Source organism: Aliivibrio fischeri (assembly GCA_038993745.2).
Lineage (GTDB): Bacteria > Pseudomonadota > Gammaproteobacteria > Enterobacterales > Vibrionaceae > Aliivibrio > Aliivibrio fischeri_B.
Map to the genome: position 1 here is coordinate 1,612,325 of CP160629.1, position 57,671 is coordinate 1,669,995.

The window sequence follows — 57,671 nt, forward strand, 5'->3', positions numbered from 1 at the left end:
TTCCTGTATTAACTCTTGACCGTGGTGCGAGCCGTGGTGAAGTAGTTAGTCACATTGCATCTGATAACGTTGCTGGTGGTGAGATGGCAGGTAAATTCATCATGGAAAAAGTAGGTGAAAAAGCACGCGTTATCCAACTTGAAGGCATCGCTGGTACCTCTGCTGCACGTGAACGTGGTAAAGGTTTCATGAAAACAGTGGATAATGGTGATCTGACTCTACTTGGTAGCCAACCTGCTGATTTTGACCGTACTAAAGGTCTTAACGTAATGGAAAACATGATTGCAGCAAACCCTGATGTTCAAGCGGTATTTGCTCAAAATGATGAAATGGCGTTAGGTGCTCTACGTGCAGTTCAAGCATCAGGTAAAGACGTATTAATCGTCGGTTTTGATGGCACAGAAGATGGTATTGCAGCGGTTAATCGTGGTCTACTTGGCGCAACTATCGCACAACAACCAGACCTAATTGGTGCACTTGGTGTAGAAACAGCGGCTAAAGTTCTTAAAGGTGAAAAGGTTGAGAAATTCATTCCTGTTGACCTAAAAGTTATTATAAAGTAATCAACTGATAAAGTAATAAAAGCGGAGCATTGATACGCTCACAACAACCAGTATCAGTGCTCCCTCTTTTCAAACATTAGAACCCTATAAAACCTATCGTTAAATGTACGAATTAATCACGCCCATTTACCCATAAGTTTTAAGACCACATTCCGGTCACAGATAAGAAACAAGGCACATTATGAATAAATTAGTTGTTTTAGGTAGCGTAAACGCAGACCACGTTCTTCAAGTTGCATCATTCCCTCGCCCAGGCGAGACGTTACACGGTCACAGCTATTCCGTTATTCCTGGTGGCAAAGGTGCTAACCAAGCGGTTGCGGCGGCACGTTTAGGTGCTGATATCGCATTTATCGCAAGCGTGGGTGATGACAGTTTTGGTCACCAGATGATTGAAGCTTTTCAGTTTGATGGCATTAATACCGAAGCGGTAATGATTGAAGAAAACACACCAACCGGCATTGCGATGATCCAAGTAGCTGCAACCGGCGAAAACAGCATCTGTATTTCAGCAGAAGCAAATGCGCGTTTAACGGCAGATCGTATTGCTCCTCATCACGGATTAATCGAAGCCGCTGATACCCTATTAATGCAACTTGAAACGCCTATTGAAACCATAGAAAAAGCAGCAAAAATAGCCAAAGCAGCAGGTACTAAGGTGGTATTAAACCCTGCCCCTGCACATCAATTAAGTGATGACTTATTACAACTTGTTGATATCATTACACCAAACGAAACAGAAGCCGAACTATTAACTGGCATTCAAGTCACGGATATGGCGAGCGCTCAACAGGCAGCTGATGCTCTTCATGCAAAAGGCATCGAAACCGTAATGATCACCCTTGGCAGCAAAGGAGTTTGGATAAGCCAAAATGGTTCAGGTCGCCAAGTGGAAGGTTTCAAAGTACAAGCGACAGATACAACAGGCGCAGGAGATACGTTCAACGGTGCATTCTTAACAGGATTACAATCCGGCCGTAAATTGGATGAAGCTATCAAGTTTGCCCACGCTGCTGCCGCAATATCTGTAACTCGAATGGGTGCTCAAACGTCAATACCTTCAATCACTGAAGTCGAGCGTTTTCTCTTAGAGCATTGATAATTAAATATCGTTGCCTGCATTTGTATTTAATGTAGGCAACGATATAAACAAGGATTGAATTTATGGCAACAATCAAAGATGTAGCCAAACATGCAAGTGTCTCAACCTCAACAGTGAGTCATGTTTTAAATAAAACTCGATTTGTTAGCGAAGACATTTCAGAACGTGTCATGGCCGCAGTAGCAGAACTAAACTATGCGCCTTCTGCCCTCGCCCGCAGCTTAAAAGTCAATCATACAAAAACCTTTGGCATGTTAGTGACAACCTCAACGAACCCATTTTTTGGTGAAGTGGTAAAAGGGGTAGAACGTCGCTGCTATGAAAAAGGCTATAACCTCATCTTATGTAATACCGAAGGTGACGCAGAGCGTGTTCATTCAAGCTTAGATACCTTGCTACAAAAGCGTGTCGATGGCTTGTTACTAATGTGTACCGAAATCGAAAATCAAGTGCTTGAGCTCTTTTCTCGTTATCAACCGGTTCCTACCGTTGTAATGGATTGGGGATTGATTGATTTTCCAAGCGACAAAATTCAAGACAACTCGCACCACGGTGGCTATCTAGCAACAAAACACCTTATTGAACAAGGTCACACTGAAATTGGTTGTTTAACAGGCCCTCTCAATAAGTTGCAAGCGCAACAGCGTTTAAGTGGTTTTGTGCAAGCAATGGAAGAATCCGGATTAGAAATCAATAAAGACTGGATTGCTTCAGGCAATTTTGAATGTGAAGGCGGTGAAGCGGCTTTCAACGAAATTCATGCTAAAGGCAAACTACCAACGGCATTATTTGTTTGTAATGACATGATGGCAATGGGAATGATCAATTGCGCAAGCAAAAAAGGCATTTCAGTTCCTAATGACATTTCAATTGTTGGTTACGATGACATTAAAATGGCTAAATACATCACGCCATCACTTACTACCATTCATCAACCAAAACACCGATTAGGTCAGCAAGCGGTCGATTCACTACTACAAAAAATAGCAACAAAATCAGAAACGAATCGAGTTTTTCAGCTAGAGCCTACACTCATGGTTCGAGACAGCGTAAAGACGTTATCAAATTGAACCACCACTAAATAAAAAATAAAGCAGAACAATAGAGCCTCTCATCATATTCCTTTCTAATAGAAGATAATAAGAGGCTCTTTCTATTCTAATAATTCTTTCTTACCGCAACGTATCGCGCAAACCTTGGGATTCCGTTATCCGTATAACCGTTATAGCGATAAGTCACCGTAGAACCCAATTTAGGTGGGTTTTCTCTTACTTCTACACTCAAACCACTGCCAACTTTAAATTCTATTCCATTTGGCATACGTAAAATCATTGCGCCCACCATACCTCGAAACTTACCTTTCCCATCGGTATAGCCGATCACAATGGCTTCATTGTCTTGGTGTTTTTTCACTTTAATTAAATCGTCACTGCGTCCGGGTCTATAAACTTCACTGACCTTTCTTAACATGACTCCCTCACCATTACGCGCAGAAATATCATCTAATGCTTCTAATAGAGAGTCTTCATTACTGATAGGATAATGTTCAACCAATTTTAAGTGCGGGTGATCGAGCTTTTTAACTATGGTTGATAGCTCATAATATCGTTTGGGAAACATACCGGCAGAGCTAGGTAGATCGAATGCCATGAAGCGAATTTTTTTCCATAATTCATCATCAGGTTGACTATCTAACACTGTTTTTGCTACTTGTTGAAATCCACCTCTTCCAGCCCATAACTCTCCATCAATCTTATGATCGGGTAATGGGTCAGTAAACCAACCTGGTGCATATATCGTGTGACCTGTTCGTGTTATTAACTTTTCTCCTGTCCATAATGCTCGAATACCATCTAACTTCTCACTTGCCCAATACCCTTCAATATCCATTCCTTTTTCATATTGAGTAGCAAGAACGACATCTATTGATGCAGTATTTGGTTCATCATGTGAATATGTGGGGAGTGGGGTCAACCCAAGCGCAACCAAAGCTGCAAGTAATTTTATTTTCATCATCCTGACCTATTATCATTATTCCTTTAATTCATGATTACATAAGCCCACAAACAACTAACGAAAAAATTAAACAAACATCACTCTATTTCGATCCATCTCCAGAAACAATGAAATGCGAGAACTATCACTTTCACTGTTTAAATATCCACTATTACCATAATTGTTATTTCATTGAGCTCTGCCAGATTTGTGACTTATCAAAAAGATCAATATCTCACTCTTAATGCAAAAGTAATGTTTGTGACACATCAATATGAGATGTTTATTTATAGATAATTCTAATATCTATAAATAATTCATATAACTCAACTATGGAAAGTAGTGAAATGAAAACAACACAAATAAAAAACTCTCTTGCTATGGCGATTGGCTTGGCGCTATCTGGCAACGCTTCTGCTGACATCATCATCTCTCAATACGTGGAAGGCGGAAGTTACAACAAATCATTGGAGATCAGTAACACCTCTGATAGCCCAGTTTCCCTTTCAGGTTATGTACTTAAATCTAAATATAACGGTCTCAATGACTGGAAAAACGATTTAGATTTATCGGCTATCACTCTTAATGCAAAAAGTGTTTATGTCATCTCTAATGGCCGTGCATCAGACCCAATCAAAGCCGTTACCGACAGCATTGAAAGCATTGTAAATCACAACGGTGATGAGACTTACATGCTATTTAAAGATGGTGTAGAGCATGATCGCATAGGCATTGATGGCGATGTTGATTGGGGTAAAGATAAGAGTTTTGTTCGTGCTGATTTAACCCCAAGCACAACGTTTGATGCCAACATGTGGATTGAAAAACCAAAAGACAACATTGACGGATTAGGGGCATATCAAGAAGGCGTCACACCACCTCCGGCATTTGCATGTCAAACAGAATCAGGCGCAACCCCCGTATTTACAGAAATAAACCAAATTCAAGGAACCGGAGACAAATCCCCTCTTATCTCTAGCGGCTTTATTTCAGATGATGAGTATTTTGTTCAAGGTGTTGTTACCGCTCGTGGCGAAAGCTTACTAAAAGGATTTTACTTACAGGGTCTCAACGATGATTTTGATCCTAACAGCTCGGAAGGCATATTTGTTAGCACAGGAAGTGCACCAGCGTTAGAGATTCAACCCGGCGCATTAGTATGTGTAAAAGCCAAAGTTCAAGAATATTACGGTCAAACGCAATTAAAACCTGATACCAATAACTTCTTAGTTCAAGGCCATCAAGCTCCTGTATCCGTTACCGAACTAACCATTAATGAAAACGAAACACTTGCGCAAGCCCTTGAGCGTCATGAAGGTATGCAAGTCAAACTCACTTCACATTCAGATTTGCGTATCACACGTAATTTCAGCTTTGACTACGCAAGTAAACGCAACAACATGGTACTTTCTCATGGTGAACCACTATTCAAACCTACACAGCTCTTTGCTGCTGAAAGCCCTGAAGCCATTCAACTTGCTGAAGAGAATGCCAAACGCCAAATCACTATAGAGTCTGATAATAAAGCACCTAATGGAGAAGTACCTTACTTCCCTGATTTTGCAACCGATTCCAATCAAGATGGCAGCGCTGATTCATACTTACGCCTTGGTGCTCGAATCGAAGGTTTAGAAGGTGTTATCGCCTACTCTTACGGTCAATATCGCCTTGTTACCACCAATACCATTTCACAAGAGAATATCATCACTCAAGCTTTCGATGAAGATGGTGAAACCCTATTCAATGTAGAGCGTACTGACGAACCAAGTATTGACGATGCTGATCTCACCATTACTAGTTTTAACGTATTAAACTACTTCACATCCGTTGCTGCTGGTGGCGATGCGAACCCAACAGGTCAAAACCGTGGTGCAACAAGTGCTGATGACTTTGCGATTCAACAAGCAAAAATCCTCTCGGCATTAGTGGCTATTGATGCTGACATTATTGGTTTAATGGAAGTTGAAAATAACGGCTTTGGCGAGAACAGTGCCATTAACGATCTAACCACGGCATTAAATGCTCAATTTGAAGACGAAGAAGATCACTACAAATACGTAGAGATCAAAAACAAAGACAAATACCAAGGAGAATACCTAGGCTCTGATGCCATTATGGTTGCCCTTCTTTACCGCCCTAGTGAAGTAAAACTAAAAGGTAAAGCTCGTGTTATCAAAACACCAGAGCAACACATTGCAGAAAATACCATTACTCGTGACAATAACGGGACCATTGAATTTAACCCAGCCTATGACAAATACCAACGTCATAGCCTAGTTCAAAAATTCATGGTTAAAGACGCTAAAGAACCATTAACCGTTGTTGTAAACCACCTAAAATCAAAAGGCTCTGAGTGTATTGAGCAATGGCAAAACTTTGAAGAAGACAAAGACCCATCAGATCTACAAGGTAACTGTAACCGCTTTAGAGTATCAGCAGCAAAAGCCATTGGTGATGAGCTAGAAAGCGTAAAAGGCGATGTGTTAATTCTTGGCGATATGAATGCTTATGGCATGGAAGATCCACTATTAACCCTTACGGATTACAGCCAAGAGAAATATAACCGTGACATCTTTACCGCTTCTTACACCACATTAGGCACAGATAAAGATGGTAAACCCCTGCCTTATGAAACAACAGGCAGCCAGATCACTCAAGGTTATGGTTACATTAACTTAAATACCTTACTGCATGGAACGGATACTTTCTCTTACACTTACTCAGGTGAATTAGGAAATCTTGACCACGCTTTAGCGAATAAGTCACTGGCAAAACGTGTTGCTGAAATTGAAGATTGGCACATTAACGCCACTGAAAGTAACTTATTTGAATACAGCCCGAAATACACGGGAGACATGGTGAAATACAATGACATGTATTCAGCATCTGATCATGACCCAATTGTGATCACACTTGATTATGAGAAAGGCGCATCCTTTAACTTCTTTGCATTAGCTTCTTTATTAGGTTTTGGTTTCTTACGCAGAAAACTACGTAAGTAATCGTTATAAAGAGCGTTAAATAAAAATGGCGGAGTACCTACACTCCGCCATTCTTTTATTTTGAAGCCACTGAAACGTCTAACTCTTCGTCGGTTTCTGCTCCACTTTGCATAATGACTGCATCGTTATTACAAAACGGCGTCATGGTGACACTAATGTCTGCTAATGCATCTTCTGTGCATACGGTTTCACAATGCTCTCTCACCATACTGATCACGTGCATTCTTAACACGATTAAGCTGATAATACCGAACACCACATTACCTACAGCTTGACCATATAATACACCCAAACCGCCATACCACTGCGCACCGAAGTACACAAAAGGCAAAGTACCAATGGTTGCTTTACTTAGGTTAAGTGCCGTTGAATATAAAGGTTTACCCAAATTATTAAATGACGTATTTGCCACAAACATTGCGCCATTAAAGATAAAGGTGATAGCCACAAAACTACAGAATGTCATCATAATCAGCGACGCATCACCAACTAAGTTAAAGGCTTTAACAATGTAATCTTGCAGTAAAAACAGGATCAATGACACCGCAATACAATAAATCGCAGTAAAGAACAGCGAATTACGCAACGTGTCTTTTACTCTATCAACGCGTTTTGCCCCAAAGTTCTGTCCAATGATTGGACCGACCGCTCCAGACAACGCAAAAATCACCGCAAACGTAACGGGAATTAATCGTCCAATTACCGCAAAACCTGCAACAAAATCTTCACCAAATGGTGCAAGGGTTGATGTCACAATCGCATTACCAATTGGTGTTGCCGTATTCGTAATAATAGCCGGAGCCGCAATCGTAATAATGGCAGGTGTATGATCTTTTATGATCGACCATTCAGGCCATTTCACTAAATTGTGCGTTTTCACTAATGGGTATAAAGAGAAAACCAATACGGTAATTCGAGAGATTACCGATGCAATCGCCGCCCCTTCAACATTAAGTCCAAAACCAAAAATGAAAATTGGATCTAAAATAGCATTCACAATACCACCGTATAATGTGGCTAACATTGAACGTTTAGCATCGCCTACAGCACGAAGACCTGCACCCGCAGCCATAGCAATGGCAATAATTGGGGTACTTGGTAATAAAATTGAAAGATACGCTTGAGCACGCTCAGCAACAAACCCTTTTGCTCCTATCATTGACAGCAATTCAGGAATAAAGCAGAACATGACAATCGTTACAACGGTATTCACAATAAAGGCGATCGCCAGTGTACTACTCGCTAATTGTTGTGCTTTTTCATTCTCTTTTGCCCCTAGCGCTTTAGATACCAAAGCCCCCATAGCAATAGAAGAACCGATAGAAACTGAGGTTGAAAAGAATATTATCGTTCCAGCAAAACCAATGGCAGCGGCTAACTCAACTTGTCCTAATAAACTGATAAAAAACATATCTAATAAGTCAACGACAAACAGTGCCATTAAACCAATAGAAGATGCTCCCGACATTACTAAAATATGTCTCATGGTCGAACCATGAACAAATTTAGCCGTTTGATTACTCACATATCTCTCCTACCATTATCTTTCTATTCATTTTAGATAAAAATAGCGTAATGGTGTTGAATACTAAAAATTAAATCGTTATTTCCTAAAAATAAAAAAAACCACAAACTAATTGTGGTTTTCTTCAAACAGTGGAAGTAATAACGATTACATACCTATGCTTTCACTAATGCTATCAATTTCTTTGATATCCATCTGTAGCAATTGTAATTCATCATTATATTGAGCGATGAGTTTTTTCGCTGCTTCTTGACGTTGGCAAACATCTGACTTCACATCCCAGCTTTTACCTTCAAGGTACACTTCACACTCTTTCGCTAAGCGTTTTTCATTTGATGTTGTTACTTCAAGTTTAACCTCAAGTGCACTTGCTTCTTCTTTCAACTGAAGTTGACGTTGGAATAACTGCTTTGCACGCGTCAGCATCGTCACTTGTAAATCAACTTGATTAGTTAATTTATCAATTTGCTTATTTTGCTCTTCAACTTGCATTTCTAGTGAGGCTTTTTGAGATTTCAATGCCCCCACTTCTTTTGTTAATGTCGCATGTTTTTTCGATTCTTCAACAATCGCTTGTGCTTTCTCTTCATCAAGCGTTTGCTTTTGAGCTTCTAATGCTTGCTGTTTTTCTTTTTCAACCAGCACATCAACCTCAGCACTCTTCTCTTTTGCTTGAGTTAACTGTGATTGATATTGCTTAGTTTGAGTTTCTAATTGAGTGTAGGCTTCTGTCCATTTATTTTCTGAAATACTAGAGCCAATTAAACCACCGGCAACCGCACCGATAATCAAGGTTACCCCTGCTACCCAATGGCTCGCTTTTGATTTCTCTTCAATAATAATGACATCTTCATCGTGCTCATCAGATGTTCTTGTTTGATTTTCTACACTCACGTGATAACCCCAAGCAAATAGATTTTATTGAGTATAGTGTTATTACCTATACTCTTTGTTAAAAATAAGACAACTTATCGAATTAGCTCTGAAATCATGACATATGCCACATAAATGACAAGTCCTGCGACAGAGGTATAAATAACCGATTTTTGAACCTTCTCATTTGATCTGAACTTGAACAGTACAGCAGCAAATACGAATAATAAAATGATGACCGCAATTCTTAGCATAGTACACCTCACTTTTCTTATACTTTAGCACATTTTTGCTTTCTAAATACTTGAGTTTTAGTCGTTATTTTGAACAAAGAAATCGGTTTCTTATAATATTTTTGAATTTTTGAAATAAAATGCATGACAACAAAATGTGACTTAGCTAACATAGCGTCTTGCTGTTATACAGTACACAATTTGTTGATCCGATGAAGACTGCAGGAGAGTGGCAAAAACCGTCAAGGTTACGCCCGCCGAAGAAGTAAATCTTTCAGGTGCCGAGTTCATTTTTTTAGTGAATAAGGTGAGGACTGTAGTTGGAGGAATCTCTGGAGAGAGCCGTTAAATCGGCCGCCGAAGGAGCAAGCCCTTATCTGAAAAATGATAACGGTGAAACTCTCAGGCAAAAGGACAGAGGAGAAAGTGATCCGATTAATCTCGGCTCTATACTATTTGTCGATCTTTTGACTTTGGTACACCACTCTCTCTTCTCCTTTCTATATGTTTTATTAAGGGGAAACCATGAACACTTTTCACAACACGCTTGTTACTATAGATAACTTCATTTGGGGTCCACCTCTTTTGATTTTATTGGTTGGTACGGGTATCTACTTTACGTTTCGTTTACGTATTTTCCAACTTCGCCACTTACCAACTGCGCTTAAAATGGTTTTTTCACGAGAAGAGAACCAAAGTACAGGTAAAGGTGATGTTTCAAGCTTTGCGGCGTTATGTACAGCCCTATCTGCAACCATTGGTACAGGTAACATCGTAGGTGTAGCAACTGCCATCAAACTGGGTGGTCCTGGTGCTCTTTTCTGGATGTGGCTTGCTGCTGTATTTGGAATGGCAACAAAATATGCCGAATGTTTACTTGCAGTTAAATACCGTAAAACAGACAGCAAAGGCGAAATGGTTGGCGGCCCAATGTACTACCTTGAATACGGCATGGGTAATAAATGGTTAGCAAAACTGTTTGCCCTATTCGCTTTAGGTGTTGCTTGCTTTGGTATTGGTACGTTCCCACAAATTAACGCTATTGTTGACTCAGCACAGTTAACAATGAATGCACCTGCATGGTTAACTGGCGGTATCCTTACGGTGCTTGTTGCAGTTGTAACACTTGGTGGGATTCAGTCTATCGCTAAAGTTGCTGAAAAAGTCGTACCAACAATGGCGGTAGTTTACGTTGTATCGTGTGCTTCTGTTTTAATTATGCAAGCCGAAGCTTTACCAGCTGCATTTCAATTAGTGATTACGTCTGCGTTTACTAGTACTGCTGCAACTGGTGGTTTTGTTGGTGCATCAATCATGCTAGCTATTCAATCAGGTGTGGCTCGTGGTGTATTCTCAAATGAATCAGGTCTTGGTAGCGCACCAATGGCAGCGGCAGCCGCTAAAACTGACTCTTGTGTAAAACAAGGCCTTGTATCGATGACAGGTACCTTCTTTGATACCGTGATCATTTGTACCATGACAGGATTAACTCTAGTGGTTACTGGTGTATGGCAAGGTGATGCGGCAGGCGCACTAATGACAACTCAAGCATTTGCTATTGGCCTAGGCTCTGAGCAAATTGGTCCATACCTTGTATCTATCGGTTTAATGTTCTTCGCTTTCACCACTATTTTAGGCTGGAACTATTACGGTGAACGTTGTGTTACTTACTTATTTGGTCGCAAAGGTGTTTTACCATACAAAATAATCTTTATTAGCCTAGTGGCATCTGGTGCTTACATGCATTTAGACACTATTTGGGTTATTGCTGATATTGTTAACGGTTTAATGGCTATTCCAAACCTAATTGGTCTAATCGCTCTTCGTCATATTATTATTGAAGAAACTCATCTGTTCTTCAGTAAACAGAAAGAGACTGAAAGCGAACAAGTTTTTAATAGAATATAGCGTTCCAATGAATTGTCTCTGTTAATTTTCAGAGACAATTTGAAACATTTATGTAAACCAAATCTCACAAATATATAATTTATTCTGCTATTATTACCTTATACATTAAGTGAGGTGATATATGGACATATTAACTCTTATATTTGGCTCAGTACTTTTAGTTTTAGTCATAGGCTTTTTTATTTCCTTTTGCAAAGGACTTATTAACGAATATAAAGAGCTACATAAATGATAGACCCAATTTAAAAGCAGCTTTCTCGGCTGCTTTTTCATTTTTGTGACTACCAGTTAAAAAGTTATCCTGCCACTCTTGATAAAATTTCACTACAATAGGCCTAGCTTAATTTACAGTTATCGAGGCTCTATGCGACATTTTATTTGGATCTTACTCTTCTTTAGTTCACTTTCCTTTGCTAGCGAAGCACAAGACTTAAGTCATTTAGAGAAAATTAATGCGGAAATTGCACGACTAAAAACAGAGTCAAACTCATTTAGCGGCAGTGAATTGGCTATTATTCGAGTTCAACAAGTCGAAAAAAATAATGAACTGCGATCTGTTTTATCAAAACTAATCCAAAATCACGATAAAACCACTTCTGCCCTTTTAATCTCAGAAGTTAATAATCAAATCGGTTATGCTGAGCGCTCTTTTGCTTATTTAGATAAAGAATTAAAACAAAACAAGCTCAACTTGATAAAGCTGATATTGAAAATAAGCTTGCGCTGCAAAATACATTAAAAGAAACCCGAGATTACTATTATCTATCCCTTAGCGACCAACTTGAAAACTACCAATGGTTAGCCGATCTTGGGGAGTCTAACGAAGCTCAGATTGCAGCGTTCAAATTACTCATTGATCAAAAAATCAAATTTCTTTCAGCATCATTAAGTTTTGATGCTAGCCGTGAACAACGTTTATCAGACCAACTTCAACACTCTTCTGAATCTGAAAAATCATCATTAACTCTAGATCACCTGTTCTTTGAGCGTAAAGTGTATAACTCTACATCAGGGTTAGAAAAACTGATCAGTATTGCCGATCAATTGGATATCAATACCACCGACTATAAGCGTCAGCTCTTCTCGACAACGGGTAACCTAACAGAAGATATTCTTAAGTTCCCTGTTATTGCCGCTATCTTAAGTAATTGGATATCTTCTGGCAGTAACTGGCTACTTAAACACGCACCTGATCAGCTATTAAAATTCCTAGTCTTCGTTCTGATCTTATTTGCGACCCGCTTAATTGCCCGTTTAACAAGCCGTGTGGTACTAAAAGCCGTTGTTCAGCCTCATTTACGCATGAGTAAATTGATGCAAGACTTCTTTGTATCCATGTCGAGCAAGCTCATTTACTTTATTGGTATCCTAATCGCCTTTTCAAAAATCGGATTGGATCTGGCACCAGTACTAACAGGTTTCGGTGTTGCCGGTATTATTATTGGTTTCGCACTACAAGATACCTTATCTAACTTCGCATCGGGCATGATGCTACTTATCTATCGTCCATTCGATGTCGGTGACTTAGTAGAAGCCGGTAGCGTATCAGGTAAAGTAAGTCACATGAGCCTAGTAAACACCACCATCAAAACCTTTGATAATCAAATCATTATTCTACCTAACAGTATGATTTGGGGAGATGTGATCAAAAACGTCACCCATGAAAGAGTACGACGTGTGGACATGGTATTTGGGATAGGATACGAAGACAGCATAGAGCACGCAGAAAAAATCTTAGCTGAAATTGTAGACGCACACCCTGCAGCACTGAAAAAACCAGAGCCAAACATCAGAGTCCACACATTAGGTGCTTCTTCTGTTGATTTTATTGTTCGCCCTTGGGTAAAAACCGATGACTATTGGGATGTGTATTGGGACATTACTCGTGAAGTAAAACTGCGTTTTGATAAGGAAGGCATTTCGATTCCATTCGCACAGCAAGATGTACACGTTCACTTTGCGAAGAAAGATAAAAAACCAAATAAAGGTAATCCCATCACTAAAAAGATTGGTGATGTCATTGACTCAGTAAGATCAAAAGACAGCTAAACAAAAAGTGCCATGCGTATTCAATAATAGGCATGGCACGCTTTCATTCATCTTTTATCTCAAGCTTGGCATTTTAAAAAATTATTTAGAAACAAGTAAGTTCACACCAAGCATCACAAGTACCGCTCCTGTCACCCTTTCAATTCTATTTTTAACCACAGAGCTAGACATCAACTGCTTGGCTTTTTCCACCAACAAAGCAACGCCACCCTGCCATATCATCGCAATAATAAAATGAATGCTCGCCATCAATAATGATTGAGCAAACGCGCTGTACTCAGGATTAATAAATTGCGGTAATAACGCCAAATAAAATACTGCGGTTTTTGGGTTCAAGATATTAGATAAAAACCCTTCTTTAAACGACACTTTTAATGACGGCGCTTCAAGGCTTTTATTGCTGCTCATGTCTATGGATTGTGAGTGACTAAAAGTACTTCTTATGGATTGCACACCAAGCCAGATAAGATAAATCGCACCAATGATTTTCACCACGGTAAACAACTCAGCCGAACTCACCAAAACCACAGACAAACCAACCGCCGACATGGTTGCATGGACAAACAGCCCACAACAGATACCAAGACTGCAAGTTATGCCATCTTTCCAACCACCACGTGTTGTATTACGAATAACTAGCGCCGTATCCAAACCAGGTGTCATTGTTAGCAGCAATATGGCAATAAAAAATGCCCAAAAATCCATTATCATAAAATATCCATTTTTAATTTAAGCGAGCCTTCAAATGTCGCTTCTTTCCATCAATATATTGAAGAACAAGCAGCAATACAATATTAACAATTAAGCATGGTTAATTTGGTAGCCCTCTGGCGCTTTGGAATTCGGATATAAGAGAATACATAATTAATTGAAGCGTAAAAAATAACAGTATATCCAAGCAGTTCTGAACCCTCTTCCACCATATTTTTCACGACTCTTAAATAACCATCACCCATCACTTGCTGCCACATATCTCCCATTCCAAACAAGCGTGAGAATACGAGCAAAATAGCTAATCCTAAACACAATACAGGAAAGTGAGATTGCTTCATCATCTTAGATAATCCCAATAACACATTATTACGATCCGTTAATGCGTAACCAATCGCAATCAGTGCAACAGTAATAGCAGGAACAGTCCAGAATCCATGATAAACAAGGTGATCAAAAAAAGCGTCAAACTCACGAATTAACATGCAAGAAAAGAAAGCCGCAATTAAAAAACTCGCACGACGATATGCCGCATTATCCCAACCGATATAAGCAAAAGATAAAACACTCGCAAGTAATAAAAGTTGCTCTACATACTCAGTTGCCGATTGTTCTGAGATAGTATTTTGTAACACTAATACATCATAGCGAATAACCAGAATAGGCAAGGAAACAAGCACAAGCAAAAAGAAAAAGTTTATAAATTTAAAGCTAATGAATTTTAATGAAGAAGACATTTAACACCACATATTATTTTAGTTACGAGCCCCTTCCGTGGTTCTTCTATTAACAAATTAATCAATTATTTCTGTTAATCAGCATACGGAAGCTAAAATAAGAGTGCAATTCAATTAAGCGCCAAAATAAGTAAAAGACTTTTACGAGATCTTACTGAATAAATTATCAACAAGTAAGAACCTCCACCAAAACACCTAGAGCTTTAACTCTATTCATTCTTACCCTTTTCATAGATTCATTATATTTATATAAAATAGGCCATATATAGATCTTTTTGACCTTAATCGGAAAGTTATTTGTGTGATATACGGTTAAAGTACACGCATTCATATCACGGGGTAAACAACAATGAATCATGTAAAATTTGAATATCAAATCATGGGGATTGGAAGGTGGATTTCGGCAACCGTCTCTTTGGATATTGCAACCAAATTAGCAGAAGAATATACATCTTACGGTTGGCCCGTAAAAATTAGCTAATACATTTTCTCATCCTTTTCGAATTAGCTTCTCTCTCATTTGGCCTCGAACTCTCGGGGTCATTTTTTGATATTTTAAAAACCACTTAATAACTCACTTCCCCATCTTAAGACAATCGCGATATCATAAGGCTTAATTAAAAAAACCTACAAGGAACTAGCCTCATGAGTCATTATCAGAAACTTGTTGCTCACAGTTTAAAAATATCTCGTTTTGAACACTTATCTGCAATTTGCGGTTGGGATCAAGCCGCTGTAATGCCATCAGGCGGTAACGACGCTCGTTCGGAAGCCATGGCCGAGCTTTCTGTACATCTTCATAAACTGGGTACAGAACCACAACTAGCTGAATGGTTTGATAAAGCAGAATCAGAATCTCTGTCTGATAACGAACGTGCAAGCCTACATGAAATGAAATCAAAATGGCAACAAACCACAGCCCTTCCTGAAACGCTAGTAGAAGCACAATCGTTAGCAGGCTCTAAATGTGAACACGCTTGGCGCTCACAGCGCAGTGAAAACGACTGGGAAGGTTTCAGTAAAAACTTTGCAGAAGTGGTTGCCCTATCTCAAGAAGAGGCACAAATCCGAGCGGAGATCACAGGTCTAACCCCTTATGATGCCATGCTTGATTTATATGAGCCGGGAACCACCACAGCAAAACTGGATGTGGTATTTAATGACGTTAAATCATGGTTACCAACGCTCATCCAAGACATACAAGAAAAACAAGCAACAGAGTCTATCTATTTGCCTCAAGGTCATTACCCAACCGAGCAACAACGCCAGTTAAGTTTGGACGTAATGAAGTTTTTAAACTTTGATTTTAACCATGGTCGTCTTGATGTCAGCATGCACCCTTTCTGTGGCGGCGTACCAACTGATGTTCGTATTACCACGCGTTACGATGAAAACGATTTTGTGCAATCTTTGATGGGAACCGTTCACGAGACAGGACACGCTCGTTACGAACAAGGTTTACCAAAAGAATTTGCTGGCCTTGCCGTTGGTGAAGCACGCTCAATGGGAATTCACGAATCTCAAAGCCTGTTTTTTGAAATGCAGTTAGGCCGCAGTGCTGAGTTTATTTCTCAACTATCACCATTAGTACAAAAGAACTTTGTGAATGCGGATCAAAAGATCTTTGAAACAGATAACCTGCAAAAAATCTACACGCGTGTAAAACCTGATTTTATCCGTGTCGATGCCGATGAAGCGACGTACCCTGCTCACGTTATTTTACGTTATGAAATCGAACGTGATTTAATGAATGGTAACATCAGCTACAAAGATATCCCTGAATTGTGGGATGCAAAAATGCAGCAATACCTAGGTTTAACCACCAAAGGCAATTACAAAAACGGTTGTATGCAAGACATTCACTGGACAGATGGCAGCTTTGGTTACTTCCCAAGCTACACATTAGGCGCAATGTACGCAGCTCAATTTATGGCAGCAATGAAACAAACCGTAGATGTAGAGAAAGCCACACTAAGCGGTGATTTAAACCCTATTTTCACTTGGTTATCAGATAATATCTGGAGCAAGGCATCACTATTCTCAACAGATGATTTAGTGAAGCAAGCAACGGGTGATGTGCTAAATGCAAGTTTCTTTAAAGCACACTTAGAGAAACGTTATCTTTAATAAATCGTAGTTAAAGAGCAGTACGGATAAACTAACCATACTGCTCTTTAAATTTAGCTCTTATATTATTTATTACTGTATTCTTTGCGGTAGTTCTGCCTTATACACCTAAACTTATTACACCATCAATAAAAATACAGCGATAAATTTCATTTATTAACTTAGTATTTTATTAAAAATAAACGCAACAACAGCCATAGTTGCAATACCAATATTAATCATTAAGGATTTCTTTTCATGCTTGATGATTAACTTTCGCTCTTCAGCCATTTCACTTCGAATATCAGTAGCGACTTTATTGATACGTTGATCGACTAGATCTAACAATCCTGCCAGTTTTTCTTCATCAAGGCCAAGATCAATACTCTTAGATGACTCCACCACTTCTTTTGCTGTTTTAGCTGACTCATCAAAACGCTCTAGTGCATTTTCAAACTGTTTTTCTATGTTTTCAATCATGTCATTACCTGTTCAGGCTGCTGAGAAAACCTAGCAACAAAGTTTGATAATTTATCTCCACGATAAGGATCATATTTCAATATTGATTCATAATCAGTTACGACAAATCGACCGACGGGATTCAATATGCTAATAGTGCCTCCTGCGACAACACCTAACACGGCACCTAGACCACCAGTACCAATCATAACGACAATACCTATTCCCGCTCCTAGACCAAGGGCATTATTACCTACATTTGCTTGTAGCTGTGTTGCATCAATCTTTCCTCGTTGGTATTGAAATAAATCCCAACCAGTTTCAATAACAAATACAGCAGCCATCCCAGCACCTTTACCAAGAGCTTTAGCTCCAACTGCACCCATCGCTTTTTGAGCTGCATATTTCTTTGCATAGGCCGTAACTAATGTAACTAGAGCAGCTCTAACCGCTGATTTAGTTGCCCCTAAGGCTGCTTGTGTCGCCACTCGCTTAGCTGCCACTTTCAATGGTACTTTTTCTTGATAACAACTAATGGCTTCAATAAAAGCAGAAACAACGCCACCAATTAAAGCGGCATTAATCGCAGCATTAACAACATTCTTACCAACATCTTTTAATTCATCATCAATCCGCTTCAAAATAATTGACTGAGCTTCATCAGAGAGCCCACTTGGTGAGCACTTTGCTATCTCTATTGTTTCTTCTACAGTGAAAGTTTCACCACTGATCCCATAAGCATTTAATGTATCAGTGTAGTTTTCTCTAAACGCTTCGACTTGTCTCTCTGACCATGAAGATTTATTACCCAATGCAGCAAGAATGTCCTTTTCACTATGGCTTCCAAGAAACCCTGTTCCTTGATACTTGCTAAGACTATTTATATTTTCTGCTGCATTGTTATTACACTTTGCTTGCCAATGATCGTCTTGTAGTGAAATAAACGCATTTTTATCTTCAAAATTATTCAATGAATCAAAGTAGGCCTTATCTTTCTCTGATAAAACAACAATATCAATAAGTTGGTGATTCTTTAAACCTAGGTCATCCGTGGTGTAAGCTCTAACATCAGAGCCCATTGAGCTCGCATTTTTATTAAAGAAGATTACGTTTAATCGTTCAAATATATCGCCTTTATATCTCTCAGCATCAACACCACCTTTAGCTCTATTTCCGCAGAGCTCACCTGCAATTTGTTTTCTTAATGTTTCTACAGACTCTTGATAGAACTTAATTTCCTCAACCGCTTTATCTGCGATTTTTTCTCCACTATCTACTCCTATAATTGCAGCAGCTACATCCACATAGCGTTTATTTGGGTTTTTACTACAATCTTGCCATGTCGACTCAACTTGATGCATTTGCTCTGTCGTAAATAAGTTTTTTTTACACGCTTCCTGCAATTTATTTCTGCGAACGAAAGTTGAATCCCATTCGTAAGCAATATGATTGAAATAAGGTAAGATTCTTTCAATCAAAAGATCTGTCTCTTCTACCTTAAGCTCTTGTTCTAAAATAGCATCAACGCCATATATATCTATATTTGAGTATTGATAAGATCTTTCAATAATTGGTACAACGTGACTTAGTAAAATATCTGCAGAGTCAAAGGTACTCGTGCCTAACGTTTTAATCCCTTTTAATATTTGTTCTCTTTTTTTTATCTGACTGTGCTTATTTAAATCGTTCAGGAACTCACTTATTGGTTCCTTATTCTTCCAACCAAGTTGAATTGCACTCTGAAAACGGATGCTTTGATATGATGCAAAGTTCCCTAATGTATTATCAAGCGTTGAATTACCATATAAACAAATTTCACTCGAAAAATGGGCTGCAAAAAATTTAAGACTCACTTTGCCTACAGGAATTTTCTTCATGTATGATGAATAAGAATTTTTATGCATTAAACAACTAAATATTACATTTAATTCAGCTTCAGTAAGCCCTAACAAAGCTTTCTTTAAAGTATAATCAACCGCTGGTAAGTCAATATTTAATACTTCTTGTAAGGATTTTATATTCTGAGAAATCTCTGTAATATTGTCATTACTTATCCCTTTTTCTCCATTTCTGATAAATATGCCGAAACTTCTCTATTCTCTGAAAATTGTTTTTTTAATATGGTTAATTCATTAAGATATGCCTTACCTTGTATAACATTCAAAATATCAACTTTTATCGCTAGTAACTCATCAATATCACTTACTTCTGATACTAATTTTCTTACATCTTTAGATATATCAGGGTTATTCGTTTGATAAGCTTTATTCAATAATTCTCTTCTAAGATTATTAAACTTCACTTTAAGGTTTAGATTTTTTTTTCTATCTTTAATGAAACGGTTGATATCATCATAAGCAAAATACAATTCCTGCTCAGTACTCACTTTTTCAAGACAGTTCCTTGCATAAGAAGAAATTTCAACACAATTATGAGCATAAGCATTTCGTAAAATAATTGTTTTATTTAAACCTGACATATCGTACTTCTTCACCTAAATTATTTAATCAGTTTAGTCGCCTCTTTATAACTCTACACCACCGTTTTAGCACTGTGGTTTACTAACAAGTGATAGTCACCTTGTTTTGTTATAGTTAACTCAGCTTCATACTTTCTTACCTCACACACCGTACACCATACCAAACCCACACAAACTATACAACACATCGTTCGTTAGCAGGGTAATCTGTAATACTTTTAAATAAATTTTGAAGCATTATTCAAGATAAAAGTTACTTTGAATAACCCCCTCCTATTCCATTTGAGAATAGAACGAATACCGAGCTTTCCTTTATAAAATAAAAAAATCGCCCGTAGAATATTTATTCTAATTCATCAAACTTAGAAGTGACCATCCATGAAATACATCTGTATGGCGTGTAATAAAGAATACGCACCGAAACCTGAACTCATTAAATGTGAATGTGGCTCTGCCCTATGGGTTAAACCTCAAACGTCATTTAGTAAAAAAGATCTCATAGAAAATGAATTCACACCTAGACGCTATTCTAGTGCTTTCCCAGTAAAAAAAGACGATATCAATATCACTTTCAATGAAGCCATCACACCTCTTTGCCAAGCTGAAATATCAGGAACTCCAATACTGGTTAAACTCGATTCGCTACAACCAACAGGCTCATTTAAAGATCGAGGAGCCTCTCTTGTAATCAACTACCTTAATAACCATGGAATAACGAGCATTGCAGAAGACTCAAGCGGTAATGGAGGAAGTGCTTATGCCGGTTATGCCGCTAAAGGAAACATGCAATGCAACATATTTGTGCCTGCTGGAACATCCAAAGGAAAGACAACACAAACCCGATTATATGGCGCTAACTGTATTGAAGTAAAAGGAACAAGAGAAGATGTTGCTCTAGCTGCAATAGAGAGCAGCGTCACTCATGGAAGTCATTATGTTGGGCATAACTGGCATCCCCTATTTATCGAAGGCGTCAAATCCATTGCTTATGAAATATGGGAACAATGTGGGTATAAAGCCCCTGATAATTTTGTTGTTCCCGCAGGGAATGGAAGTTTACTTGCCGGAGCATATATCGGTTTCTCTGAATTATTAAAAGGCGGAGAAATAAGCAAACTCCCTCGCCTTTTTGGTATTCAAAGTGAAAGCATTCAGCCGTTTGTTCAAACCTTTAACAACAAAGAAATCAACATTACTTCAGAAAATACCATTGCTGAGGGTATTAAGATTAAGCGTTCATCACGAATGAATGAGATCGTTCAATTTGTCAAAAAAACGAATGGGAATTTTATTAGTGTTAGTGAACAACAAATCCAATCAGCATTAAAAGAGATGGGAGCACAAGGATACTTTATCGAACCAACATCAGCGACTGCATTTGCAGGAATCGCTCAGCTTATAAAAACGCAAGAAATCAAACCAGACGAGCTTACCGTTGGTGTCGTAACCGGAAACGGACTCAAAGCAACAAACTCAATTGAACATTTAATCAATGATATGAGAGGTTAATAATGAAATATATTCAAACTAAAAATTCATTAAAAGCAGCAGGACATTACTCTCAAGCAATAGTACATAATGGGTTAATTTACGTATCAGGCCAATTACCAATTAACCCAAATACAGGAGAAAAAATAAACGGTGATATAAGCCAACAAACCCGCCGTGTATTAGATAATTTACATACCATTCTTGAAGAAGCAGGAAGCGATCTTCAACAAGTATTAAAACTGGTTATCTACATTTCAGACATTGATATGTGGGACACGGTTAATGATATTTGCAAAGAATACTTTATGGATCATAAACCGGTGCGAACCATAGTACCAACCAGAGAATTGCACTTTGGATTAAAGATTGAAGTCGATTGCATCGCTATATGTGAATAACGCCTCATAGCTTAATATTGATGTGTTCAGAAATTGCGGTAATGACTTTCTGAACTCGCTCTAATCGATAATTATTTTGTCTAGTGCATATATAGATGGGTCTAAAAAGCGGTTTGAGTTCGCTATATTGATATAAATATCGCTCTTCTATATTTAATGCTTTTATTACCGAAAAAGGAATCAGTGCCGGAGCAGTCCCTTGTAATGCTAAATGGGCTGCTGCGGTATATGAATCTAGCTCCATTATAGGGTTCACTTTTAAGACTTCTAAAATAACTGATTGATGAGTATTCGCACTGTTTGTCAGATCCGTTGTTATCAATTCATTAGGTAGCTTATCCAAATGTTTGTTACTAACAACATAAAATGGTTCATCGAAAAGATGGAAGCTTAATAATCCATGTCCAGATGGTAAATACCCAGCACAAAGGCCTAACGTCGCTTTTCCTGATTTTACGTTTTCGACAATTCGTGGCGTGTGATTCGTTGTGACGGTCAAATTTGGATCATCATGAAAACATGTTGATAGCGCTTGGCTGAAATACCCTGCCACAAGCGTTTCAGAGCAATCAATTCTAAGCAAAGAATCATTCGCTAAAGCTTGTTGTTCATATATGCGTCCACAAAGTTCGCTAAACGTTGGAGCGATATTGTCAATTAGCGATTTAGCATCAGCCGTGAGCGTGACGTAACGGCCATTAGGCTCTATTAATTTTTTCCCTAAGCGCTTTTCTAGTTTTGTAATACGCTTACTCACCGCAGATTGACTAAGGTACAGTACGCTGCCTGTACGACTCATTGTCTTCTCTTTACTTAAAACTAAAAGTGTTTCAATACCTTCAAGTAACATCGCATTATCTTATGAAAATTAGGAATAGTTAACTCAGTTTATCTATGTTTTATGATGCTTGCAAAAAAGTTGATGGGGAGTGATTTGTTTATCGAACATTCAACGAGATTTCTTTGGGAAGTTTAATAAACTCTTACGAGGAGAATTATCACATCGGTATATATGAACAGCTTTATCTATAAAGTTTTGAGTAATAATCTCTCCTACAAATCCTGCACACTTACCGCATGTAGGGCACTCCGCGTTTTTATAGTTCTCAAATTCAGGAGTAATAAAAAAACAATTTTGGCATCGAATCCCCTTGCCTTCATGATGATAAAAAACAAATTCATCAGCTTTAATCATCTCTGCAGCCCTTTGCTTCTGTTGCTCTTTTGTTATTTGATTCCTTCTGATAATTAAATCCACTCTATCTTGTTCACGTTTTCTCTCCTGCTCCTTCGATTCTTCATATGCTTGTTGTTTAATTTTCATTCGCAAGAAGTATTGTTTAAGAGAGTTATCCTTTAAGAAAAAAACATTTTTATCATTAATCCTACCTAGTAAATCACTCATCTCTAAAAACTCTAAGTATTTAATAATAGGAGAATATGGTGACTCTATTTTTTTATTTTCTTCCCAATCTAAATACCATGCTCCTTTCCAATTTTTGGTTGAGCCATTCTTAACGGCTTTTTCTTTTGCTTTATACTGGGCTATATTCAAACGTCGCATATTTGGATTTAATTGAGCATGCTTTTCAATAAATTTCTTTAATGTATTAGCATTAATTCCTTCATTTACATCAAATTGAAACAAGCGAGTAATTAAAAGAGCCTGCCAGTGCTCACAACAAGATTCAAATATCCAATCTCCTTTAACTGGAAATCCAATTAATTCTCGACATTCGCCCAAATTAACCCAATTTAAGAAATATGGTTTCAACTCTCGTTTTTGTAATTCATAAGCCTTAATCCAGCTAGCATTAACATTCGATAACCAATCTAGCTCCTCTTTTAACTCTTCTCTATAACGCAGTTTCGCTTTATCTCTGTTTTCCAGCCGTAATTCTTTTCGTTTAGTTTCAATCAATTTTTTGCGTTCATCAGCATCTAGCTGAGCTTTAATTAATTTATTTTTTTTAATTTGCTCTTCTTTCAGTTTATTTAATTCTGCGTTAACTTCATTCATTGCCCTAGGGTGATGAATCCACTTTACATTATTAGGATTGAAGACAGCTTTTTTAATCTCTTCATCAGAAAATAACTGTATATTGTTGTGTAAATCAGAAAGAATAATCTCTATTGCTGGTTTATCAGCAGCTTGTATAGCCTCAACTTTTTCTTCATCATTTTCATGAGTAACGGTTATTTCAATAAACAATTCTCTACTTTTCAATGTTGCAAAAGAGTCAATCCTATATCGTTGCCATACGTATTCATTTTGAACTAAATCTAAATTCACTTTTCTTGTTGGCTTAAATATTGTTTTTCCTTTTAACATAGAGTTATCTAAAAGAATTACCTCTGGAGTGAAAGAGAACTCTGGTAGAACAATATATTTTGTTGATTCAATAAGTTGTTGAGCATACCGATGAAGATAACTCATAACTTGATAGTCCGAACATTCTGTTCCTGAATGATGCGAAAAATGCGCACATTTATATTGTCCTTGATTTTTGGCAATCAGAGGGTGATGACAATTTGGGCAGACACAGCCACAATTTAAACCGTTAGGAACATCCTGAACGTGATAGATTTTATTATTTTTTAAACCAAACGGAACACGCATGACAACTACCTTTATATATTCTTACTCCAGTTATACTCTATTCATTACTTTCTTCTAAAAAGAAATAATTAAAATATGTCGCTACCATCGTATTTTTCACTTAATTTATTCAATAAATATATAAGCTTAAGCTGAATTCATTTTGTATTTGATTTTTGAGTATCATTTTATCCCCGACAAGGGATAAGACCTACTTTATCCCCGATCGGGGATATCGCATATATGATGGAGATATAGGGATTAACGCATCGAAAGGAAAGAAATACCCTATTGATAAAATATACACACGTCATTTTATTAATACGGCTAAAGCTGTTGGATTTGCAGTAACGATGATTTAGGACTTAATAACCAAAGAATATATAAAACAAATATGATTGTTCTACTGAGTAAGAACTTCTTTACAGCACATTTAGAAAAGCAATATTTTAGGCTGAAGCTAAAATTTATTTATAGCTTAGAATGATAAAAAAATGGATGTAGGTATTAGCTACATCCATTTTTCTAGTTAATATTCATGTTGACTTCTCGCGTCATAAATCCATGATTTGTTATAAGTTAACTGGAATATAAAAACTAATTGAATGTCCAGTATAATTGGAACAGAACACTTTTAAGCGCCCATTATTACAGATCAAGTAAAAAAATAAATTTGTGCTTTATACCCCATAACACTTCCTCCTCCACTTTGTCATACTCTTCCTCGAAACATAATTAACAAAAAGGAGTTTCAATATGTCAAATAAAAAAGCAGGTTTTCCAAGTAAAACAGGTAATCCATCAGGTAAAGGTCGCGATAACAACCCACCTAAAAAATAATACTCAACTAAACTACTGAATAGTGGGCTTCGGCCCACTTTGGAAAGAAACATGAAAAAATATAGCAGTTCCAAGGATATAAACACGTTAGTAAAAAAGCTATTAACACAAGGTTTCAATGTTCAACTAGGCAAGAAACATCATAAACTTGTAACACCGAGTGGAAGAAAACTAACTATACCTTGTAGCCCAAGTGATATTCGTGCATTCGACAACTTTCGCCATGATCTTAAACAGCTAGTAAAAGATCAGTTATAGTTACAATATTTAAATAAATATTTTTCTCGGCATTCTATCCAGTAAATTTTGTACCGTGCGATACATAAATCTATAATCTCTGAATCACAATCTTTCTGAAGGTTAGTCGAATATCTATCAATAGCTAAACAGATATACCCCCACTTAGTAAAGCAATCGGTCAATATAGAATCCCCCCCCCACAAGTTAACCATGAATTGACCCAATTTGTCATAACTAGGAAGATTTACTCCCTTCTTCCAGTCCTTTAATTGATTAAGCTTTTTTTCCTGAAGGGAGCTAGATGAAAATTTATCACCTTGTAATATAGGTATACTTCGAGCTAATTTATAATCTGTATACTCTCCTTCCTCAACGAAAGTTTTCAGGAATTCAAGAAAAGCGCTAAAGTAAGTATTTAATGAATCTTCTCTCCTATACAAAGTTATAATTGGAACCAAAACCCCAGCTTCAAGGATATCTGATCTTACTAATTTCAAATCTTCTATATCATCGAACAACACCATGAGCATATGCACTTCATAATGAGCAGCCAAGTTAAAATAAAAATCCAAATCCAAATTTATAACTGAAGCATATTGGTCAGATTCAATGGCAGCTTCCCCTTGCTCAACATATTGAACAAGTAGGTCTTTTAATACTCCAATATCCTTCCTTTCAAGGTACATACTGTGATCTAGATAATCATAGTACCTAAATGCAGCCTCAAGGGGGGTCATTCCATGATCTTTTAACTTTTTACATACTAAGAAAGCTTGCTCTGCCTGATTACACCTATTACCTAAAAAATCAATCACAAGCTGAAAATGTCCTACATCATTTTCATTCGCCATAACCAATCCTACTAGAGCAGCTCTCCATTCTATATACGTTTCATATATAGAAACTGGTCGTTGAGGGAGATCCTTTAATGAGCGAGTAAAAAAATCTTCCCGAAAAGAAGCAATAAAGTTGAAAAACTTGGTGGCAATAGATTTTCCTACACCAGAGCGTGATAAGTTATCTAAAGAACTATTAGAAATATTGGCTGATATACCTGAACATTTTTCCATCATTTTAATCATTTCACGAGGACTTTGTGGGCCACCGATAACAGATGCGAAATTCTGAATAAATGGTAGGAATGGCATTCTTTCCGTATGCCTTTTTACCTTGAACCTCCCATGCTCATCCAGAAAGTCTCTGACTTGAACATCTACATTGACAGCTTCATCATCCACTGCATTTATCTCCATAATTATTTATAAACTTCAACACAGATATTACTTATGTTTGAATATTGAATCTATGTCATCAACAACACTAATATACATTCCTCAAAGTTTTAGCGAATAAGGCCTATAACTCCTCAATATTCAATAGCAACAATTTCGCTCTCTCTAAAATAACTTGCTGCTGTTCTCCTGATTTTTTCTTCCAATTTGCATAGACCATTCTGGTGCGAGGATTGTTATTAAACGCATCAATATGTCTATGCATAAAGTGCCAATACAGTGCATTTAGTGGGCATGCCTTTGGTTCAATTATTTGCTTCACGTTATAGTGACAATCAGAGCAATAATCACTCATTTTATTCACGTAGTTACCACTGGCAGCGTAAGCCTTAGAGGCAACAATGCCACCATCTGCAAACTGGCTCATGCCACGAGTGTTTGGCATTTCAACCCACTCAATTGCGTCGATATAAATCCCTAAATACCACTCATCTACTTCGTCAGGTTTAATACCTGTTAATAGACAAAAGTTACCCGTGATCATCAAACGTTGAATATGGTGTGCGTAGGCGAAATCAAGAGACTGTTGTATCGCATGATGCATACAATTCATTTTTGTGTTCCCTGTCCAAAACCAACTTGGTAATGATAATGACGCTTCAAGTTTATTTAGGTTTTGATAATCAGGCATATTGCGCCAGTAGATCCCACGAACAAACTCTCTCCACCCTAAAATTTGACGAACAAAACCTTCTATCTGAGCAATATCTATGGCATCTGGACGTTGATTAAATTCCGTAATAGCAGCATCAATCACTTGCATAGGACTGAGTATTTTTGCATTAAGAGCAAAGGATAAACGGCTATGAAACAAGCTCCATTGTTTCTGCGTGAGCATATCATCAAGTTTACATGTCATAGCATCTTGAAACTTCCCAAACAACGGTAAGCAATAGCGACAGAAAAACACTAATAACTCATTCGCTTGCTGCCGATTTACTGGCCACAATAGTTGATTATTCGCTTGTCCAATCATCGTCACATTATGACGTTCCAGGCGCTTAAGAATATCAGTGACATCGTTAGCGAATAATAATGGCGTGGGTACACAATCAAACTCACTTGCCTTTAATTTGTTTTGATTTGCACTGTCAAAGTTCCATTTGCCTGCAACGGGTTCACCCTCTTTCATCAGTATATTAAAGCGCTTTCTCATCTTACGATAAAAAGGTTCCATGCGATGATGATGGTTCGGCTTAAACTCCTTTTCAATTTGTGTTTCAGATAGAAAGAAGTGTTCACTTTCATAAAATTGAGAAGATATTGATAATGACAAGCAATAGCGCTCTAGCGTGCTGCGTAAACGGTATTCATCAGGGAGTTGATACTCAAAATGGGTAATATGGTGCTCAGCAATAAGGTGATTTAATAGATCGTCTATTCTTTCAAATGGCTTTGTATCGTCCAAGGTTAAATGCATCACTCGATGCCCCGCACTTTCTAATGCAGTTGCAAATTGGGTCATCGCAGCAAAAAAAGCACACACTTTTTGAGAATGGTGTTTTACATAGGCGGTTTCTTGATGCATTTCTGCAATCACGTAAATCGTTTGTGGATCGGTGTGTTGAAACCATGAATGGCTAGCATTTAATTGGTCACCTAAAATGAGTCGTAAGCGGTCAGCGGTGGCATTCATAATCATCCTCTATCTTAAATCTTTATGTGTGGATTTATTATTCACTTTGATGTCGTGAAGACCGACAACGCTTGGAGCAATATTTAACCATTGGCCAGTCTCGCTCCCATTTCTTTCGCCAACTAAATGGTCTCTGGCAAACAGCGCATATCTTTTCTGGCAACTGAGATTTTTTCATCTTGCTCTCCATAACGTCATCGCTCGATACTAAGAACCAAATCATTACCGACCTACAGAGAAATTACGCAGGAAAGCACTTTGTGGTTCATAAAAAGATCAACTAATTCAAACTAGTTAATCGACATGGTGATCTAGGTATAGGGCAAACTCGTAGTTAATTTAGTAATAAAAAAGTGCTTTTATTTGTATATGAACGAGGAGTTACATATGGATAACAGGCTGACGATTAAAGAATTTCTTAGAGTATTTGATTGCGTTCGTTCATCTGGAAAGTTACTGGATAATAGATATATATTAGACGAGATATCCGCATGGCATGATTACGATGGATATACCTGCTGGCTAGGCTATAAAGATGTGACCGTTACTTTGATGTTTCATGGTTCACTTAAAATCGAATTCGACAAATCATCAAACTACTCTGATTTCACCAACCAATGTTTAGCGATGATCACAGCAAATCATAGTGTAAAGGAAAGTTAAGATGAATGACCAATATCTTGAAATTATTGAATTTACACAGCCTAACGAGCATCAAAAATGGTTAGCCATAAATGACAACGTAATGGGTGGTATTTCTATTGGACAGCTTCACTACGATGGAAATACATGTCGCTTTCAAGGTGAATTATCATTAGAAAACAATGGTGGTTTCAGCTCAATTAAGCGCTCTATTGAATCTCTATCTAAAGAGGTAAACACAATAGAACTCATGTTTACGGGTGATGGGCATACCTATCAATTAAGACTTACCACCTGGAAGAATGATGATCGCACTCAATACAAACACGATTTTGCCACCATTAAAGGAAAGCAGCAGAAAAAGACATTTCACTTACACAATTTTCAAGCTGTTTTTAGAGGGCGATTGCTTAATCACGCTCCTGAACTCGTGGCGAACGATATCAAGCAAGTTGGCTTTCTCATTGCGAATAAACAAACATCCCCTTTCGCTCTAGGTTTGACTCAAATTCAATTTAAAGCAATCAACAACGCAGCAACGCCTCAGTCCATTCTTCAATCCACTCGAGAATAAGCCCAAACACTTCTGCATCTGGTTTTCCATAACAATAAAAAGCATTAAGACCAAAAGAAAGATTGTTACCAAGCTCTTTTAAATTGAGCTCGACAAGTTCGCCTCTCTCTACGTATGGTGTCATATAATGCCTTGGCATAATTGTCCATCCATGCTGTTTTACTAACTCACACAACAGATCGTTATTACTAACGGTGTGCATTTTTGGGGAAACCTGAATCGATGCAAAATTCAGTTTTAAGGTCGCAAAGTTCTCGGTGACGTATTGTGTCTCTAGCATCAGATTTTCAAGCCTTAAATCATCAATTAATGCCAAAGGTGAATTGACGCTTGCATAACAGCCAACTTGGATGGGTTTTATCGCTTTCCATGTAACTTCTTTCTCTGCAAACAGCTGTCCACGATACGGCATAATGGCAATATCACACTCACCTTCTTGGAGTTTATCCATCGCTTCTTGTCGAGTTCGGTGCTTCCAATTAATAATGATGTCTGAGTTATAATCCATCACACGGTTTTCAATGTGTGTAATTAAACTGAGTGGCGTGATCACATCATAGTAAATCGTAATGGTATGAACGTTAGAATCGTACAAGGCTTGGCTTTGCACAAACAAAGAGCGATTTTGTTTTTCAACTAACTTAGCACGATGATACAACTGCTCGGCTTTCTCTGTGGGGAGCGCTTTTCTGCCTTCTATCACAAACAATGAATACCCTAATAAATCTTCATAGGTCACTACGTGTTCACGCACTGTGGTTCGAGATTTTTTAAGCTCTCGTGCAGCACTGCTGTATGAGCCATGTTCATACACGGCAACAAAAGCGCTCACTTGCTCTAATGTATGCATTCAATCACTCCTTCGATTGTTATATATCCACCCAATCTGTTAGGTATACCCTATCATAATCGATTTCTTTGTTTTGGTATTCCATGAAAAAATCCTACTCAGTTCATAGTTTAAAATTTGAGAGGACATTATGAAGACGTTCCCATTAAGTTTATTAGCTGGCTTTCTTGTTTCACCTTTTGTGTTGGCTTCACCCGATCTAATTTTTACCAATGGTGACGTTATTACCGTGACAGGTGAATCTGATCGTGCTGAAGCCGTTGCGATAAAAGATGGCATCATTGTCGCTGTTGGCAATAACCAAGAGATCCTTAATCAAAAAGGCACCAATACCCAAATCAGAGATTTAAAAGGCAAAACTCTTGCGCCAGGATTTATCGACAGTCACGGCCATTTTGCTCAATATCTTCCTTTAATTGAAAGTCCGTTCCTTTACCCTGCCCCAATGGGAAAGGTGAACTCGTTTGATGACATTAAACAGATAATGACGGACTACTTTAATCAACCAAATCTTGATACCAACAGCCTTCATGTGGCTTTTGGTTATGACGATGCCGAGCTAAAAGAAAAACAACATCCTACTAAACAATTTTTTGATTCCTTTAGTAAAGAGTACCCCTTCTGTGCTGTGCATATATCAGGACACCTTGCGAGTTGTAACAGCAAAGGGCTCGATTTCATTGGATTCACTAAGCAAAGCACGAACCCAGATGGTGGCGTGTTACGCCGTGATAATAATGGCGAACTCACTGGCGTTTTAGAAGAGTCTGCAATTTATCCGATTTTGGGAAACCTTCCTGAAATGACCCAAGAAGATGCTATCCGCCGTTTTGGTAAGGTTCAGGATTTATACGCTGGTTATGGCATTACCACCACACAAGAAGGCTTAGCAACACTTCCGGCACTTAATGCAATGAAAACCATGGCAGAGCAAGATTTATTAAAAATTGACCTACTTGCTTATGCAAAATGGGTGGATTTGAAAGAAGCGGTAAAAGTCATGCCGATGAAATCATCCATTAATGGTTTAACACTCGCAGGAGTTAAAATGGTGGGCGATGGTTCACCACAAGGTAAAACCGCTTACCTTTCAACTCCATATTTTGAGCCACCACACAGTCACGCTTATGATTACCACGGCTACCCAGTGTTAACCCAAGAGGAGATGAATCAATGGGTAGATACTGCCTATCAAATGAATGCTCAAATCCTAAGCCACAGTAACGGCGATGCATCGGCAGATATTCTATTAAATGCGGTAGAACTTGCTGATGCGAAATATGGCAAAGAAGATCGTCGAACTGTGGTGATCCATGCTCAAACTACACGTTTAGACCAAATAAAACGCATGAAGAAAAATGAGATGATCCCTTCTTTCTTCCCTGCTCACACCTTCTTCTGGGGAGATTGGCATCGTGATTCCGTGCTAGGCCCTTGGCGTGCATCCAATATCTCGCCTATGGGTTGGGCAAATTCAAATGATCTGATGTTTACCATTCACATGGACGCACCCGTACTATTTCCAGACATGATGACCAATATGTGGAGTGCAGTAAATCGTGTAACACGCAGTAATCAAACCTTAGGTGAGCACCATAAAATCACGCCATATCAAGCGTTAGAAGCGATAACCATTAATGCGGCGTATCAGAACTTTGAAGAGACAAGCAAGGGGTCTATTGAGGTTGGAAAGCGTGCCGACTTGGTGATCTTAAATGATAACCTACTTGACGTTGACCCAATGAAGATAAAAGACATTTCGATTTTAGAAACGATTAAAGATGGAAAAACCATATACGTAAACCAATCACTATAAAAAGAAAATAACAACAAAGAAGCAGCTAAGGTTGGCTGCTTTTTTGTAAATCTGCAAATTCATCGTTACATATCTTCTTATCTCTCCTTTTATCTTTACTTTTCTATCCCCCTCTCGCTACACTGTCGCCGCCTTTTTATTGTTAATAATTTTATATTTATGATCCGTTCTGTTTTACTTGCTGTTGTTCTACTTTTTAGTTTCGCCGTTCATGCTGATTCTCTTGAAGATAAAGCGGAATCTGGTGATGCTCGTGCTCAATTAAAATTAGCAATGGAATACGAATCAGGTACTAACCGTCCTAAGAACATCGATTATTCTATTCAGTGGTATAAACAAGCAGCGATGCAAGACCTTACCTCTGCGCAATTTAACCTTGGACAAATTTACAAAAATGGTTACGGAGTTGCTCAGGACATTAAACAAGCCATCTATTGGTTTACGCGTGCAGCTACGCAAAACCACCCACCTTCACAATTCTATTTAGGTGAGATTTACGAATACGGTCTTTCTGGTTCTGTTGATTTATATAACGCGTCTTTGTGGTACCAAATTGCATCTCATAATGGTCATGGCGAAGCTATGCTTGGTTATGAGCGTGTACTTCAAGAAATTAAGATGCAACAAAAAAAAAACAGCTGAAATCAGCACAACAGCCTGAAGAGCCGAAAGTTGTCGAGCCAGAGCCAAAAACCATCATCATCACTCAGATGGAAAAACCAACGGCTCTAATTACTCTTGGCAGCTACCTGTTAATCGCTATTATGATTGTGGTGTTAGCCTTCTTAGTTTTACGTCTTAAACAAACCATGAAGCGAACTAAAAATGACGATCCACTTAAAACCAGTTTCGCTAAATCATTACAAAATGAAAAAATGAAGCAGCTGCAAGACAGTAATGACAAATTAAAGATCCGTGCAGATGCTCAAGAAGCCACCATTAAAAGACTAACTATTGAGTTAGATGGTAAGAAACCACTTTCACAGTTTACGCCACATCAATTATTAGGGGTAACTGTTGCCAGTGAGAGCAGCGAAATTAAAAAACAATACCGAAAACTGGCTCAACTCCATCACCCTGACCACGGTGCAGATGGTGTGATGCTTGCTGAAATTAATAAGGCTTATAATTCAATTAAACGATAACGTACACGGAATCCGAGCCTCAGACTTTACTTATCATTCTCGTTCTGTATACTTCGCAACACTTTTATATGTTATCAAAATGTAACAACAATAATTTAACGTATAAATCTTAATAGAATAAAGAGAAAGAAGTCTTATGTTTAATTTAGAAGGTTATTGTGACTGGTGTAGAAAGCCAGCGATGGTTCTGCAACATCAATACTGCGACGGTGCAAAATATTACGCCTGTGAACACTGCAACGATTACGCAAAAATCGATATCAGGCAGTATGATTTAGCAGAAATGGAAAAGATGAACCAGAAGTAAAAATAAAAATGCCGATGACGTTAATCATCGGCATTTTTGTATGTGTTTATAATGAAACAGCAATTATGATTCTTTCGCCATTACTTTATAGATAAGTGCACCAATTACCGCACCTACAATCGGAGCAACCCAGAACAACCAAAGTTGTGATGTTGCCCAATCACCAACATAAACCGCTACTGCTGTACTACGAGCTGGGTTAACTGATGTATTTGTTACAGGGATACTGATAAGGTGGATAAGTGTTAAACACAGACCAATTGCAATTGGAGCAAAACCTGCTGGAGCACGGCTATCTGTTGCACCCATGATCACAATTAAGAACATTGCAGTTAGTACTACTTCTGTAATAAGTGCAGCTGTCATTGTGTAACCACCTGGAGAGTGTTCACCAAAACCATTTGATGCAAAACCACCAGCTAGATCAAAACCTGCTTGACCGCTTGCGATTAGGTATAAAATACCACCTGCCGCAATACCACCAAGAACTTGAGATACAATGTATGGAACTAAGTCTTTAGCATCAAAACGGCCACCTACCCATAAACCAACTGATACTGCTGGGTTTAAGTGACAACCTGAAATGTGACCAATGGCAAACGCCATGGTTAATACTGTTAGACCAAACGCCAGTGATACACCAACAAACCCAATACCTAGTTCAGGAAACGCTGCCGCTAGTACTGCACTACCACAACCACCCAGTACAAGCCAAAATGTACCAATAAACTCTGCCATGTATTTATTCATAATTATTCCTATGTTGTTATGTCTTGATTTCACTATTAATTTTTTATACGAACCAAGTTCCATTGAGAATAAATATAGGTGATGGTTAACAAATTAGACACTTAAATATTTCAATTTATTTCAAATTTTCATTTTTAAGACACGATTTTTAAAGATAAAACACCTTCTAATGCTTAAATTACAATAACTTGCTTATAAAACAGGCAAAATGCATTTCTGAGTTTTATAAGCAATGCCCAAAAACAACAAAAGCTTGGGTTCCGCCAAGCTTTTGCAAATGTTAATGAATGTTTATTTTTTAAAGATTAATGTTAACGAGACAGGTACTCTGTCTGATATTTTTATCCCACCAACCGTTGCTGCAAGTTTGGTTAAGTTTTCACTTGGATCCCAAAATCAGAAGCCCCTATAATGACCGCAGAAGAAGAGCTAACCATCACATGATTCCCCTCTTCTAGCACCACCACTGGAAAGTTTATTGATTTGGTTTTTCCGTATAGGGTTACTTTCGCAGGTATCACTAGCTTTTTAGGGCCACTAGATAATGCTGATAAATCAACTTTACCGCTGACTTCCACTTCTGGGTATTTCACCGATTCAAAGAACAGCTCATTTAATCGGTTATCTCGAATAGGAATGCCAGTGCTTATCCCTTTAAGATCGACATCGATAGTAAATTCACCGCTTTTGTTTAGTTCGCCTGATAACGTGTTTATCGTCGCTGGCTCTACAACAAATTGATTTTTGATTGTTGTAAAGCTAACAGAGGATAGTTCCGGCTCTAAAAGGTAGTTATCGGCAGCAAAAGAAGATGTAGAGATAAGAACTAAAGCAAAACTAAGAGATGATATTATTTTTTTCATTATTGTTACCCTTATATTGAGTTATTGTTTTGGAGCAATCGAATAATACTCCGAATAAAATGAATCAAATAAAGAATTAAATCGATGACTTTGGCGAATTTTTTCAATGAGATTTTGTTCACAATTCAATCAATATAAATGAACTATTTTTACTACCAATAAATATTAATAATTAATGGCATTAGATTGATAAGCCGTATAACTCGGTCACTAGAATTACCTAACCTCTAATGTCAGTTTCTTGTCAAAACAAAGGAATAACATCGTAAAGAGATCTTAAGTAAGTATATTGACAGCATATTCATTACATTCTCACGCATAGCAAATTTTAATTAATATTAAAGAGAAGTATTCAGCATTTGATGTCATTTAAGAGTTTTCATGTCTAAACAAAAAATACCATTTCGAAACCACCAATTTGAAACATCATTATTTAATCAGCGCGTGATCGTTGCTTTTCTATTTATGTTGATTGCTCTTGGCGGTTTGGTTTTTAATCTATACCACTTACAAGTAAGAAATCACGATAGGTATCAGGTTCGCTCAAATAGAAATCGTATTAAAATAATTCCTGTAGCACCAAATCGTGGCCTCATTTATGACCGAAATGGCGTCGTATTAGCGCAAAATATACCCGTTTCAACTCTAGAGTTAACCCCGGCAAAAATTGATGATATCAGCGCAACTCTTACATCATTACAAAAATTATTAAATTTAAGTGACCATGACATAGCAAAATTTAAAAAATTAATGCATCGAACCCGAAGTACCAAGCCTATTACTCTCATAGAGCAAATGAGTGAAGTACAAATTGCGAAATTTTCTGTGAATCAATTTCATTATAATGGCACTAACATTAACGCCTATCTTGAACGATATTACCCATATGGTGAAAGCCTCACTCACGTTTTAGGCTATGTCGGAAAGATTAACGACCGCGATATTCGAACTCTTAAAAAAGACAATAGATACACAAATTATGAAGGAACTCATGCCATAGGAAAGTTAGGTATTGAGCTCTATTATGAAAGCACATTACATGGTAAATCTGGCTATCAAAAGGTAGAAATAAACAGCCATGGACGCATAGTACGAACTCTTGACTATGTGGCACCAATACCAGGTAAAGACATTAAATTAAATATTGATTTAGGTTTGCAGCTATACGCCTACAATCAACTAAAAATAAAAAAAAAAACCCAATCACTCATAAAATGGAAGATTATCATCGCCGTGGTTCTATTGTTGTTTTAGACCCTAGAGATGATTCTGTGTTGGCCATGGTATCGAGCCCTAGCTATGATCCAAATCTATTTGTTCATGGCATTTCTTCAAAACATTACAATGCATTATTAAACAACCCTGATCTTCCATTATTAAATAGAACAACTTTAGGTATTTATCCTCCAGGCTCTACCGTAAAGCCACAAATAGCAGTAGCTGCATTAAGTGAAAAAGTCATCACACCGAATACAACCACCAACTTTCCTGGTTGGTGGCGAATTCCACACTCAAAAAGTCGTAAATTTAGAGATGATATACGCTGGGGTCATGGTCAAGTTAATGTCGTAAAAGCCATTGAAAAATCAGTAGATACCTTCTTTTATCAAGTTGCATACGATATGGGAATAGACCGATTATCAACATGGATGAATAAATTTGGTTATGGTAAACCATCGGGGATTGATATAAGAGAAGAAAGCCCTGCCAATATGCCTACTCGGGATTGGAAACACACAAACTATCACCAAGCTTGGTATAAAGGCGATACTATCCCTGTTGGAATTGGACAAGGTTATTGGACTGCAACCCCAATGCAAATTGCAAAAGCCACTGCGGTTATAGCAGATGAAGGCATTGTTCACCGACCACACTTATTAAAATCAGTCATGGAAGATGGGAAGTTTAAACCAATAATATTTAAAGATTTCCCGCAAGTTAATCACACTAAAAAACAGTATTGGAATTTAGCAAAAGAAGGAATGCATCGAGTAATTGTGTCTGGTACTGCTCGAAAATTATTTCAAAATTTAGCTTATGAAGCTGGCGGTAAAACAGGGACAAGTCAGGTATTTGGTTTAGATAAAGGTGAGGAATATAATTCTGAAGAAGTCGCTGAACACCTTCGTGATCATGCTTTGTTTACTAGCTTCGCTCCTTTAGATAAGCCCAAAGTTTTAGTTGCGGCGGTATTAGAGAATGCTGGTTGGGGAAAATATGCAGCCCCTATTGGTCGTAACATAATGGATTACGTATTAATCAATCCCAAAATTAGTTTAGATCATACTTAGTACCGAACAGTTGCCTTATCAATATAACACGAGTAGTTATACCTCAATCATCGAAAATAAATGCCGTTTGCAAATAAAAAATATATTTACAAGCGGCACACTAATTTTTCTTCACCTTACTGATTTTATTTAAAATAAGTAATCTTGGCATAATGTAAGACGCAATTAGGACGCAATGATTCAGATAATAGGCTTAAAATATAGATAAGAATTCAAAATCAAATTGAATCCCTGTTGGATATCGAAAGGCAGATGAAAAATAAGAGACAAAGAGATAGATGAAAAATCTAACTCTACTATCTCTTATTTAAATCTATTTCATATTACTTATTTTTTAACTTTAAAATCAGTTTAATTTATTTTCTAACGCAACTAACCTCTGTAATAACTCGGCATTTTGCGCTTTAACTGACTGTAATTCACTTTGTAGATCATCGATACATACATTGTTATCATTACATATCTTCATTTTCCCCCCATAACGGCAAAAGTTCTATCATCAGCTAATTCTGGTACGTCGCTAGGGTCAACTATGATTCCATAAACTTGACCTAAACCAATAGCAACAGAGGCAACACCTGTTACATTAACATAATTACCTAGTGCGATAGAGTCTTTCCCATTCACCCAATTATATGTTCCGAGTGATATAGAATTAGTCGCTAATGCTCTTGTACCGAACCCTATAGATGTAGACCTCGTTCCTTGCGCGTGCCCCTCTGCCCATGATGTCGAACTTACGCCTTCTGCATCACCTCCTGCCCATGCAGTTGAACGATCGCCCAAAGCCACAGAGTCCCGCCCCCAAGCTGTACTGCCAGTACCAGATGCTTGAGCGTTATTTCCCCAAGCTGTACTATATTCTCCGATAGCCTTTCCTTCCCCCCAGGCTGTACTAAATTCAGCTTGAGCAATTGACTTGTTGCCCCACGCTGTACTATATTTGCCTACCGCATTCGTAGAGTCGCCCCAAGCTGTAGATCCATCACCTATAGCTTCTGAGTACTTACCCCACGCGGTACCATATCCACCTAATGCTTTCGTATACAATCCCCAAGCTGTACTACGTGGAGCCTCTGCACTGGCGCCTTCTCCCCAAGCTGTACTATATTCATCCATAGCACTTGCAGAATATCCCCATGCTGTACTGTAGTTTCCGCCTGCGTAAGTATATTGTCCCCATGCTGTACTGTAGTTTCCACCTGTCTCAGTATATTGTCCCCAACTAAGTTCTCCTTTAGCTCCAGTTTCTAATACTTCAGCTTGAACCGAGCCAGAAAGAGCCATTGCAGCTGAGAGTAATATCGTAATTGGTTTTATGTTCATTTTTATTTATCTTTTTTAAAATACAAAGAATAATTATATGGTAACAACACCTATAAATATGTGATTAATATAAATATTTTTAAATAAACACACAATAAAGCATCTAACGTATTATTAAAGTTTCTAATGAAATACTCATTTTAACCAATTATAAATCATACTCTACGCCTACTGAGCTAGCGTTACGCATCACGTTAATTCAAAATGAAGCAATCGAAGTGCTTATTTCTCAGTTGTTGGGGTGACCATAGAGTTCGAAAAATTTTCATTCCTCGGATGTAGCCCCGTAGGTAAGGATTTAGGCTCTAGAAGTACCTATTAACTATATGATTGCGATTCACTATTTGATTCTACTCACAACTCCAGTCTCCTCTTAATGCTATAAACTAAAATGATTAAACTCTAAGGGCATTAGCAATGTTAATTTACGCATTAAGTAGAGATACAAACAAGCTTGAACATATCGATTCTGTTCCTAATGGATTGAAATGTAATTGCTTCTGTTCCGGATGTAATGACGCTCTTGTTGCTAAAAATAATTGCTCATCCAGTCGTAGCAATCATTTTTCTCACTACTCTAAGGATGAAAATCGAAATTGCTTAATGACTCAGCTTCATTTAGCTGCGCAACACCATTTTTTAAACGCAGAATATATAACACTTCCAGAAGTATCATTCCTATATAAAGATGAGTTCCTTACTAACAAAGCGATAAATTTAAAAGTTCTTTCAGCTCAATTAGAAACTAAAATGGATCGTTATTATGCAGACGTTACTATTGAAACTGAGATTGGTACTATTGCTATAGAAGTTTGCGTCACGCATAAAAATGAGCACGATAAAACTGCTTACTACCAACAGAACAAAATAGCCTCTATTGAATATGATTTGAGTTCGTATCTATCGAAAGATATTGATGAAGCGATAAAAGACTTAAATGAGTATGCCGTCGAAAGTACTTGGCTTTACGAATGGTGCCGAGATGAGCTAATTCAGAACCATAATGTCTTTTTAGCAAAAGAAAAAGTTCGTATTCACCAAAAACGGCAGCGCAGTGCTAAATTATCAATGACAAAACTAATGTTCGACAAACGAATCACCCTTCCTGACCTTACTCAATACTTTAAACATAAAATAGAAGGGACTCAGTATAGTGAAAATGTATCTGTTTTTACTCAGAAAGAAATTCAATTAACTGAAGTCTTTGAAGTAGCATCAACCCAAGAGTATTCATTGCTTAAGGGGAATTTAAACGAACACATTATATGGATAGCATTCCTCTTAGAGCAAAACCAAATCCCCGATGATATTGCGAAACTTGGTGGAAGTGTAATTATTCAAACTCCTTCCATAAATGAAAATGAGCAAGCTACTTGGAGTTGGTTAAAATACCCAAGACTTGCAAGAAGAATTGAACATACAAAAAAACAATTCATAAACAGATGCAAATTAAAAAAACAACTCAAACGTAATGTGAATTGGTTTTTATTAAATACAGACAATTTATATAAAAAAGACTATCAAACTTGGTCTAATTGGATGAAAAAAAATAAATTATCATCTCAAGTTTATCCTAAGCTTTCATATGTTCTACGCTACAAAAAAGAATATTCATGTTTGTGGATGTTTAATTCTTGGCATATTTTAACTCTCAGCTATTTAACTGAAATAATAGACAGTAAGCCACAAAATAGCATTATTTCTTACCGTGATATTTTTGATGACTTAGCACTGCGAATTGACTTACACGAAGACTTCTTAATACTAGAACAAAACCTAGCGGCTTTTGTAATAAAGGATGATGATAAAAGTCTTATCATTCGTGAAAGTATCATTGAAGAAGCTCTTCTCCCATTTAGAGAGTTAATGCAAATCTTATGCTTGCATGATGGTTGTAAACGTATAAACCCATTAATGTCTTCTTTAAGTTTAGGGAATTAATTTTTTATATGTGGTATTCATTCTCAACAAAGAATAAGGGTTCATTATGGAAAATAACTATCCTACAAATATGGCTTTTTCGTATTCAGTAAAGCCTTTACCATCGGCTACTCCAAGCAAAGAGATTTAAGAAGAACTTGGTGCTGATTACCCTAAATCATCAAAGCAGTTAATTTGCCATGATGAGGTTTTAGATATGTTTTGCCTTACCAGTAAAGCAGCTGTGTATATGTGGCGTAAGAACCGAGGCTTTCTAGCGTCTGTGACAAGAATGCCACTTAGATGGTTACGTTCTGCTGTTGAAGAGTGGAAGTTGAAGATTGGTTCTTCATAAAAAAGCTGTTGAGAATAATGGACATACCTCTAGAGATATCTTGAAGTAATCGAAGGACAATTGCATTGAAGCTTTTGGTCCTTCGATTACCAATTAACTATAACAAGCAAAGATAATTTACTTGATTAATCAAATCATGAATTAGCTCACGTATAGCAAAGTATCTTAACACAGTGTTTATTGTTTATACTGCCTACAGTCTTAGATTAAAATCAACTTTATACTGGCTCTGTAGTAAGTAAGTTAGCTCTGTGTACTGCATATGCATTTTCATATACCGTCAAGTCTACCGAACTTGGTAATAATTTACTAATCAACTTCGTAATAAATGCACTATAGACTTTTTCTTTGTCAATATCAGAATATATACGCCAGTACAGGGAGCTATGTCGATACAGATTAAACAGAGTATTGTAATGTTTTATACTAGTATAGTACTTCCATAAAATCTTATGGGCATCGTTAAACATAGACGTCATTCCCTGAGAAAAGCTAAACAGATAGCATGAGTGTAATAAACTCAACTCAATATTGGTCGGTTTGTACTCTTCACTCTTGGAAGACAAATTCGCTTTTTTTGTAACAGCTCTTAGCTTATTATACTGGTCTTTCCCAGGACAACCGATAACTCTATCTAACCAACGCATCTTAGCTTGCTCAGTATTTTCTAAGCCACTAATCTTTAGTGCCGCATTATTAGCGGCAATAAAACGCTTTTTGTTTCGGAACTTAACTTCCAACTTCTTAAGCTCGTTTATACTACTGCTTTCTAATTGACTTTCAAGTGTCAGTGCTGCGTTTGAGTTAGTAGCATCAAGCTTTATGATCTTTTGAGCATATTTTATAGTCTCATCTGTATCGTCTTTCTTTTCATAGAGAAACATTAAATTTGTTAGAGCTCGAATCTTTTCTAATTTAGTAAGGTACTTGCCTTCATCTAAAGATTTTTTTAGCAATTTTTCAGCTTGAGAAGATTTAGATAGCATTCTTGATGAACTACCTTCAAGTAGATCAAAAAATGCTAAAGACTCTATCTTATCCGATTCATTTGCTATTGCTTTGACCTGTTTAGAAAAAGAGACTATCTCTTTGTATTTTCTGGCACCTAATACTTGTCGACCGAACTCTCGGCAGGCCCTAAAAGATGCGTCAATATCCCGCCCTATATCCAATTCAATAGCACATTTCAACAGTTGCACTAATAGCACTTGAGTGCTACCTATTACTTTATCGTTTTCTATAAACTGATCTTTAGTTAATCTACAAAAGTTAATTTTCCCATTTCGCCAGTCATTTCCTAAATGTACATTTGAAACATTTTTGGATATTTCATAGACAGCCCTCAGTGTTAGCTTACTGTATACATAACCCCTTACTGCTGCTGGTAGTTTTAATAATCTTATCTCACCTGAATTCTGATTTTCAGCTAACATTGTTTGAGTTACTTTTTCTATCTCTACAAGTTCTAAGTCTAAAAGTGCTTCAAGGTGCTTCTTGTTATATGAGAAGTCTGAATTGCTCTTTCTCAAGTTAGCAAAAGTATCGCCATGCTCTAAAACAGCTAAGGTTTCCAATAATTTGTATGATCTTTTTAGCAGTTGTTCTTGGCTAGATTCTAAGAACTCTACTCGTTTTACAATTTCCTGAGGGAACTCCTCATTACCATCGTAACTATGCGACTCTGGCATAAAGTACTCTTCATAGAGCTCTTCAGGGGAAAAAAACTCAGAATCTCTTAAACAGCTTTCTATTGTAGATGGTACACCTTTAGAAATCTCTATGATGGCATCTATAGTGTTACTATCTAATGGCTTCGAGAGGCTGCTATGATTTTTAATAAATTCTTTTGAATCAAAAGATTCCAACCTTGAAAGCTCTAATTGAGTGAAACTGCCTCTTAATAACTTTCTACTAGCAACGATAACTCGAGACTTATCATTGAAGTCAGTCAAAATTGAAATTATATTTTCAAGCTCAAATAAGAAAGTTGATGCTTCCGCTGTCTTACTAGGGCCTCCTTCTACGCCATCAAAAAATATGATATGCCGTTGCTTCGGAAGCTTTTGTATAAAAACCTGTAGTGGGAAACCAACTTCATTCTCAACTCTTTCCAGTAATGCATCCTTACTTTTAACATCTGTCAGATCTATTCTGTAAATAAGGGCTTCAGAATAGTCACTGGTTGAGTTTAGTGTACACACAAACTCTTTGTGCCCAATCCCCCATTCGGCGGTAATGTTGAGACATTTATGCTCCTCGAAACTACGAATCAAGTAACTTCTTTCAGTACTCCTGATGAACGTATGTGCCTGATCGTAGTAATGTTTCCATGCTACGAGCGCTACACTATTATCTTCGAATGAGTGACTTTCAGACAGAGAATTATTAATAGTTGTATTCTTCGGGTTCTCCTGTGGAGCATTATTCAAATTATTAGAGGCATATTCGCTAGCCAGAATAGGTAAAAAATCATGACAATTTATCCCGCTAAAAGCTTTAAAACGCCCTCTTTGAAGAGCTGGCTTTACCGATTCTAGAAGATTGGAGTATTTACTATAAATAGTTTCTTCGTTTGATTCATAGAATGACCAGAGAATGTCAAAGTTGGCCCATTATCTTTAATAATAGAAAACAACACTTGAGTAAAGACGTCATCCCACCCACCATATCCTAAAACAACTAAAGTTTTATTATTTAAAAGTCTCATTAAAGACTGTTTAAATAACGGCCTTTCAATAGTCAGCTGAGCTGAAGTATGTAAGGTATCAGTGTCCAACCAGTACCCGTGAAAATGAACAATATTTACATTAGTGCTCTGAAATTGTTCTATATTACTATCACCGTGTAGCACGGTTCTTGTGGGAGATTGACCTAATTTAGTTAATGCAATGGAAAGCAACGGATCAAAGTTTGGTGTTAATACCATATTTGATACATTACTGGAGTTATTGAGTATTTCTGCAAGCCCTTGAGTTGCTGGCGGTATAGACCATAATTCAGATTTTTCTTGCAACTTCTTAAGTGCGTTAACATCGTTAATATCTATACCTTGCGTATCATCCATACATGCCGCTAATACAGCTTTGCGGATGATACCGTTAACTGTGTTAGGACTAGTATTTAACCTTAAAAACTCAAACGAGGCTTGATACTTTTCCGTGTCAGCTTGGATGTGTTCTACGGCCTTATGATACGAGCTTTTAGTCCGTGATCTTTCCGATACTTTATCTTCAATTAATTCAAGCATATCTTTAACGCCAGGAATACCTTGAACCTCTCCATAAGAACATGAAAGAGGAGAACCAATTAAGAAAACAATATCATTATCACTAAAATCTATCGCACTTAACAGTGCCTCTGTATCGCCAATTACAAAATTCACTTTAAAGCCCTCATTAAATGCAGATAATAAACCTAACCTATTGTATCACGTAGTTTTTTTGCACCAGAGCTAACTATGTTAAGTAAAGATATATGAAGTTGGAGTTCGATCATTAGCTTAGATATGGTAAACTGCGATAAACAAAATGTGAATAGGCTCCTATCCTAAATTGCCTTGGTACAAATACTAGATATTTACTGCGTTTATGCAGGTGCTTTGCGATGAGCCTAATAATGCATAAGTGCATAGCAGCCTCATTTACATTTTTGTAATTAACCTCTCCGCATAACACTCATACGCCTTTAACTGCTCATCTAACCAATCATGCTTATTGTATACGGATAAAACCCCTCCTAATTCATGGCCTAGCATCTTCTCCACCACATGAGGCATAACACCAAGCTCTGAAGCCCCTGTTGATAACGAGCGTCTAAAGTCATGCGTTCGCCAATACTCAAGCTTTAACGTCGCTCGTAAACGACGAATGTATTTGTTCGCGGCGGATATGGTTATCGGTATATTCAAATCAAAGCCAGGGAACAACACATCATCATAGGTTGCCATTACTCGTTCTAATATTGCTCTCACTTTAGTTGGTATTGGGCGACGGATCGGCTTACCTGTTTTACTTAACTCTTTAGGTACGGTCCAAATCCCTCTTTCCATATCAAAATGGCTTCTTCTTGCTAATCGCAGTTCTGAAAGTCGATTACCCCATAACATAGTCAGCTGGTGCAGTGTCTTATTGGCGGTACTTGCTTGCGTTCGTTCGATGGCTACCCAAATTTCTCTGAGTTCATCCCATGTTGGCACTCTTGTTCCTACTTCTGATGGCGTTCCTACATGGCGCTGATGCAACCGCTCAAAGTTTGTATTATCGATTAAGAACTTATGTTTACAGTAATTTAAGCAAGCTCGCATCTTGGCAAAGATTGAATTGGCCATTTTAGGATTCTTCTCTGCGATTTTATCTAACCACACCATCCACTCTCGCGCTGTTATGGTTTCTACATTCATTTCAGGGAACGCATCATAGAAGTAATTTTTGGCTACTGACACATACAGCTCAATTGTTCCTTTCTTTAGATGCTTTACGTGATTATCAAACCAGTAATCTAAACACTGATTTAAGGTTACAAATTCTGTCTCACCTGTTAGCGCTATTTCTGGGTTTCTGCCCTGCTCTCTTAACTCGATCATCTCATGGTGAATGCATCGCGCTTCTTTAATGCTGATGTTTGGGTAACGCCCGATTCTAATTCTTAGGTTTTTCTTATTGAATCGGCATCGATACTGAAAGGTTATCTTTCCTTTTGGGGTTATACGCGCCACTAAGCCTTCACCATCACTGAGTTCTGGCGTTCCTGTGTAGTTTTGCTTATGAATGGCTTTCAATTGCTTGTCTAAAATCGCCATGTTCTTGCCCTAAATTGATTGCTTAGTAAGTGACTGCGTTAGTCGATAGATGATTTCAGCATTCAATGAGCGTTGTGATTCTGCTGCTTTTCCTTTTAGCTCTGCTTTTAAGTCATCCGATAATCTTAATCCGTATGGATTCGGTCTTTTTGCTGTCTTTTGATTCATTGCTCCACCCCAATCTTTAATTTGATTTCAAATGGTATCCATTTGGCTACTATTGAATTATGGTAGCAATTGGCTACCATTGTCAAATTGTTCTATAAATTGGGTTAAATCATGACGGCAAGACCACCACAGATTAATGTTCGTGTCCCTACTGAACTTAAAGATCAAATTCATAAAGCTGCAGAACTTAATGGCCGCTCGGTTAACTCTGAGATTGTGAACCGCTTAGAGCAGAGTTTGATCCTGCATAGCGAGCCTGAAAGGTTAATTACTGCACAGCAAGCAAAGTTAATGGCTTTGCAGGCACAGCAGCATTTATTTGAAAATTTAAAAATTCGTTCGTTTACCGCTATTAATGATGCAATAAAGCTTGGTAAACTAAACACTGTGATTGATATCTCATATCTTGAAATAGAAGATGAAACAGACCAAGCAGTCTATGCTTTAGTACAACCATTACGCCAATTGCTGATTGAGTTGGGCTATGTGGTTAGTGAATTAAATTCGGACAGTATTTTCGTTGAATTTAAGTGATTTTTTGGACGCACTAAAAGTCAAAATTGGACACCGATTTGGACGAAAGTGTGAATATTAAGCGCTATTTATCTATATATGGCACGTTGAATAGATAGACTTTTAATACTTTAACTCCTTGTTTAATTAGGCATATTATATGAATACGATACTTTTGGAATATAGCCATGAATAGTAGTAATGACCCGTCCTTCTTCTTCTTTGATTATGAAACATGGGGAACTAGCCCTTCTCTTGATCGACCGTGCCAATTTGCTGGTGTCCGCACTGATGAAGATTTCAATATTATCGGTGAGCCTTTAGTTATTTACTGTCGTCCTCCGGTTGATTACCTTCCCTCACCTGAAGCGTGTTTGATTACGGGTATTACGCCACAAACAGCCGTTAATAAAGGGCTTTCTGAGCCAGAATTTATTGCCAAAATTCATCATGAATTATCACAGCCTAATACGTGTTCTTTAGGTTATAACAACATTCGTTTTGATGATGAGGTTTCTCGCTACACACTCTATCGTAACTTCTTTGAACCTTACGGTTGGAGCTGGCAAAACGGCAACTCTCGTTGGGATCTATTAGATGTAATGCGTGCGGTTTATGCACTTCGCCCTGAAGGCATTAATTGGCCTAAAGATGAAGAAGGCAGACCAAGTTTTAAACTGGAAAACCTGTCTGTTGCTAATGGCATTGAACACGCCAATGCCCACGATGCAATGGCCGATGTTATCGCAACCATTGAGCTAGCTAAAAAAGTAAAACAAGCACAGCCAAAAATGTTTAACTATTTGCTTTCTATGCGTAACAAGAAGAAAGCAGCGACATTAATCGACATAGTTGAAATGACACCACTTATGCATGTTTCAGGCATGTTTGGTGTAGATAGAGGTAACATCAGTTGGATTGTGCCTGTGGCTTGGCATCCAACTAATAACAATGCAGTTATTACCATTGATTTGGCTTTAGACCCAAGTGTTTTTCTTGAGTTGAATGTTGAAGAACTGCATCAGCGTATGTATACCAAACGTTCTGATCTTGGCCCTGATGAGCTTCCTGTTCCTGTTAAATTAGTGCATTTAAATAAGTGCCCTGTTCTTGCGCCTGCAAAAACATTAACTGCTGAAAATGCCGCTAATTTGAATGTTGACCGCGAAGCGTGTTTACGTAATCTTAAAGTGATACGTGAAAACCCTGAGATCAGACAAAAACTGATCGAGCTGTACAGTATTGAGCCAAACTACGAAAAATCAACCAATGTGGATACGCTTCTTTATGATGGTTTCTTCTCTCATGCTGATAAAGCGACCATTGATATTATTCGTCAATCAACGCCTGAACAGTTAATTGACTTTGAACCAAACGTGACAGACCCACGTATCAAACCACTGTTATTCCGATACCGTGCACGTAACTTCCCGCACACATTAAACGAAGCTGAGCAATTAAGATGGCACGCTCACCTTCAAGACTATTTTCAAACTCACTTGCCAGATTATGAAGCGAGTTTTGAAAATCTATACCTTGAGTCCAAAGGTAATGACAAAAAAGTGGCTATTTTAAAAGCCGTGTATAACTACGTACAACAATTAATATCATGATTAAATATCTTTATTCTTTCGCTTGGATCTTCGCCTCGTTGTTTGCTGGTAACGGCATTCAATCTTGGCTGAACATATCTGTTCCGGGAAGCATTATTGGAATGCTTATTTTATTCACCGCTATGGTTATCGGTATTTGCAAACCAGATTGGACAGCCACAGGTTGCCAATTTTTTATGCGCAATATGCTGATCTTGTTTATTCCTATTTCGGTAGGTTTAATGACCCATTTTGATTTGCTACTTAACAATGCAATTCCAATTATTGTGAGTACGGCGGTGGTTCATTATTAGTATTGGTTTGCTTGGCACTCTTTATCGACAAAATTGATAGAGGTAATAGCTAATGTGGGTCATTCTTACGCTTATCGTTTTTTACTCTGCTCGTTGGTTTGCAAAACGTTTCCCTCACCCAGTGAATAACCCGTTATTACTGAGTGTGTGTATTGTTATTCCTATCTTGATGGTTCTGCATGTACCTTACGAAACCTATTATGCTGATAATGCTTTCCTAAGTTACTTGTTACAGCCTGCGGTGGTTGCTCTTGCTTATCCTTTGTATGAGCAATTACCTCATATTCGAGCGAACTGGAAAATCATCTTGCTTGCATGTAGCGTTGGTTCGTTGTTCTCAATGATCTCTGGTGCGTTCCTTGCGGTTTGGATGGGAGCCGATATGCAACTGGTTGCGAGTATTTTACCAAAATCAGTGACAACGCCAATTGCTATGGCTATTTCAAGTCAGCTTGAAGGTGAAGCGGCAATCGCAGCAATCTTAGTACTTCTGGCTGGTTTGATGGGGGCTATTTTTGCTTACCCAATTTATAACATGTTGGGTATTAAAAGCTCACTTGCTCGCGGTCTAACAATGGGTAATGTTTCTCACGCATTGGGTACAGCTCAAGCTGCTGAAGAGAATCCACAAGATGCAGCTTTCAGTTCACTAGCCCTAGTTATTTGTGGGATCATCACTTCTCTCGTTGCACCGATTATCTACTCCTTCATGGTAATGATGAAATAATCGCGCTCAAAACAGCACCAATATGCTGTGACTTCTCTCTCATTGATGTAATTTATGTAACTTTACATCAATGAGTGTGATTTTGATCTATGTTTCCAGCTCAATTGTCACTAAAATGATCCTATAAGAACTTAAAAGGATCACCCTACTAATGACAAGACTACAACAACGCTTAGAAGAAGCCCTAGCTAACTTACCTGAAGCCCTGCGTACTTCATTAACACCAATAATTAATACTGAATTTAAAGGTGTAATTAGCAAGGAACAATTTCAATCACTACAAGCTGACAGCCAGCTAAGCGATAAAGAATTACGCTTAGCATTATTACCTCTTGCTGCTGCTTTCTCTGTTGCTCCTATTTCCAATTTTTATGTCGGTGCGATTGCTCGTGGTTTGACTGGTAACCTTTATTTTGGCGCAAACATGGAATACAACGATGTTCAACTTGGTCAAACTATTCACGCTGAACAGTCGGCAATTAGCCACGCGTGGATCCAAGGTGAAACGGGTATTTCTGACATCACAATTAACTTCAGTCCTTGTGGTCACTGTCGTCAATTTATGAATGAGCTAACAACCGCTGATTCTTTAATGGTTCAACTTCCTGAGCGTAATGAAAAATCTCTGCAAGAATACTTACCTGAGTCTTTTGGTCCTAAAGATTTAGGCATTGAAGGCGGATTACTTGCTCCTCTTTCGCACAACTTAGCGTTAGAAACTGAGTCTCCACTATTACGTAAAGCATTAGAAGCGGCAAACCGCAGTCATGCGCCTTACTCACATAACTTAAGTGGTATTGCGCTTGAGATGGAAAGTGGTGAAGTGTATTACGGCATGTATGCTGAAAATGCGGCATTTAACCCAAGCTTACCACCACTACAAGTGGCGCTGGTTCATGCAAATATGTCTCGTGAAGACATCTTAACGGTTAAATCAGCTGCGCTAGTTGAAGATCACAAAGGCGCTATTAGTCACCTTGCGATTACACAAAGTACATTAGAAGCACTCAATCCAGATGTAACTTTAGAGTACGCTTCTTTATAAGAAGTAGAAATTATTCTATAAATAGATGACTTAAAAGGAGGCTTTGTTGGCCTCCTTTTTATTTGATTAACATCTTTAATGTCTATTGATTACCCTGCCAACGAATAGCCACATCAATCAATTGTCTATCCATTCCTTTTTGCCCAACTAATGAAATACCCCATGGAGAATCATTCACAGTAAACCAAGGTAAATGCAGCTGAGGTAAATCCGCCAAGCTTGCCAACGAGGTGTATTTTAAGATTTGAGCATTCAATTTATATAACTGCTCATCCGTTGCCGTGATTGGTGGTGCAATATTGGCTGTTGTTGGCATAAGTAACAGTGTTTTTTCATCTAAGATGGATTCTAAAACAGAGATCACTAACTCTCTCTGCTCTAAAGCGATCCTTTCATCTTTATATTTTAAAGACGCAAGCCACTTCATCTGCATCTTTATTTCATTACCTACTGCCGCTTTGTTCTTTTCATACCACAGTTCTAAATTACGCAAACCTCGCGTTGCTGAAAGCACTTTGAAGCTCTCTGCCGCCTTAGTGGTAATAATTTTACTGATCGATTTGCTGCGTATCACTTCATAAGGAGAAGATTTAATTAATGTCTCTAATTTTGTTTTGGCTTCTTCTGGAATATCCGCAAATAAACTATCAAGGACGACAATACGTTCCACCGTCACTAATGGAGACATAGGGGTAAGCACGGTTGCCACTTTTCGTATATCCGATAAATTTTTTGCTACCCAGCCCAATGAAGTATCTTCTTTTGCAATACAATCGATACCTTGCATGTTTACCGCGCTGACTGATGCTTTAAATCCATATAAACCAGCATATAAAGCAGGAACACGAATACCACCACCAAAATCAATGCCTAAACCAATATCTGCATCGCCATTAACCACTGCTGCTACTGCACCACTCGATGAGCCGCCAATAAAGCGCCCTTCGCTGTTTTTATTTGGTATTGATGCATAGTGTGGATTGTGTCCATGTAAACCAAACCCAAATTCGTCCATTTGAGTTTTACCGACAAATATAGCGCCTTTTTTTAATATAAGATCAACGGCAGGAGCGTTCTCTTTCGCTTTTTTTTGCTCTAATAACCACGTTGGATTACCTTGGCCATTTGGCGTATTTTTTATATCAATGCAATCACTTACGACAAATTTTTTATTTTCTAAAAGGCCATAAAACGCCCATTGTTGTGACTCAACTTCATGAGAGACATACATGGTTTGCTCATCCATAATTCAGCGTACTGTTTAATTTCAAAAATGCAGCATACCAGTCACATAAATGAATACAATTTTACTCATTCTCATTATCAAGAAATTCATCAATAACGTGATCTGGCTTCCACCTTTAATTCCCTAGTATTTATAATGAATAAATAGCAAACGTTTGCGTATTTGATTAATTTTAGTATGATAGCGCCATCTTTCTTTATTACATGAGAATTTCATATGTTTGGTACAGCTCTGTCTTCTTCTGCAACAAAAGTATTATTACTTGGTTCTGGTGAACTAGGTAAAGAAGTGGCTATTGAATGTCAGCGTCTTGGTTTTGAAGTGATTGCGGTTGATCGCTACCTTAATGCTCCTGCAATGCAAGTTGCTCACCGCAGCTACGCAATTGATATGCTTGATGCCAAAGCCTTAGAAGAAGTCATTAATAAAGAACAGCCTGATTTTGTAGTCCCCGAGATTGAAGCGATTGCAACGGATAAGTTAGTTGAATTAGAGAAACAAGGCCTTAATGTTGTTCCAACAGCTAACGCAACAAAATTAACCATGAACCGTGAAGGTATTCGCCGTTTAGCCGCTGAAGAATTACAACTGCCGACGTCTCCTTATCGCTTTGTTGATAGCTATGAAGAACTTATTGAAGCGGTGAAATTTGTCGGTATGCCTTGCGTTATTAAACCGGTAATGAGCTCTTCTGGTAAAGGTCAAAGCGTTATCAAAACAGAAGCAGACATTCGTACTTCTTGGGATTATGCGCAAGATGGTGGGCGCTCTGGTGCTGGACGTGTCATTGTTGAAGGGTTTGTGGATTTTGATTATGAAATTTCATTATTAACCGTTCGTGCTATTGATGGTGTTCATTTCTGTGCGCCAATTGGTCATCGTCAAGAAGATGGTGACTACCGTGAATCATGGCAGCCACAAGTGATGACTGAAGCTGCATTAAAACAAGCACAAAATGCGGCAAAGAAAGTGGTAAACGCGCTTGGTGGTTATGGCTTATTTGGTGTAGAGCTTTTCATTAAAGGCGATAGCATTTACTTCAATGAAGTTTCCCCTCGCCCACACGACACAGGTCTTGTGACACTTATTTCACAAGAAATGTCTGAATTTGCCCTTCATGTTCGTGCATTTACTGGAATGCCAATTAATCAAATTACACAATACGGTCCTTCGGCATCGTCAGTAATTTTAGGTCAAGGCACTTCGACCAATATTCGTTTTGATGGCTTAACCGAAGCGCTTTCGCAGCCTCAAACTCAAATCAAATTATTTGGTAAACCAGAGATTGATGGACGTCGACGTTTAGGTGTTGCGATTACACGTCGTGATAATTTAGAAACCGCTATTGAGGATGCAGTAACGGCTTCAAATAAAGTTCAAGTGATCTATTAAGTTACAAATATGTATAGCAGAATGGTTTCAAATACCGTTCTGTTGTACTTTTTTAACCTTCTTATTCTTTTTTTACTGCTAAATCCATTTAATTTGCTTTTTTCGTTACCTAACCGTTGCAAACTTACAGGATTAACAGGTATAAATAAGCTAACTCTTTTATTTTACTTACACCATGGATGATGACTATGTTTGAAAAAATCGCTGCCGCTCCTGCTGACCCTATTCTTGGCTTAACAGATGAATTTAAAAATGACCCTCGTGCTGAAAAAATCAACCTTGGTGTTGGTATTTACAAAAACGAAGCGGGTCAAACTCCAGTTTTAACCACAGTTAAAAAAGCAGAAGCAGTATTGCTTGATACAGAAAAAACAAAGTCATACCTAACCATTCAAGGTACCGCAGAATACGGCCTTGCAGTACAAAAGCTACTGTTTGGCGCTGATGCACAAGTAATCACTGAAAAACGCGCACAAACAGCTCAAGCTCCAGGTGGTACTGGTGCGCTACGTGTAGCTGGTGAATTCATCAAACGTCAACTTGGCGATGTAAAAATTTGGATCAGTAACCCTACATGGGCAAACCACATTGGTGTATTTACTGCTGCTGGTATTGAAACAGCGCAATACACTTACTACAACGCAGAAACGAAATCTAAAGACTTCGCTGCAATGCTAACGGATTTACAACAAGCGGAAGCTGGTGATGTGGTTCTTCTACACGGTTGTTGTCATAACCCTACTGGTATCGATCCAACGGCTGATGAGTGGGAAGAGCTAGCTAAACTGTGTGCAAATAAAGGTCTACTGCCATTATTTGACTTTGCATACCAAGGTTTTGCAAAAGGTGTTGAAGAAGATGCGGCTGGTTTACGTACTTTTGCTCAATACTGCCCAGAGCTACTTGTAGCAAGTTCATTCTCTAAGAACTTTGGTTTGTATAACGAACGTGTTGGTGCATTTACTCTTGTTGCTAAAGACGCAACGGTTGCTGCGGATGCATTCTCTCAAGTTAAAGCTATCATCCGTTCTATCTACTCTAACCCACCTGCTCACGGTGCTGCTGTTGTTACGCATATTCTTAATGATGATGCGCTACGTGCAGAATGGGAACAAGAAGTCGCTGAAATGCGTGACCGTATTCAAGAGATGCGTACTTTGTTTGTTACAACACTAAAAGAGCAAGGTGTGGATGCAGACTTTAGCTTTATTGAACGTCAAAACGGTATGTTCTCTTTCTCTGGTCTTTCTAAAGAGCAAGTAAACCGCCTGAAAGAAGAATTCGCAATTTACATCGTTGGTTCTGGCCGTATCAGTGTTGCTGGTATGACAAAAGACAATATGCTTCCTCTATGTAAAGGTATTGCTGCGGTTCTTTAAGAATCAGAAGTAATTGTAAGACATAGAAAAGGCGCTTTAATTAGCGCCTTTTTTTATGCCAGTTTTACACTTTCTTAGCCTGAATCACAATATTTCTTGGGGTATCTTCTTTTAAACAAAACTCTCCGATACGAACCTTATAGCCTGCCTCTTCTAATAATAAGACACGATCCAAACATAGCCACACTTCCAATGGACGTTTAAATACTTGCTGCACTAAATCGCACTTTTCCATCACTACAAAAGCTTCTTTCCCTTTGTTTAACCAGTGAGAGAAATCAACGTCATCTGGTAATTGCAGCTTTTTATGCTCACTAGCCCATCGACAAAAAGCGTCAAAGCCATCACTTAATAAGGATTTTTTAATGCTTGGTACAGGGACATAATTATCATTGCCAGTAACAAACTGCTGCAAGGCATTAAACCCTAATCGATATTGCATTTCCTGCTCTCGATGATGCTGTGTGCGCTTCCCTGCGGTTACTGTCTCTTGCAGTGGCAATCGTAAATCTTCTTTAGATAAACGGATCTGCGCTTGTTTTGATAATGCAGACACTCCTTCATAAACCGATGACTGAGTTAAATGAAAACAGCAAGGAGATAAAGTAACAGCATCTATCGACTTATCTATGCCCTTTTGAATTAAACTTACGTGAAGATCACCACACGCATGCAACGCTATCGCATGTTGGTTAGGTTTAATCAGTTCAGATGCACTTATTGCCAACGCATCACCTTGAATAAACGTCATGTTTAATTGGTGTTTATCTGCGTATTCTTGACCGCGATGACATAAAGTATCTTGCCACTCTAATGTGGTGACAGGTTTACCCGATGCCACATTAAGGACTCGACCTAAATATCCTTTACCACCACACCACTCTAGCCATTGACCTTTAGGTTGTGAGTATTGAATACCTAACGCACTTAGGCTGGTAATTTGTTGCCACTTACGGCCGTTAATTCCTGAATCCAATCCCTTTGGCATCACTAGCGGAGCTGCTTGCAGTTGCTCAAGCTGGCTTAATGCATAAAGGTCATTAACTTCTGGAATAAAAACGGACAATGCTTGCGTTAGTTTTTCAGGGACTCGCTTTAATTCCTGCACTTCAGCCAGAGTTAATCCATCAAGCCAGTGGCTTAAATTTTCATGCGTGGTGCGCCATGGATAATCTGAACTATGAAAAGCAGAAAATTGCCAAAAAAAGACCGTCTGCGATAACAAACGGTCTATATTTAAAAACGGCTGAGAATGCATTATATGCCCCTGAAAATAATATCAGGGCGATCTTAACGGACAGGAAGGTTTATGTCTTTAAACATCTCTTCAATTTCGTGATTATTTTTCAGCATCGTTGCTTGTTCAACAATTGGACGTGTTAAATGCGGCGCAAAGCGTTCCATAAAATCAAACATGTAGCTTTTTAAGAATGAACCACGCTTAAAGCCAATGGTTGTGGTACTCGCATCGAAAATATGGCTTGCATCAATGGCTACAAGATCAGAATCTCGCTCTTCATCCATTGCCATGCTTGCTATTACACCAACACCAATTCCTAAGCGAACATAGGTTTTAATCACATCGGCATCGGTTGCGGTAAAGACAATTTTCGGTTTTAGGCCTGCTTTATTAAAGGCACTATCCAATGCCGAACGACCCGTAAAGCCAAATACGTAAGTAACTAGTTCAAAAGCGGCAAGATCTTCAATCGTCACTTGCTGCAGTTGTGCTAATGGGTGATCTTTTGTGACAACAATAGAACGATTCCAATGATAACAAGGAAGCATGATCGCATCTTGGTATAAATGAAGCGCTTCGGTTGCTATAGCAAAATCAGCCGTACCTTTGGCTATTGCATCGGACATCTGACTTGGCGTGCCTTGATGCATATGCAACGACACCGCAGGGTATCGATTCTTAAACCCTTTAATTACGTCCGGTAACGCATAACGAGCTTGAGTATGCGTAGTAGTAATATTTAAAGTTCCTTTTTCTGGATGCGTATGCTCACCAGCAACCGATTTAATGCTCTCAACTCGAGATAAGATTTCACGTGATATTTTAACGATCTCTTCACCTGATGGGGTAACTCTTGTTAAATGTTTACCACTTCGCTCAAAGATCTGAACACCAAGTTCATCTTCTAATAATCGGACTTGTTTACTGATGCCTGGTTGTGAGGTGTATAGCGACTCAGCAGTCGATGATACATTCAAACTGTGGTTCACAACTTCAACAATGTATTTTAATTGCTGTAATTTCATTTTATGATTTCCTGTAATCCTTTACATTAAATTCTACTTATACGATACAGTTATATACCTATTCCTACCTATTTTCAAAGTGTTATGTTTATTAATTATGTTTCGAACATATTACAGGCAAAAACATTAAAGAAATGTGAACAAGTGTCGATATATCTTAATGACAACCCGTATATAACTCCCCTATACGCTAAAAAAGCTTTTGGAGTTAATCACCTGCTATTCATTTAGTTTACAAGGTGTTACACTGGAAAATATTACTACTGGATGTATGATAAAAATATGAATATTGCTCTTATTATTGGTCTTTTTGGGATTCTGCTTACATTGATTATTGGCTACAACATCATTGTTCAATATAGAACAAAGATTGAATCTGCCAAAAAACAAGAATCTGCAAAGCATATGGTTATCATTGATTCTACCGAAGAATTAATCAGTAATGCGCATCATCTGCCATACAGTAAAGAGTTACTGGTTTGTTTAAACCAACGTATTCTTGATGCTTTAAGAGCCATTTCAGAGCTTGAACCACATGACCGCTCATACCCAGGCCGTATTGAAAATATGGAGCAACAGCTTCAGCAGTTAAAAACTGATTACACAGGTGGCGATAGCACTAACTTTAAAGTGCCAAGTAACGATAAACAAGCAATTGTAATGTTAAAACTTGTTAAACGCCTTCGTGATACGCTTCGTGCTGAACACCGTAAAGGACGTGTTAATACACAAGTATTTGTGGCTGAAAACGCTCGCCTTGAATCTATTCAAGTTCGTATCAATATCGAAAACGTGGTTAAACGTGCTAAAGAAGCAACACAGCGTGGTCAAGCTGGTACAGCTCGTCAATTACTTAAGAAAGGTATTGATGCCCTTTCAAGCAAAAACGATGGCTATTCAAACAAGGCTCGCACTCGTTTACAAGAAATGCTTGATGAATTAAATAATAAGACCAAGAAAAAACAAGACCAAGAATTACAAGATCAATTGGATAAGAATAAAGACGACGATATCGATGTTCTTTTCCAACCAAAGAAAAAATGGTAACCAATACCAACCAAAAAAAAGATCGCATAATGCGATCTTTTTTATGTCTGTCTTAATAAAACTCAAGCTGGAACACCACTGTGGAATTTAAAGTCACTGTCTGGTGTT

The 57,671-nt window shown here is 37.9% G+C and carries 49 protein-coding genes, 4 pseudogenes and 1 riboswitch (2 of these 54 running past the window's edge); of the genes and pseudogenes, 27 read left to right on the top strand and 26 right to left on the bottom strand.

The window, feature by feature from the left end; translation table 11 throughout:
- The 3 genes from rbsB to AAFX60_007860 form a co-directional block, all read left to right on the top strand.
- Positions 1–563, top strand: partial view of a ribose ABC transporter substrate-binding protein RbsB gene (gene rbsB / locus AAFX60_007850; protein XDF76696.1) — the 3' portion only. Its footprint begins 316 nt before the window's first position; the window shows 563 of its 879 coding nt (coding positions 317–879); its start codon lies beyond the left edge, outside the window; its stop codon occupies positions 561–563.
- Positions 564–744: 181 nt separating this feature from the next.
- Positions 745–1,662 carry a ribokinase gene (gene rbsK, locus AAFX60_007855; protein ID XDF76697.1) on the top strand — a complete coding sequence of 306 codons (918 nt, stop codon included), beginning with the start codon at positions 745–747 and terminating at the stop codon, positions 1,660–1,662.
- 65 nt (positions 1,663–1,727) lie between these two features.
- Positions 1,728–2,735, top strand: coding sequence for a substrate-binding domain-containing protein (locus AAFX60_007860; protein XDF76698.1), 1,008 nt, complete (start codon positions 1,728–1,730; stop codon positions 2,733–2,735).
- Positions 2,736–2,823: 88 nt separating this feature from the next.
- Here the strand turns inward: AAFX60_007860 and AAFX60_007865 are convergent, their stop codons facing one another.
- Positions 2,824–3,681: a DNA ligase gene (locus AAFX60_007865; protein XDF76699.1), complete on the bottom strand. Its 858-nt coding sequence runs from the start codon at positions 3,679–3,681 to the stop codon at positions 2,824–2,826.
- A gap of 326 nt (positions 3,682–4,007) precedes the next feature.
- On the opposite strand from AAFX60_007865, the gene AAFX60_007870 reads away from it, so the two are divergent.
- On the top strand, positions 4,008–6,662 hold the full coding sequence (locus AAFX60_007870) for an ExeM/NucH family extracellular endonuclease (protein ID XDF76700.1): 2,655 nt from the start codon (positions 4,008–4,010) through the stop codon (positions 6,660–6,662).
- A 55-nt stretch (positions 6,663–6,717) separates the two neighbouring features.
- Here AAFX60_007870 and AAFX60_007875 read toward each other — a convergent pair whose 3' ends face one another.
- Both AAFX60_007875 and AAFX60_007880 read right to left on the bottom strand, forming a co-directional pair.
- Positions 6,718–8,187, bottom strand: a complete 1,470-nt coding sequence (locus tag AAFX60_007875) for an MATE family efflux transporter (GenBank protein XDF76701.1) — start codon at positions 8,185–8,187, stop codon at positions 6,718–6,720.
- Between the two features lie 147 nt (positions 8,188–8,334).
- Positions 8,335–9,081 (bottom strand): hypothetical protein, encoded by a 747-nt coding sequence (locus AAFX60_007880; GenBank protein XDF76702.1) that lies wholly within the window; start codon positions 9,079–9,081, stop codon positions 8,335–8,337.
- A 534-nt stretch (positions 9,082–9,615) separates the two neighbouring features.
- Positions 9,616–9,721, top strand: a riboswitch (glycine riboswitch).
- 97 nt (positions 9,722–9,818) lie between these two features.
- On the opposite strand from AAFX60_007880, the gene AAFX60_007885 reads away from it, so the two are divergent.
- A complete protein-coding gene (locus AAFX60_007885; protein ID XDF76703.1) occupies positions 9,819–11,201 on the top strand; it encodes a sodium:alanine symporter family protein in 1,383 nt (460 codons plus the stop codon).
- A gap of 364 nt (positions 11,202–11,565) precedes the next feature.
- A pseudogene (locus AAFX60_007890) lies at positions 11,566–13,250 on the top strand (mechanosensitive ion channel domain-containing protein).
- An 81-nt stretch (positions 13,251–13,331) separates the two neighbouring features.
- On the opposite strand, the gene AAFX60_007895 reads toward AAFX60_007890, so the two are convergent.
- The gene (locus AAFX60_007895; GenBank protein ID XDF76704.1) at positions 13,332–13,961 is read right to left on the bottom strand and encodes a LysE family translocator; all 630 of its coding nucleotides are present in this window, start codon (positions 13,959–13,961) and stop codon (positions 13,332–13,334) included.
- A gap of 83 nt (positions 13,962–14,044) precedes the next feature.
- Positions 14,045–14,698, bottom strand: a complete 654-nt coding sequence (locus AAFX60_007900; protein XDF76705.1) for a hypothetical protein — start codon at positions 14,696–14,698, stop codon at positions 14,045–14,047.
- A 349-nt stretch (positions 14,699–15,047) separates the two neighbouring features.
- Between AAFX60_007900 and AAFX60_007905 the strand changes: the two genes are divergently transcribed.
- Complete coding sequence (locus AAFX60_007905) at positions 15,048–15,179, top strand: hypothetical protein (GenBank protein XDF76706.1); 132 nt, start codon at positions 15,048–15,050, stop codon at positions 15,177–15,179.
- 164 nt (positions 15,180–15,343) lie between these two features.
- Positions 15,344–16,825 carry a carboxypeptidase M32 gene (locus AAFX60_007910; GenBank protein XDF76707.1) on the top strand — a complete coding sequence of 494 codons (1,482 nt, stop codon included), beginning with the start codon at positions 15,344–15,346 and terminating at the stop codon, positions 16,823–16,825.
- Between the two features lie 156 nt (positions 16,826–16,981).
- Here AAFX60_007910 and AAFX60_007915 read toward each other — a convergent pair whose 3' ends face one another.
- The 3 genes from AAFX60_007915 to AAFX60_007925 all read right to left on the bottom strand — a co-directional run bounded on the left by AAFX60_007915 (position 16,982) and on the right by AAFX60_007925 (position 19,742).
- Positions 16,982–17,284 (bottom strand): hypothetical protein, encoded by a 303-nt coding sequence (locus tag AAFX60_007915; protein ID XDF76708.1) that lies wholly within the window; start codon positions 17,282–17,284, stop codon positions 16,982–16,984.
- Complete coding sequence (locus AAFX60_007920) at positions 17,281–19,167, bottom strand: hypothetical protein (protein XDF76709.1); 1,887 nt, start codon at positions 19,165–19,167, stop codon at positions 17,281–17,283. The genes AAFX60_007915 and AAFX60_007920 overlap by 4 nt, the downstream gene beginning before the upstream one ends.
- Before the next feature lie 146 nt (positions 19,168–19,313).
- Positions 19,314–19,742, bottom strand: coding sequence for a hypothetical protein (locus AAFX60_007925; protein ID XDF76710.1), 429 nt, complete (start codon positions 19,740–19,742; stop codon positions 19,314–19,316).
- Positions 19,743–20,120: 378 nt separating this feature from the next.
- Between AAFX60_007925 and AAFX60_007930 the strand changes: the two genes are divergently transcribed.
- Both AAFX60_007930 and AAFX60_007935 read left to right on the top strand, forming a co-directional pair.
- Entirely contained in the window at positions 20,121–21,251 is a 1,131-nt protein-coding gene (locus AAFX60_007930; protein ID XDF76711.1) for a threonine synthase, read from the top strand.
- A 2-nt stretch (positions 21,252–21,253) separates the two neighbouring features.
- Positions 21,254–21,631: a Rid family detoxifying hydrolase gene (locus AAFX60_007935; protein XDF76712.1), complete on the top strand. Its 378-nt coding sequence runs from the start codon at positions 21,254–21,256 to the stop codon at positions 21,629–21,631.
- A 4-nt stretch (positions 21,632–21,635) separates the two neighbouring features.
- Here AAFX60_007935 and AAFX60_007940 read toward each other — a convergent pair whose 3' ends face one another.
- From AAFX60_007940 to AAFX60_007960, 5 genes are all read right to left on the bottom strand, one after another.
- Entirely contained in the window at positions 21,636–22,481 is an 846-nt protein-coding gene (locus AAFX60_007940; GenBank protein XDF76713.1) for a LysR family transcriptional regulator, read from the bottom strand.
- 99 nt (positions 22,482–22,580) lie between these two features.
- Positions 22,581–24,251 carry a hypothetical protein gene (locus AAFX60_007945; protein ID XDF76714.1) on the bottom strand — a complete coding sequence of 557 codons (1,671 nt, stop codon included), beginning with the start codon at positions 24,249–24,251 and terminating at the stop codon, positions 22,581–22,583.
- A 1,067-nt stretch (positions 24,252–25,318) separates the two neighbouring features.
- A complete protein-coding gene (locus AAFX60_007950; GenBank protein XDF76715.1) occupies positions 25,319–26,548 on the bottom strand; it encodes a hypothetical protein in 1,230 nt (409 codons plus the stop codon).
- A gap of 118 nt (positions 26,549–26,666) precedes the next feature.
- A complete protein-coding gene (locus AAFX60_007955; protein ID XDF76716.1) occupies positions 26,667–28,238 on the bottom strand; it encodes a cryptochrome/photolyase family protein in 1,572 nt (523 codons plus the stop codon).
- A gap of 37 nt (positions 28,239–28,275) precedes the next feature.
- Positions 28,276–28,416 carry a DUF2256 domain-containing protein gene (locus AAFX60_007960; GenBank protein ID XDF76717.1) on the bottom strand — a complete coding sequence of 47 codons (141 nt, stop codon included), beginning with the start codon at positions 28,414–28,416 and terminating at the stop codon, positions 28,276–28,278.
- A 209-nt stretch (positions 28,417–28,625) separates the two neighbouring features.
- Between AAFX60_007960 and AAFX60_007965 the strand changes: the two genes are divergently transcribed.
- Positions 28,626–28,901: a DUF3081 domain-containing protein gene (locus AAFX60_007965; protein XDF76718.1), complete on the top strand. Its 276-nt coding sequence runs from the start codon at positions 28,626–28,628 to the stop codon at positions 28,899–28,901.
- Position 28,902: 1 nt separating this feature from the next.
- Entirely contained in the window at positions 28,903–29,454 is a 552-nt protein-coding gene (locus tag AAFX60_007970) for a CIA30 family protein (GenBank protein XDF76719.1), read from the top strand.
- Here AAFX60_007970 and AAFX60_007975 read toward each other — a convergent pair.
- Positions 29,405–30,304 carry a LysR family transcriptional regulator gene (locus AAFX60_007975; protein XDF76720.1) on the bottom strand — a complete coding sequence of 300 codons (900 nt, stop codon included), beginning with the start codon at positions 30,302–30,304 and terminating at the stop codon, positions 29,405–29,407. The genes AAFX60_007970 and AAFX60_007975 overlap by 50 nt on opposite strands.
- 130 nt (positions 30,305–30,434) lie before the next feature.
- Between AAFX60_007975 and AAFX60_007980 the strand changes: the two genes are divergently transcribed.
- The 4 genes from AAFX60_007980 (at position 30,435) to AAFX60_007995 (ending at position 33,572) form a co-directional block, all read left to right on the top strand.
- Complete coding sequence (locus AAFX60_007980; protein XDF76721.1) at positions 30,435–32,120, top strand: amidohydrolase; 1,686 nt, start codon at positions 30,435–30,437, stop codon at positions 32,118–32,120.
- 159 nt (positions 32,121–32,279) lie between these two features.
- Positions 32,280–32,762, top strand: a complete 483-nt coding sequence (locus AAFX60_007985) for a tetratricopeptide repeat protein (protein ID XDF76722.1) — start codon at positions 32,280–32,282, stop codon at positions 32,760–32,762.
- Positions 32,763–32,830: 68 nt separating this feature from the next.
- Positions 32,831–33,265 (top strand): DnaJ domain-containing protein, encoded by a 435-nt coding sequence (locus AAFX60_007990; protein ID XDF76723.1) that lies wholly within the window; start codon positions 32,831–32,833, stop codon positions 33,263–33,265.
- 136 nt (positions 33,266–33,401) lie between these two features.
- Positions 33,402–33,572 carry a hypothetical protein gene (locus tag AAFX60_007995; protein ID XDF76724.1) on the top strand — a complete coding sequence of 57 codons (171 nt, stop codon included), beginning with the start codon at positions 33,402–33,404 and terminating at the stop codon, positions 33,570–33,572.
- A gap of 63 nt (positions 33,573–33,635) precedes the next feature.
- Here AAFX60_007995 and aqpZ read toward each other — a convergent pair whose 3' ends face one another.
- Both aqpZ and AAFX60_008005 read right to left on the bottom strand, forming a co-directional pair.
- Positions 33,636–34,322, bottom strand: a complete 687-nt coding sequence (aqpZ, locus tag AAFX60_008000) for an aquaporin Z (GenBank protein ID XDF76725.1) — start codon at positions 34,320–34,322, stop codon at positions 33,636–33,638.
- A gap of 291 nt (positions 34,323–34,613) precedes the next feature.
- Positions 34,614–35,185, bottom strand: a pseudogene (locus AAFX60_008005) (YceI family protein).
- A 381-nt stretch (positions 35,186–35,566) separates the two neighbouring features.
- Here AAFX60_008005 and mrdA point away from each other — a divergent pair.
- Positions 35,567–37,476, top strand: a pseudogene (gene mrdA, locus AAFX60_008010) (penicillin-binding protein 2).
- 346 nt (positions 37,477–37,822) lie between these two features.
- Here mrdA and AAFX60_008015 read toward each other — a convergent pair.
- Entirely contained in the window at positions 37,823–37,945 is a 123-nt protein-coding gene (locus AAFX60_008015) for a hypothetical protein (GenBank protein XDF76726.1), read from the bottom strand.
- Positions 37,942–38,802, bottom strand: coding sequence for a hypothetical protein (locus AAFX60_008020; GenBank protein ID XDF76727.1), 861 nt, complete (start codon positions 38,800–38,802; stop codon positions 37,942–37,944). Before AAFX60_008020 ends, AAFX60_008015 begins: the two co-directional genes overlap by 4 nt.
- Before the next feature lie 417 nt (positions 38,803–39,219).
- On the opposite strand from AAFX60_008020, the gene AAFX60_008025 reads away from it, so the two are divergent.
- Both AAFX60_008025 and AAFX60_008030 read left to right on the top strand, forming a co-directional pair.
- Positions 39,220–40,743, top strand: coding sequence for a hypothetical protein (locus AAFX60_008025; GenBank protein XDF76728.1), 1,524 nt, complete (start codon positions 39,220–39,222; stop codon positions 40,741–40,743).
- Between the two features lie 196 nt (positions 40,744–40,939).
- A complete protein-coding gene (locus AAFX60_008030; protein ID XDF76729.1) occupies positions 40,940–41,077 on the top strand; it encodes a hypothetical protein in 138 nt (45 codons plus the stop codon).
- A gap of 218 nt (positions 41,078–41,295) precedes the next feature.
- Here the strand turns inward: AAFX60_008030 and AAFX60_008035 are convergent, their stop codons facing one another.
- The 4 genes from AAFX60_008035 to AAFX60_008050 form a co-directional block, all read right to left on the bottom strand.
- The gene (locus AAFX60_008035) at positions 41,296–43,278 is read right to left on the bottom strand and encodes a hypothetical protein (protein XDF76730.1); all 1,983 of its coding nucleotides are present in this window, start codon (positions 43,276–43,278) and stop codon (positions 41,296–41,298) included.
- Positions 43,279–43,610: 332 nt separating this feature from the next.
- Complete coding sequence (locus AAFX60_008040; GenBank protein ID XDF76731.1) at positions 43,611–44,459, bottom strand: SIR2 family protein; 849 nt, start codon at positions 44,457–44,459, stop codon at positions 43,611–43,613.
- Positions 44,460–44,717: 258 nt separating this feature from the next.
- Complete coding sequence (locus AAFX60_008045) at positions 44,718–45,875, bottom strand: site-specific integrase (protein ID XDF76732.1); 1,158 nt, start codon at positions 45,873–45,875, stop codon at positions 44,718–44,720.
- Between the two features lie 9 nt (positions 45,876–45,884).
- Positions 45,885–46,043 carry an Arc family DNA-binding protein gene (locus AAFX60_008050; GenBank protein XDF76733.1) on the bottom strand — a complete coding sequence of 53 codons (159 nt, stop codon included), beginning with the start codon at positions 46,041–46,043 and terminating at the stop codon, positions 45,885–45,887.
- A gap of 111 nt (positions 46,044–46,154) precedes the next feature.
- Here AAFX60_008050 and AAFX60_008055 point away from each other — a divergent pair, with 111 nt between their 5' ends.
- From AAFX60_008055 to cdd, 5 genes and pseudogenes are all read left to right on the top strand, one after another.
- On the top strand, positions 46,155–46,577 hold the full coding sequence (locus AAFX60_008055) for an Arc family DNA-binding protein (protein XDF76734.1): 423 nt from the start codon (positions 46,155–46,157) through the stop codon (positions 46,575–46,577).
- Positions 46,578–46,744: 167 nt separating this feature from the next.
- A complete protein-coding gene (gene sbcB, locus AAFX60_008060; GenBank protein XDF76735.1) occupies positions 46,745–48,169 on the top strand; it encodes an exodeoxyribonuclease I in 1,425 nt (474 codons plus the stop codon).
- A pseudogene (locus AAFX60_008065) lies at positions 48,166–48,515 on the top strand (CidA/LrgA family protein). Before sbcB ends, AAFX60_008065 begins: the two are co-directional and overlap by 4 nt.
- A complete protein-coding gene (locus AAFX60_008070) occupies positions 48,515–49,189 on the top strand; it encodes a CidB/LrgB family autolysis modulator (protein XDF76736.1) in 675 nt (224 codons plus the stop codon). Before AAFX60_008065 ends, AAFX60_008070 begins: the two are co-directional and overlap by 1 nt.
- Positions 49,190–49,340: 151 nt before the next feature.
- Positions 49,341–50,234: a cytidine deaminase gene (gene cdd, locus AAFX60_008075; protein ID XDF76737.1), complete on the top strand. Its 894-nt coding sequence runs from the start codon at positions 49,341–49,343 to the stop codon at positions 50,232–50,234.
- Between the two features lie 82 nt (positions 50,235–50,316).
- On the opposite strand, the gene AAFX60_008080 is transcribed toward cdd, so the two are convergent.
- The gene (locus AAFX60_008080; GenBank protein ID XDF76738.1) at positions 50,317–51,480 is read right to left on the bottom strand and encodes an amidase family protein; all 1,164 of its coding nucleotides are present in this window, start codon (positions 51,478–51,480) and stop codon (positions 50,317–50,319) included.
- A 216-nt stretch (positions 51,481–51,696) separates the two neighbouring features.
- On the opposite strand from AAFX60_008080, the gene purT reads away from it, so the two are divergent.
- The gene (purT, locus tag AAFX60_008085) at positions 51,697–52,872 is read left to right on the top strand and encodes a formate-dependent phosphoribosylglycinamide formyltransferase (GenBank protein XDF76739.1); all 1,176 of its coding nucleotides are present in this window, start codon (positions 51,697–51,699) and stop codon (positions 52,870–52,872) included.
- A gap of 188 nt (positions 52,873–53,060) precedes the next feature.
- Positions 53,061–54,251, top strand: coding sequence for an amino acid aminotransferase (locus AAFX60_008090; protein XDF76740.1), 1,191 nt, complete (start codon positions 53,061–53,063; stop codon positions 54,249–54,251).
- 64 nt (positions 54,252–54,315) lie between these two features.
- Here AAFX60_008090 and AAFX60_008095 read toward each other — a convergent pair whose 3' ends face one another.
- A complete protein-coding gene (locus AAFX60_008095; GenBank protein XDF76741.1) occupies positions 54,316–55,509 on the bottom strand; it encodes a methyltransferase in 1,194 nt (397 codons plus the stop codon).
- A 32-nt stretch (positions 55,510–55,541) separates the two neighbouring features.
- A complete protein-coding gene (gene cysB, locus AAFX60_008100) occupies positions 55,542–56,516 on the bottom strand; it encodes an HTH-type transcriptional regulator CysB (protein ID XDF76742.1) in 975 nt (324 codons plus the stop codon).
- A gap of 282 nt (positions 56,517–56,798) precedes the next feature.
- On the opposite strand from cysB, the gene AAFX60_008105 reads away from it, so the two are divergent.
- Entirely contained in the window at positions 56,799–57,563 is a 765-nt protein-coding gene (locus AAFX60_008105; GenBank protein ID XDF76743.1) for a DNA repair protein, read from the top strand.
- Positions 57,564–57,625: 62 nt separating this feature from the next.
- Here the strand turns inward: AAFX60_008105 and miaE are convergent, their stop codons facing one another.
- On the bottom strand, positions 57,626–57,671 hold the 3' end of the coding sequence (gene miaE / locus AAFX60_008110; protein ID XDF76744.1) for a tRNA isopentenyl-2-thiomethyl-A-37 hydroxylase MiaE. 713 nt of this gene lie beyond the right edge of the window; the window shows 46 of its 759 coding nt (coding positions 714–759); the start codon falls outside the window, past its right edge; its stop codon occupies positions 57,626–57,628.

Coding starts and splice junctions, on each gene's coding strand:
- rbsK (XDF76697.1), top strand. CDS start 745: ATGAATAAATTAGTTGTTTTAGGTAGCGTAAACGCAGACCACGTTCTT.
- AAFX60_007860 (XDF76698.1), top strand. CDS start 1,728: ATGGCAACAATCAAAGATGTAGCCAAACATGCAAGTGTCTCAACCTCA.
- AAFX60_007865 (XDF76699.1), bottom strand. CDS start 3,681: ATGATGAAAATAAAATTACTTGCAGCTTTGGTTGCGCTTGGGTTGACC.
- AAFX60_007870 (XDF76700.1), top strand. CDS start 4,008: ATGAAAACAACACAAATAAAAAACTCTCTTGCTATGGCGATTGGCTTG.
- AAFX60_007885 (XDF76703.1), top strand. CDS start 9,819: ATGAACACTTTTCACAACACGCTTGTTACTATAGATAACTTCATTTGG.
- AAFX60_007895 (XDF76704.1), bottom strand. CDS start 13,961: ATGATAATGGATTTTTGGGCATTTTTTATTGCCATATTGCTGCTAACA.
- AAFX60_007900 (XDF76705.1), bottom strand. CDS start 14,698: ATGTCTTCTTCATTAAAATTCATTAGCTTTAAATTTATAAACTTTTTC.
- AAFX60_007905 (XDF76706.1), top strand. CDS start 15,048: ATGAATCATGTAAAATTTGAATATCAAATCATGGGGATTGGAAGGTGG.
- AAFX60_007910 (XDF76707.1), top strand. CDS start 15,344: ATGAGTCATTATCAGAAACTTGTTGCTCACAGTTTAAAAATATCTCGT.
- AAFX60_007915 (XDF76708.1), bottom strand. CDS start 17,284: ATGATTGAAAACATAGAAAAACAGTTTGAAAATGCACTAGAGCGTTTT.
- AAFX60_007920 (XDF76709.1), bottom strand. CDS start 19,167: ATGCATAAAAATTCTTATTCATCATACATGAAGAAAATTCCTGTAGGC.
- AAFX60_007925 (XDF76710.1), bottom strand. CDS start 19,742: ATGTCAGGTTTAAATAAAACAATTATTTTACGAAATGCTTATGCTCAT.
- AAFX60_007930 (XDF76711.1), top strand. CDS start 20,121: ATGAAATACATCTGTATGGCGTGTAATAAAGAATACGCACCGAAACCT.
- AAFX60_007935 (XDF76712.1), top strand. CDS start 21,254: ATGAAATATATTCAAACTAAAAATTCATTAAAAGCAGCAGGACATTAC.
- AAFX60_007940 (XDF76713.1), bottom strand. CDS start 22,481: ATGTTACTTGAAGGTATTGAAACACTTTTAGTTTTAAGTAAAGAGAAG.
- AAFX60_007945 (XDF76714.1), bottom strand. CDS start 24,251: ATGCGTGTTCCGTTTGGTTTAAAAAATAATAAAATCTATCACGTTCAG.
- AAFX60_007955 (XDF76716.1), bottom strand. CDS start 28,238: ATGAATGCCACCGCTGACCGCTTACGACTCATTTTAGGTGACCAATTA.
- AAFX60_007960 (XDF76717.1), bottom strand. CDS start 28,416: ATGAAAAAATCTCAGTTGCCAGAAAAGATATGCGCTGTTTGCCAGAGA.
- AAFX60_007965 (XDF76718.1), top strand. CDS start 28,626: ATGGATAACAGGCTGACGATTAAAGAATTTCTTAGAGTATTTGATTGC.
- AAFX60_007970 (XDF76719.1), top strand. CDS start 28,903: ATGAATGACCAATATCTTGAAATTATTGAATTTACACAGCCTAACGAG.
- AAFX60_007975 (XDF76720.1), bottom strand. CDS start 30,304: ATGCATACATTAGAGCAAGTGAGCGCTTTTGTTGCCGTGTATGAACAT.
- AAFX60_007980 (XDF76721.1), top strand. CDS start 30,435: ATGAAGACGTTCCCATTAAGTTTATTAGCTGGCTTTCTTGTTTCACCT.
- AAFX60_007985 (XDF76722.1), top strand. CDS start 32,280: ATGATCCGTTCTGTTTTACTTGCTGTTGTTCTACTTTTTAGTTTCGCC.
- AAFX60_007990 (XDF76723.1), top strand. CDS start 32,831: ATGGAAAAACCAACGGCTCTAATTACTCTTGGCAGCTACCTGTTAATC.
- AAFX60_007995 (XDF76724.1), top strand. CDS start 33,402: ATGTTTAATTTAGAAGGTTATTGTGACTGGTGTAGAAAGCCAGCGATG.
- aqpZ (XDF76725.1), bottom strand. CDS start 34,322: ATGAATAAATACATGGCAGAGTTTATTGGTACATTTTGGCTTGTACTG.
- AAFX60_008015 (XDF76726.1), bottom strand. CDS start 37,945: ATGAAGATATGTAATGATAACAATGTATGTATCGATGATCTACAAAGT.
- AAFX60_008020 (XDF76727.1), bottom strand. CDS start 38,802: ATGAACATAAAACCAATTACGATATTACTCTCAGCTGCAATGGCTCTT.
- AAFX60_008025 (XDF76728.1), top strand. CDS start 39,220: ATGTTAATTTACGCATTAAGTAGAGATACAAACAAGCTTGAACATATC.
- AAFX60_008030 (XDF76729.1), top strand. CDS start 40,940: ATGTTTTGCCTTACCAGTAAAGCAGCTGTGTATATGTGGCGTAAGAAC.
- AAFX60_008045 (XDF76732.1), bottom strand. CDS start 45,875: ATGGCGATTTTAGACAAGCAATTGAAAGCCATTCATAAGCAAAACTAC.
- AAFX60_008050 (XDF76733.1), bottom strand. CDS start 46,043: ATGAATCAAAAGACAGCAAAAAGACCGAATCCATACGGATTAAGATTA.
- AAFX60_008055 (XDF76734.1), top strand. CDS start 46,155: ATGACGGCAAGACCACCACAGATTAATGTTCGTGTCCCTACTGAACTT.
- sbcB (XDF76735.1), top strand. CDS start 46,745: ATGAATAGTAGTAATGACCCGTCCTTCTTCTTCTTTGATTATGAAACA.
- AAFX60_008070 (XDF76736.1), top strand. CDS start 48,515: ATGTGGGTCATTCTTACGCTTATCGTTTTTTACTCTGCTCGTTGGTTT.
- cdd (XDF76737.1), top strand. CDS start 49,341: ATGACAAGACTACAACAACGCTTAGAAGAAGCCCTAGCTAACTTACCT.
- AAFX60_008080 (XDF76738.1), bottom strand. CDS start 51,480: ATGGATGAGCAAACCATGTATGTCTCTCATGAAGTTGAGTCACAACAA.
- purT (XDF76739.1), top strand. CDS start 51,697: ATGTTTGGTACAGCTCTGTCTTCTTCTGCAACAAAAGTATTATTACTT.
- AAFX60_008090 (XDF76740.1), top strand. CDS start 53,061: ATGTTTGAAAAAATCGCTGCCGCTCCTGCTGACCCTATTCTTGGCTTA.
- AAFX60_008095 (XDF76741.1), bottom strand. CDS start 55,509: ATGCATTCTCAGCCGTTTTTAAATATAGACCGTTTGTTATCGCAGACG.
- cysB (XDF76742.1), bottom strand. CDS start 56,516: ATGAAATTACAGCAATTAAAATACATTGTTGAAGTTGTGAACCACAGT.
- AAFX60_008105 (XDF76743.1), top strand. CDS start 56,799: ATGAATATTGCTCTTATTATTGGTCTTTTTGGGATTCTGCTTACATTG.